Origin of the sequence: Pseudogulbenkiania subflava DSM 22618 (assembly GCF_900177275.1) — a bacterium.
GTDB lineage: Bacteria > Pseudomonadota > Gammaproteobacteria > Burkholderiales > Chromobacteriaceae > Pseudogulbenkiania > Pseudogulbenkiania subflava.
Map to the genome: position 1 here is coordinate 1 of NZ_FXAG01000018.1, position 57186 is coordinate 57186.

Annotated in this window: 54 protein-coding genes (1 of these 54 only partly in view); 23 read left to right on the forward strand and 31 right to left on the reverse strand. The window is 61.0% G+C overall.

What is annotated here, in order from left to right; all coding sequences use genetic code 11:
- The 6 genes from B9N72_RS14985 to B9N72_RS15010 form a co-directional block, all read left to right on the forward strand.
- Positions 1–347: transposase (locus tag B9N72_RS14985; RefSeq protein WP_085276575.1), on the forward strand; the 347-nt coding region annotated here is incomplete at its 5' end.
- 218 nt (positions 348–565) lie between these two features.
- A complete protein-coding gene (gene tauA, locus B9N72_RS14990; protein WP_085277112.1) occupies positions 566–1549 on the forward strand; it encodes a taurine ABC transporter substrate-binding protein in 984 nt (327 codons plus the stop codon).
- A 12-nt stretch (positions 1550–1561) separates the two neighbouring features.
- The gene (gene tauB / locus B9N72_RS14995; protein WP_085277113.1) at positions 1562–2344 is read left to right on the forward strand and encodes a taurine ABC transporter ATP-binding subunit; all 783 of its coding nucleotides are present in this window, start codon (positions 1562–1564) and stop codon (positions 2342–2344) included.
- Positions 2344–3183 carry a taurine ABC transporter permease TauC gene (tauC, locus tag B9N72_RS15000; protein ID WP_085277114.1) on the forward strand — a complete coding sequence of 280 codons (840 nt, stop codon included), beginning with the start codon at positions 2344–2346 and terminating at the stop codon, positions 3181–3183. The genes tauB and tauC overlap by 1 nt, the downstream gene beginning before the upstream one ends.
- Before the next feature lie 15 nt (positions 3184–3198).
- Positions 3199–4032 (forward strand): taurine dioxygenase, encoded by an 834-nt coding sequence (gene tauD, locus B9N72_RS15005; protein ID WP_085277115.1) that lies wholly within the window; start codon positions 3199–3201, stop codon positions 4030–4032.
- 482 nt (positions 4033–4514) lie between these two features.
- A complete protein-coding gene (locus B9N72_RS15010; protein ID WP_085277116.1) occupies positions 4515–5447 on the forward strand; it encodes a CysB family HTH-type transcriptional regulator in 933 nt (310 codons plus the stop codon).
- Positions 5448–5730: 283 nt separating this feature from the next.
- On the opposite strand, the gene B9N72_RS15015 is transcribed toward B9N72_RS15010, so the two are convergent.
- The 9 genes from B9N72_RS15015 to B9N72_RS15055 form a co-directional block, all read right to left on the reverse strand.
- Positions 5731–7029 carry an NAD(P)/FAD-dependent oxidoreductase gene (locus tag B9N72_RS15015; protein ID WP_085277117.1) on the reverse strand — a complete coding sequence of 433 codons (1299 nt, stop codon included), beginning with the start codon at positions 7027–7029 and terminating at the stop codon, positions 5731–5733.
- A 254-nt stretch (positions 7030–7283) separates the two neighbouring features.
- The gene (locus tag B9N72_RS15020) at positions 7284–8111 is read right to left on the reverse strand and encodes an ABC transporter permease subunit (protein ID WP_085277118.1); all 828 of its coding nucleotides are present in this window, start codon (positions 8109–8111) and stop codon (positions 7284–7286) included.
- 10 nt (positions 8112–8121) lie between these two features.
- A complete protein-coding gene (locus tag B9N72_RS15025; protein ID WP_085277119.1) occupies positions 8122–9093 on the reverse strand; it encodes an ABC transporter permease subunit in 972 nt (323 codons plus the stop codon).
- On the reverse strand, positions 9090–10220 hold the full coding sequence (locus B9N72_RS15030; RefSeq protein WP_085277120.1) for an ABC transporter ATP-binding protein: 1131 nt from the start codon (positions 10218–10220) through the stop codon (positions 9090–9092). Before B9N72_RS15030 ends, B9N72_RS15025 begins: the two co-directional genes overlap by 4 nt.
- 66 nt (positions 10221–10286) lie before the next feature.
- A complete protein-coding gene (locus B9N72_RS15035; protein ID WP_085277121.1) occupies positions 10287–11387 on the reverse strand; it encodes a polyamine ABC transporter substrate-binding protein in 1101 nt (366 codons plus the stop codon).
- 81 nt (positions 11388–11468) lie between these two features.
- On the reverse strand, positions 11469–12887 hold the full coding sequence (locus tag B9N72_RS15040; RefSeq protein ID WP_085277122.1) for an aspartate aminotransferase family protein: 1419 nt from the start codon (positions 12885–12887) through the stop codon (positions 11469–11471).
- A 19-nt stretch (positions 12888–12906) separates the two neighbouring features.
- Positions 12907–14235 (reverse strand): glutamine synthetase family protein, encoded by a 1329-nt coding sequence (locus tag B9N72_RS15045; protein WP_085277123.1) that lies wholly within the window; start codon positions 14233–14235, stop codon positions 12907–12909.
- A 47-nt stretch (positions 14236–14282) separates the two neighbouring features.
- A complete protein-coding gene (locus B9N72_RS15050) occupies positions 14283–15029 on the reverse strand; it encodes a gamma-glutamyl-gamma-aminobutyrate hydrolase family protein (RefSeq protein WP_085277124.1) in 747 nt (248 codons plus the stop codon).
- A gap of 19 nt (positions 15030–15048) precedes the next feature.
- On the reverse strand, positions 15049–15306 hold the full coding sequence (locus B9N72_RS15055; RefSeq protein ID WP_085277125.1) for a hypothetical protein: 258 nt from the start codon (positions 15304–15306) through the stop codon (positions 15049–15051).
- Positions 15307–15609: 303 nt separating this feature from the next.
- On the opposite strand from B9N72_RS15055, the gene B9N72_RS15060 reads away from it, so the two are divergent.
- From B9N72_RS15060 to B9N72_RS15085, 6 genes are all read left to right on the forward strand, one after another.
- A complete protein-coding gene (locus B9N72_RS15060; RefSeq protein ID WP_085277126.1) occupies positions 15610–16158 on the forward strand; it encodes a cupin domain-containing protein in 549 nt (182 codons plus the stop codon).
- Positions 16159–16198: 40 nt separating this feature from the next.
- Positions 16199–17689, forward strand: coding sequence for an aldehyde dehydrogenase (locus B9N72_RS15065; RefSeq protein WP_085277127.1), 1491 nt, complete (start codon positions 16199–16201; stop codon positions 17687–17689).
- 238 nt (positions 17690–17927) lie between these two features.
- A complete protein-coding gene (gene rstA / locus B9N72_RS15070) occupies positions 17928–18635 on the forward strand; it encodes a two-component system response regulator RstA (protein WP_085277128.1) in 708 nt (235 codons plus the stop codon).
- A gap of 3 nt (positions 18636–18638) precedes the next feature.
- On the forward strand, positions 18639–19976 hold the full coding sequence (gene rstB / locus B9N72_RS15075) for a two-component system sensor histidine kinase RstB (protein WP_085277129.1): 1338 nt from the start codon (positions 18639–18641) through the stop codon (positions 19974–19976).
- Positions 19977–20057: 81 nt separating this feature from the next.
- Positions 20058–20378 carry an acid-shock protein gene (locus tag B9N72_RS15080; RefSeq protein ID WP_085277130.1) on the forward strand — a complete coding sequence of 107 codons (321 nt, stop codon included), beginning with the start codon at positions 20058–20060 and terminating at the stop codon, positions 20376–20378.
- 74 nt (positions 20379–20452) lie between these two features.
- Positions 20453–21256: a trypsin-like serine peptidase gene (locus B9N72_RS15085; protein ID WP_085277131.1), complete on the forward strand. Its 804-nt coding sequence runs from the start codon at positions 20453–20455 to the stop codon at positions 21254–21256.
- A gap of 48 nt (positions 21257–21304) precedes the next feature.
- Here the strand turns inward: B9N72_RS15085 and rph are convergent, their stop codons facing one another.
- The 3 genes from rph to B9N72_RS15100 all read right to left on the reverse strand — a co-directional run bounded on the left by rph (position 21305) and on the right by B9N72_RS15100 (position 24161).
- On the reverse strand, positions 21305–22021 hold the full coding sequence (gene rph, locus B9N72_RS15090; protein ID WP_085277132.1) for a ribonuclease PH: 717 nt from the start codon (positions 22019–22021) through the stop codon (positions 21305–21307).
- Between the two features lie 282 nt (positions 22022–22303).
- Positions 22304–23182: a PP2C family protein-serine/threonine phosphatase gene (locus B9N72_RS15095; protein ID WP_085277133.1), complete on the reverse strand. Its 879-nt coding sequence runs from the start codon at positions 23180–23182 to the stop codon at positions 22304–22306.
- 10 nt (positions 23183–23192) lie between these two features.
- A complete protein-coding gene (locus tag B9N72_RS15100; protein WP_085277134.1) occupies positions 23193–24161 on the reverse strand; it encodes a serine/threonine protein kinase in 969 nt (322 codons plus the stop codon).
- Between the two features lie 99 nt (positions 24162–24260).
- On the opposite strand from B9N72_RS15100, the gene B9N72_RS15105 reads away from it, so the two are divergent.
- The 6 genes from B9N72_RS15105 to B9N72_RS15140 all read left to right on the forward strand — a co-directional run bounded on the left by B9N72_RS15105 (position 24261) and on the right by B9N72_RS15140 (position 32991).
- Positions 24261–25127 (forward strand): YicC/YloC family endoribonuclease, encoded by an 867-nt coding sequence (locus B9N72_RS15105; RefSeq protein WP_085277135.1) that lies wholly within the window; start codon positions 24261–24263, stop codon positions 25125–25127.
- 242 nt (positions 25128–25369) lie between these two features.
- Positions 25370–26641: a tyrosine-type recombinase/integrase gene (locus B9N72_RS15110; RefSeq protein ID WP_085277136.1), complete on the forward strand. Its 1272-nt coding sequence runs from the start codon at positions 25370–25372 to the stop codon at positions 26639–26641.
- A gap of 199 nt (positions 26642–26840) precedes the next feature.
- Positions 26841–28688, forward strand: coding sequence for a hypothetical protein (locus B9N72_RS15115; protein WP_085277137.1), 1848 nt, complete (start codon positions 26841–26843; stop codon positions 28686–28688).
- 553 nt (positions 28689–29241) lie between these two features.
- Positions 29242–29949: a hypothetical protein gene (locus B9N72_RS15125; RefSeq protein WP_085277139.1), complete on the forward strand. Its 708-nt coding sequence runs from the start codon at positions 29242–29244 to the stop codon at positions 29947–29949.
- Positions 29950–30277: 328 nt separating this feature from the next.
- Positions 30278–30628, forward strand: a complete 351-nt coding sequence (locus tag B9N72_RS15135; protein WP_085277140.1) for a hypothetical protein — start codon at positions 30278–30280, stop codon at positions 30626–30628.
- The gene (locus B9N72_RS15140; RefSeq protein ID WP_085277141.1) at positions 30625–32991 is read left to right on the forward strand and encodes a phage/plasmid primase, P4 family; all 2367 of its coding nucleotides are present in this window, start codon (positions 30625–30627) and stop codon (positions 32989–32991) included. The genes B9N72_RS15135 and B9N72_RS15140 overlap by 4 nt, the downstream gene beginning before the upstream one ends.
- A 167-nt stretch (positions 32992–33158) precedes the next feature.
- On the opposite strand, the gene B9N72_RS15145 is transcribed toward B9N72_RS15140, so the two are convergent.
- From B9N72_RS15145 to B9N72_RS15170, 5 genes are all read right to left on the reverse strand, one after another.
- Positions 33159–33527, reverse strand: coding sequence for a DUF4156 domain-containing protein (locus B9N72_RS15145; protein WP_085277142.1), 369 nt, complete (start codon positions 33525–33527; stop codon positions 33159–33161).
- 1222 nt (positions 33528–34749) lie between these two features.
- Positions 34750–34953 carry a hypothetical protein gene (locus B9N72_RS15155; protein ID WP_085277144.1) on the reverse strand — a complete coding sequence of 68 codons (204 nt, stop codon included), beginning with the start codon at positions 34951–34953 and terminating at the stop codon, positions 34750–34752.
- A 427-nt stretch (positions 34954–35380) separates the two neighbouring features.
- Positions 35381–36502 carry a serine/threonine-protein kinase gene (locus B9N72_RS15160; protein ID WP_085277145.1) on the reverse strand — a complete coding sequence of 374 codons (1122 nt, stop codon included), beginning with the start codon at positions 36500–36502 and terminating at the stop codon, positions 35381–35383.
- On the reverse strand, positions 36499–37587 hold the full coding sequence (locus B9N72_RS15165) for a protein kinase domain-containing protein (protein WP_200811008.1): 1089 nt from the start codon (positions 37585–37587) through the stop codon (positions 36499–36501). Before B9N72_RS15165 ends, B9N72_RS15160 begins: the two co-directional genes overlap by 4 nt.
- Before the next feature lie 29 nt (positions 37588–37616).
- Positions 37617–38744 (reverse strand): PP2C family protein-serine/threonine phosphatase, encoded by a 1128-nt coding sequence (locus B9N72_RS15170; RefSeq protein WP_085277146.1) that lies wholly within the window; start codon positions 38742–38744, stop codon positions 37617–37619.
- A 1608-nt stretch (positions 38745–40352) separates the two neighbouring features.
- On the opposite strand from B9N72_RS15170, the gene cyoA reads away from it, so the two are divergent.
- The 5 genes from cyoA to cyoE are packed head-to-tail and all read left to right on the forward strand — an operon-like array spanning position 40353 to position 45219.
- On the forward strand, positions 40353–41285 hold the full coding sequence (gene cyoA / locus B9N72_RS15175; RefSeq protein ID WP_085277147.1) for a ubiquinol oxidase subunit II: 933 nt from the start codon (positions 40353–40355) through the stop codon (positions 41283–41285).
- A 9-nt stretch (positions 41286–41294) separates the two neighbouring features.
- On the forward strand, positions 41295–43334 hold the full coding sequence (gene cyoB, locus B9N72_RS15180) for a cytochrome o ubiquinol oxidase subunit I (RefSeq protein ID WP_085277148.1): 2040 nt from the start codon (positions 41295–41297) through the stop codon (positions 43332–43334).
- Between the two features lie 6 nt (positions 43335–43340).
- A complete protein-coding gene (gene cyoC, locus B9N72_RS15185) occupies positions 43341–43958 on the forward strand; it encodes a cytochrome o ubiquinol oxidase subunit III (RefSeq protein ID WP_085277149.1) in 618 nt (205 codons plus the stop codon).
- Positions 43958–44281, forward strand: coding sequence for a cytochrome o ubiquinol oxidase subunit IV (gene cyoD, locus B9N72_RS15190; RefSeq protein ID WP_085277150.1), 324 nt, complete (start codon positions 43958–43960; stop codon positions 44279–44281). The genes cyoC and cyoD overlap by 1 nt, the downstream gene beginning before the upstream one ends.
- 11 nt (positions 44282–44292) lie before the next feature.
- Positions 44293–45219, forward strand: a complete 927-nt coding sequence (gene cyoE / locus B9N72_RS15195; RefSeq protein WP_143477839.1) for a heme o synthase — start codon at positions 44293–44295, stop codon at positions 45217–45219.
- Between the two features lie 211 nt (positions 45220–45430).
- Here the strand turns inward: cyoE and B9N72_RS15200 are convergent, their stop codons facing one another.
- The 14 genes from B9N72_RS15200 to ligA form a co-directional block, all read right to left on the reverse strand.
- The gene (locus B9N72_RS15200) at positions 45431–46297 is read right to left on the reverse strand and encodes an NAD(P)-dependent oxidoreductase (protein ID WP_085277152.1); all 867 of its coding nucleotides are present in this window, start codon (positions 46295–46297) and stop codon (positions 45431–45433) included.
- 176 nt (positions 46298–46473) lie between these two features.
- A complete protein-coding gene (locus tag B9N72_RS15205; protein WP_085277153.1) occupies positions 46474–46800 on the reverse strand; it encodes an EscU/YscU/HrcU family type III secretion system export apparatus switch protein in 327 nt (108 codons plus the stop codon).
- On the reverse strand, positions 46781–47791 hold the full coding sequence (fliK, locus tag B9N72_RS15210; protein ID WP_085277154.1) for a flagellar hook-length control protein FliK: 1011 nt from the start codon (positions 47789–47791) through the stop codon (positions 46781–46783). The genes B9N72_RS15205 and fliK overlap by 20 nt, the downstream gene beginning before the upstream one ends.
- Positions 47788–48117: a DUF2802 domain-containing protein gene (locus tag B9N72_RS15215; RefSeq protein WP_234986003.1), complete on the reverse strand. Its 330-nt coding sequence runs from the start codon at positions 48115–48117 to the stop codon at positions 47788–47790. The genes fliK and B9N72_RS15215 overlap by 4 nt, the downstream gene beginning before the upstream one ends.
- A gap of 484 nt (positions 48118–48601) precedes the next feature.
- On the reverse strand, positions 48602–48937 hold the full coding sequence (locus tag B9N72_RS15220; protein ID WP_085277156.1) for a hypothetical protein: 336 nt from the start codon (positions 48935–48937) through the stop codon (positions 48602–48604).
- Complete coding sequence (fliS, locus tag B9N72_RS15225) at positions 48930–49361, reverse strand: flagellar export chaperone FliS (protein ID WP_143477841.1); 432 nt, start codon at positions 49359–49361, stop codon at positions 48930–48932. Before fliS ends, B9N72_RS15220 begins: the two co-directional genes overlap by 8 nt.
- A gap of 11 nt (positions 49362–49372) precedes the next feature.
- Entirely contained in the window at positions 49373–50707 is a 1335-nt protein-coding gene (gene fliD / locus B9N72_RS15230; protein ID WP_085277158.1) for a flagellar filament capping protein FliD, read from the reverse strand.
- Positions 50708–50744: 37 nt separating this feature from the next.
- Positions 50745–51149, reverse strand: a complete 405-nt coding sequence (locus tag B9N72_RS15235; RefSeq protein ID WP_159453046.1) for a flagellar protein FlaG — start codon at positions 51147–51149, stop codon at positions 50745–50747.
- A gap of 83 nt (positions 51150–51232) precedes the next feature.
- Positions 51233–52069, reverse strand: a complete 837-nt coding sequence (locus B9N72_RS15240; RefSeq protein ID WP_085277160.1) for a flagellin N-terminal helical domain-containing protein — start codon at positions 52067–52069, stop codon at positions 51233–51235.
- A gap of 421 nt (positions 52070–52490) precedes the next feature.
- A complete protein-coding gene (gene fliB / locus B9N72_RS15245; protein WP_143477842.1) occupies positions 52491–53714 on the reverse strand; it encodes a flagellin lysine-N-methylase in 1224 nt (407 codons plus the stop codon).
- Positions 53715–53841: 127 nt separating this feature from the next.
- Positions 53842–54585: an S-methyl-5'-thioinosine phosphorylase gene (locus B9N72_RS15250; RefSeq protein WP_085277162.1), complete on the reverse strand. Its 744-nt coding sequence runs from the start codon at positions 54583–54585 to the stop codon at positions 53842–53844.
- 115 nt (positions 54586–54700) lie between these two features.
- Complete coding sequence (locus B9N72_RS15255; RefSeq protein WP_085277163.1) at positions 54701–55243, reverse strand: hypoxanthine-guanine phosphoribosyltransferase; 543 nt, start codon at positions 55241–55243, stop codon at positions 54701–54703.
- A 66-nt stretch (positions 55244–55309) separates the two neighbouring features.
- A complete protein-coding gene (galU, locus tag B9N72_RS15260; protein WP_085277164.1) occupies positions 55310–56182 on the reverse strand; it encodes a UTP--glucose-1-phosphate uridylyltransferase GalU in 873 nt (290 codons plus the stop codon).
- A gap of 127 nt (positions 56183–56309) precedes the next feature.
- Positions 56310–57186 carry the end of an NAD-dependent DNA ligase LigA gene (gene ligA / locus B9N72_RS15265; protein ID WP_085277165.1) on the reverse strand. The gene runs 1553 nt beyond the window's last position, so the window shows 877 of its 2430 coding nt (coding positions 1554–2430); the start codon falls outside the window, past its right edge; its stop codon occupies positions 56310–56312.

The window sequence follows — 57186 nt, forward strand, 5'->3', positions numbered from 1 at the left end:
ATTACGTGGCCCATGAACAGACCGTGCGCAAGCAAGAGGTTGAGGTCTTTTTGCAGAGTTTGGCTGAGCGATCCAGTCGTGAGCGGCCGACCTTGCTGATCCTGGATAACGCGCGGATGCACGCCGCCATCAGAGAAGATAAACGTGATGTCTGGTTGCTGGATCATGGGTTTCATCTCTGCTTTCTGCCAGCTTATAGCCCAGAGCTGAACCTGATCGAGCAGCTCTGGAAACAAGCCAAATACCACTGGCGACGATGTAAGACATGGGGTGCCACCGAATTGAAAAGCAAGGTGACCGACTTGCTGGATAGGGTTGGCACAGAACTCAAATTTAGTTATGCGTGATTACTTATATTGGGTTTCGGTCTGTGTATTTATATATAAAACCGATAACTGCATCATTATTTCGGATAAGCCTCGGCAAGCCATTGGTGCCTTATATCGATTGCTCATTAATTATTCCGGCCCAATCAAATAACGAACGCAGATTTATTCATTTCTCAGGCTGAAGGGTTTGTCATTTAATCGCTCCATCGTTGACTCACACCTCGCCGGAGATTGCCATGACTCGCCCTATCCTTACCTCGCTGCTGGTTTCCCTCGCCCTGGCCGCCAGTTTCGCCCATGCCGAAGATGCCGTGACCATCGCTTTCCAGACCGGGGTCGACCCATCCAAAGTGGCCCAGGCCGATGGCGACTACGAGAAAGCCACTGGCAAGAAGATTAACTGGCGCAAATTTGAAAGTGGCGCCGAAGTCATCGCCGCCGTGGCATCAGGCGACGTGCCCATCGGCAATATCGGCTCCAGCCCGCTGGCCGCTGCCGCGAGCCGTGGCCTGCCGATCCAGACCTTTCTGGTTACCGGCGTGATCGGGGAATCGGAAGCGCTGGTGGTGCGCAACGGCAGCGGCATCAACAAGCCGGCCGATCTGGTCGGCAAGAAGATTGCCGTGCCGTATGTATCCACCACCCACTACAGCCTGTTGGCCGCGCTCAAACACTGGAAAGTCGATGCCGGCAAGGTGAACATCCTCAATCTGCGCCCGAGTGAGATAGCGGCGGCCTGGCAGCGTGGCGACATCGATGGTGCCTATGTCTGGGAGCCGGCGCTTGGTAAGGTGAAAGCCAGCGGCAAGGTGCTGACCAGCTCGGCCGAAGTCAGCAAATGGGGCGCACCCACCTACGATCTGTGGATCGTGCGCCAGGACTTCGCCCAGAAAAATCCGGATTTTCTCAAGCAATTCGTGAAAGTGACGGGTGGCGTATTCGATCGCTACAACAAGGATCCGAAAGGCTTTGCCAGCAACCCGGCCAACGTGGAGAAGATCGCCCGCCTCACCGGCAGCAAGCCGGAAGAAGTCACGGCGCTACTGCCGGGCAACGTCTACCCGTCGCTGAAAGAACAGAGCGCGCTGCTGCAAAAACCGTTCGTGAAGGCGGTCAGCGATACCTCGGTGTTCCTGAAATCGCAGGGTAAGGTGGACAGCCTGCAGGCCGACTACAGCTCGTACGTGACCAACCAGTTCATCAACGCAGCACTGCGCTGAGCGGGAGACGTCATGAGCCTGTTGCAGGTAGACAAACTGACAGTCCACTACCCGGGCCAGCCGCTGCCTGCCTTGCAGCAGGTTTCGTTGGGCCTCTCGCCGGACGAATTACTGGTGGCGCTGGGGCCGTCCGGTTGCGGCAAGAGCACCTTGCTGAATGTGCTGGCGGGCTTTATCGCCCCCACGCACGGTACGGTGCAGTTTGACGGCAAGCCGGTCAGCGGCCCGGGCGCCGAGCGCGCGGTGGTGTTTCAGAACGACGGCTTGCTGCCCTGGCTGGACGTGGCCGGCAACGTGGCCTTCGGCCTGAAACTGCAGGGTGTGCCGGCGGCACAACGTGCTGCCATCGTGGCCGACACGCTGCAGCAGGTCGGCCTGGCCGATGCCGGCGGCAAACGGGTATGGGAGCTCTCCGGCGGCATGCGCCAGCGGGTGGGTATTGCCCGTGCGCTGGCCAGCCAGTCCCGCGTGTTGCTGATGGACGAGCCGTTCGGCGCGCTGGATGCGTTTACCCGCGAGCAGATGCAGCAACTGCTGCTGAATGTGTGGCAGCGCTCGCAACGCGGCGTGTTCCTGATTACCCATGACATCGAAGAAGCGCTGTTCCTCGCCACCAGCCTGGTACTGATGTCGCCGGGGCCGGGGCGCATCGTGCAGTACCTGCGGCCCACCTTCAGTCAGCGCTTCCTCGCCGGCGAAAGCGTGCGGGCCATCAAGTCCGACCCCGAGTTCATCACCCTGCGGGAGGAACTGCTGGCCAGCCTGACCCGGACACAGCACGAGGAGGCCGCCTGATGAGCCAGCAAGAGCATGTTCTGCCGGTGCCGACGGCGCCGGCCGCACGGCAACGTACTTGGGGCATCCGCCCTCTTGCCCCCTGGCAGTGGAGCAGCCTGAGCATCGGCAGCCTGTTGCTGTTGTGGTGGGCGCTGAGTGCCAGCGGGCTGGTTCCGGCGCTGTTTCTGCCCTCGCCCGCCGCGGTACTGACCAAGCTGCAGTCGCTCGTGGTGCAGGGCTATATGGAGGCCACCCTGCAGCAGCACTTGCTGGCCAGTCTGCAGCGCATGCTGCTGGCGCTGCTGGCGGCAGTCGGCATCGGTGTGCCGCTGGGTATCCTGATTGGCGTGTTTCCGCTGCTGCGCCACTGGCTGGACCCGATCATCGAGTTCTATCGCCCGCTGCCGCCGCTGGCCTACCTGCCGCTGATCGTGATCTGGTTCGGCATTGGCGAGGTGTCCAAGGTGTTGCTCATTTTCCTGGCGATTCTGGCGCCGGTGCTGATCGCCACCACGCATGGCGTGGCCAGCGTGCATAGCATACGCCAGCAGGCCGCGCTGTCGCTGGGCGCGAGCCGCGGCCAACTGCTGCGCCATGTGATTCTACCGGGCGCGCTGCCGGACATCCTCACGGGCATCCGCATCGGACTGGGCGCGGGCTGGTCGACGCTGGTGGCGGCCGAGCTGATCGCCGCCACCCGTGGCCTGGGTTTCATGATCCAGTCCGCCGCCCAGTTTCTGGGTACCGATATCGTCGTGCTGGGCATCATCGCCATCGCCCTGGTGGCCTTTGTGCTGGAGCTGGGCCTGCGCCGCCTGCAACGTGTACTGACGCCGTGGCACGGCAAGGCTTTGTAAAGAAAGGATTATCCCATGAGTCTGACGTTTACCCGCCTGTCGCCGGCCATCGGTGCCGTGGTGGCAGGTATCGATCTGGCGCGGCCGCTGACCGCAGCGCTTCGCGAGGTCATCAGCACCGCTCTGCTGGAATACCAGGTGCTGTTCTTCCGCCAACAGAACATCACTCCACCGCAGCAGCGCGATTTCGCCGCCTGGTTTGGCGATCTGCACGTGCATCCGATCTACCCCAAGATCGACGACATCCCGCAGATCATGGTGCTGGACACCGCGCAGAACGACCTGCGCGACAACGCCATCTGGCACACCGATGTCACCTTCATCGACACCCCGCCGTTGGGCTCGGTGCTGGCGGCACGCAAGCTGCCGCCCTACGGCGGCGACACGCTCTGGGCCAGCGGCACCGCGGCCTACGAAGCGCTGTCGCCCCACTTCCAGCAGTTGCTGGACGGGCTGACGGCCACCCACGACTTCACCAAGTCGTTCCCGCTGGAGCGCTTCGGTAATACGCCGGAAGCGCTGGCGCGCTACGAGGAAACCCGCCGCACCACTCCACCGGTGACCCACCCGGTGATCCGCACCCACCCGGTGAGCGGCAAGAAGGCGCTGTTCGTCAGCGATGGTTTCACCACCCGCATCAACGAACTGGAGCCGGCGGAAAGCGCCGCTGTGCTGCGCTTCCTGTTCGACCACTTTGCCAAGCCGGAATACAGCGTGCGCTGGCGCTGGCAAGAGGGTGATGTCGCCTTTTGGGACAACCGCGTGACCCAACACTATGCGGTGGATGACTATCGCCCCGTTCATCGCATCATGCATCGGGCGACGATTCTGGGTGACAAGCCTTTCTGATCGACCCATAGCTACGTGAGCACGCCGGTCAGCACCCTGCCTGCTCCCGGCGTCACCGCGCCCGTACCGGATGCACCATCGCACCGCGGCCGCGTCCAACGGGCCGCCCCTCCCACGCCGCATCGTCAGCCCGGCGTGTTTTTCGTCCGCCGTAGCCATTCCAGTTATAAGCAGGCCCGATTTCCTTCTTGGGAAATCGAATAAGCAACGAATAATTCATTATTTTTGGAATAATGAAGTTGCATTTATGCTTGTTTAGGTTATTAAGGAAGCCTCCCATGCCGACGGCGAATACGGCTCGGGGATCTTCATCGCAACAACGCGGTGTAGGAAGTCACCCCGCTTCCGATCAGCAGCAACCCGAACAATACGACGTCGAACACCCCGGCCAAACCCGGCGCGGATGAACAGCAACGCCAGTCGGCATGGCAACCGCCACGCGCGTTGCGGGTGTTCGCCCAGAACGAAACGGCAGGACAACGATGAACTTTCAGCAACTTCGCATCATCCGCGAGACGGTGCGTCAGAATTTCAACCTGACCGAGGTCGCCAACGCGCTGTTCACCTCGCAATCGGGTGTCAGCAAGCACATCAAGGACCTGGAGGACGAGCTGGGCGTCGAGCTGTTCGTGCGCAAGGGCAAACGCTTCCTCGGCCTGACCGACCCGGGCAAGGAGCTGCTGACCATCGTCGAGCGCATGCTGCTCGACGCCGGCAACGTCAAAAGGTTGGCCGAACAGTACAGCCAGCGCGACCAGGGCCAGCTCACCATCGCCACCACCCACACCCAGGCGCGCTACGCCCTGCCCAAGGTAGTGACGGCGTTCAAGAAGGCCTTCCCCAAGGTACACCTGGTGCTGCTGCAGGCGAGCCCGGACGAACTGGTGCGGCTGCTGCTGGACGGCCAGGCCGACATCGGCATCGCCACCGAGGCCATCTCGGAAGTGCCGGAACTGGTGTCCTTCCCCTACTACAGCTGGCACCACACGGTGATCGCACCGCCGGAGCACCCTCTGCACGGCGTCAAGCCGCTGACGCTGGAGGCGCTGGCCGACTACCCGCTGGTCACCTATCACGAAGGCTTCACCGGCCGCGCCCAGATCGACCGTGCCTTCGCCGAGGCCGGGCTGGTGCCGGACGTGGTGATGGCGGCACTCGACGCCGACGTGATCAAGACCTACGTCGAGCTGGAAATGGGGGTGGGCATCGTCGCCTCAATGGCGGTCGACGCGCAACGCGATCACGGCGTGGCCGAAGTGGACTCGCCGCCACTGTTCGGCCACCAGACCTCGCGCATTGCGATCCGCCGCGGCCACTATCTGCGTAGCTACGCCTATCGCTTCATCGAACTGTGCTCGGCGGCGCTGAACGAGGAGACGGTACGCGGAGCACTCAGCCCTGCACCACAGGATTGACAGAACAGATGGGGGCAGAAGCAGCGTCGGCATATCGGCAACGCGCCCAGCCGGACAAATGACAAGAAAGCCGCCCCGGGGGCGGCTTTTACTTTGGTGCATCGTCAAGTGCTACAGCCTGAATTCAGGCAAAACAAACCACGGATACTCAACGATTTTCCTGATTGGTAGCGCCCATCCAGCATCGGTGCCACGCTCAGGCGCCCGCGAGGGATCGGCTGGCGCGTCGGTCGAAACCGCATGATGCATGCGGTCCGTCAGGCCGCAGCCAGCCGGGGGGAGGTCAGAGGCAGTCGCGCAGGCGGTAGTAGCTGGTGGCCAGCAGCAATGCCGGCGTGCGCAGCAGCGTGCCGCCCGGGAAGCGGCGATGCGACAGGCGTGCGAACAGGTCGAATCGCTCGGGCTCGCCGTGGATCGCCTCGGCCATGAGCTTGCCGGCGAGCCCGGTGAGTGCCACGCCGTGGCCGGAGAAGCCCTGGGCGAAGAAGATGTTCGGGCGCAGCCGGCCGAAGTGCGGCGCGCGGTTCATGGTGATGTCGACGAAACCGCCCCAGTCGTACTCGACCTTGACGTCGGCGAGGCTGGGGAACACCTTGAGCATGCTGCGGCGCATGGCGTCTCGGAGCCCTAGCGGCGTCATGCCGGTGTAGCTGACACGGCCGCCGAACAGCAGGCGGGTGTCGCGCGTGCAGCGGAAGTAATCGAGCACGAAGTTGGCGTCGCACACCGCGAGGTTCTTCGGGATCAGCGCGCGGGCGCGCGCTGCGCCGAGCGGCTCGGTGGCGATGATGTAGGTGCCGACCGGCATGATCTTGCTGTCGAGCTCTGGCACCATCCTGCCGAGGTAGGTGTTGCCGGCCAGCACCAGCGACTCGGCGCGCACCTCGTGCCGCCCAACCTTCACCCGTACCGTGGTGCCCGGCACGATCTCCCCCACGGCACTGTGCTCGAAGATGCGCACCCCGGCGGCCTCGGCGGCGCGTGCCAGCCCCAGTGCATACTTTAGCGGGTGCAGGTGGCCGGCGTCGGGCTCGAACAGGCCGCCGACGTAGCGCGCGGTGTTGACCATCTCCGGCAGGCGCTCCTTGCCGATCAGCTGGAAGCGGTCGTAGCCGTAGCGGCGCGCCGCCTCCTCCTGCCAGGCCGCCTGCTCGCGCAGCTGGCGCGCCTTGAGCGCGGCGTGGAAATAGCCCCACACCAGCTCGGCGTCGATGGCGTACTTGGTGCAGCGCTCGCCCACCAGGGCGACCGCCTCGCGCGTCATGTTCCATATTTCGCGCGCGGCCTCCTGGCCGAGGGCGTCGCGCACTGGATTCATGCCGCAGGCGAGGTCGGACAGCACCTGGCCGCCGTTGCGGCCGGAGGCGCCCCACCCCACCCGCGCGCCCTCCAGCACCACCACGCGGTAGCCGCGTTCGGCCAGCTCCAGCGCGGCCGACAAGCCGGTGTAGCCGGCGCCGAGCACGCACACGTCGGCCGAAAGCGATTCGCGCAGGCGCGGCCTGGGCGTGAGCGGGCCGGCGCTGGCGGCGTACCAGGAATCGACGTGTTCCTGACCGGCAAACTGCAAAGACCCGAACATGACTCCTCCTCAAGAAAGAATAGAAAAACCCGCGGCGGCGCCGGGCCGCGCACGGGTGGAGCAACCCCCTGTTGTGGAGCCACTAACAAAACCCAGTGCAACGGTCTTGGCTAGGCGCGCGGCCGAAGAAAACGAGGCGTAGCCGAAGTTTCTGCGAAGCTACATACAAGTAGTACGGCAAGTGCTTGCTGGGCGAATCTCTGCGAGAGATTCGCACGCGAGCGCACAACGCCAAGAGGGTTTTGCTAGCGGCTCTAGGCGGCGGCGAGCCGGGCGCGGCGCCGCTCGGCCTTCACCATCATGCGGTTGGCGCCGACCACCAGCAGCGTCACCACCAGCACCGTCATGGTCGCCAGCGCGTTGATCTCCGGGTTCAGCCCCAGGCGCACGCGCGAGAAGATCAGCTGCGGCAGCGTGGTCGAGCCCGGCCCGGACAGGAAGGCGGTGATCACCAGGTCGTCGATCGACAGCGTGAACGCCAGCAGGAAGCTCGACGCGATCGCCGGCGCGATGATCGGCAGCGTGATCTGGAAGAAGATTTTGAACGGGCGCGCCCCCAGGTCCATCGCCGCCTCTTCCACCGAGCGGTCCATCTCCACCAGGCGCGAGCGGATCACCACCGTGACGTAGGCCATGCACAGGGTGACGTGGCCGACCCAGATGGTCAGCATGCCGCGCTCGGCCGGGAAGCCGAACCACTGCTGCAGTTCGACGAACAGGAGCAGCATCGACAAGCCGGTGATCACCTCGGGCATCACCATCGGCGCGGTGAGCATGCCGGCGAACAGGCTCTTGCCCCTGAACGGGCCGAAACGCGCCAGCACCAGGCCGGCGATGGTGCCCAGCACCACGCTCATCGCGCTCGAGAGAAAGGCGATCTTGAGGCTCAGGCCGAACGCCGAGACCACCGCGTCGTCGTTGAACAGCACCCCGTACCAGTGGGTCGAGAAGCTGGCCCACACTGTCACCAGCTTGGAGGCGTTGAACGAGTACACGATGAGGATCAGGATCGGCACATACAGGAAGGCCAGCCCGGCGCCGAGCGTGAGCTTGCCGAAACCGCTGATGTCTTTGTTTTGCATGATCTGCCTCCTAGCGTTGGGCCGCCCGCGCCAGCGCCTTCTCCTCGCGCTTGTGCAGGTAGACGATGGGTGCGATCAACAGCGCCACCATGACGATGGTCACCGACGCCGCCATCGGCCAGTTGTTGTTGTCGAAGAACTCCATCCACAGCACCTTGCCGATCATCAGCGACTCGGGCGTGCCGACCAGTTCCGGGATCACGAACTCGCCCACCGCCGGGATGAACACCAGCATCGAGCCGGCGATCACGCCGTTCTTGGAGAGCGGCAGGGTGACGCGCAGGAAGGTCTGCCACGGCCGGCAGCCGAGGTCGGCCGACGCCTCCAGCAGACGCCCGTCGAGCTTCACCAGGTTGGAGAACAGCGGCAGGATCATGAACGGCAGGTAGGCGTACACCATCACGATCTGCACCGAGAGCTGGGTGTGCATCAGCTGCAGCGGCTCGCCGATCAGCCCGAGCGACAGCAGTGCCTGGTTGAGCAGGCCCTCGTTGTCGAGGATCCCCATCCAGGCGTAGACGCGCACCAGGAACGAGGTCCAGAACGGCAGCATCACCAGCATCAACAGCGTGTTGCGCTTGGCCTCCGGCGCGCGCGCGATGGTGTAGGCGATGGGGTAGCCCACCACCAGGCAGATCAGCGTGGTCACCCCGGCCATGTAGAGCGAGCTCAAGTAGGCGTCGAAGTACAGCGGATCGCCGAAAATGTACCGGTAGTTGCCGAAGTTGAGCACGAGGCTCACCACGTCCTCGGCGCGCGACAGCAGCGCCCGGTACGGCGGCGAGGCGATCTCGACGTCGGAGAAGCTGATCTGCAGCACGAACAGGAACGGCACCAGGAAGAACAGCAGCAGCCAGCCGTAGGGAATCGCCGTCACCAGCGATTGACCACGCGGCAGGGCGCGCTGCCACCAGGCGGACCGGCGCGCGGTGCGCGCCGTCGCTTCGCGGGAATCCCGCAGCGAAAGGAGTCGGCTCATCATTGCGTCAGCACCACGGCGTCGTTGTCAGTCCAGCTGACGAATACCGGCTCGTTCCAGGTCGGAGCCGCCTCTTCCCGCCAGTGCGTGGCGGGCACGCTGGCCTTGACCACCTTGCCGGAGTCGAGGCGCACGTGGAAGATCGAGAAACCGCCGAGGTAGGCGATGTCGCCCACCGTGCCGGCCGCCCAGTTACCGCTGGCCACCGGCTGGCGGCGCGACACGCCGACGCGTTCGGGACGCAGCGACAGCCACACCGGCATGCCCATGGTGCCGGTGATGCCGTGGCCGACACGCACCGGGCGCGGCAGCTCGGTGGAGTGGATGCAGACGTGGTCCGGCTCGTCCTCGACCACGTGGCCGCCGAACAGGTTGGTTTCGCCGATGAATTCCGCGGTGAAGCGACAGTTGGGGTGCTCGTAGATTTCGCCCGGGGTGGCGACCTGCAGCAGCTGGCCTTCGGACATGATGCCGATGCGCCCGGCCATGGTCATGGCCTCTTCCTGGTCGTGCGTCACCATGATGCAGGTGACGCCGACCTGTTCGATCATGTTGACCAGTTCCAGCTGGGTCTGCTGCCTAAGCTTCTTGTCGAGCGCGCCCAAGGGCTCGTCGAGCAGCAGCAGTTTCGGGCGCTTGGCGAGCGAACGCGCCAAGGCGACGCGCTGCTGCTGGCCGCCGGAGAGCTGGTAGGGCTTGCGGTGCGCGTACTTCTTCATCTGCACCAGCTCCAGCATGCGCTCGACGCGCTCGGCGATGTCGCTGCGCGACAAGCGGTCCTGCTTCAGGCCGAAGGCGATGTTCTGCGCCACGGTCATGTGCGGGAACAGCGCGTAGCTCTGGAACATCATGTTGATCGGGCGCTCGTACGGCGCCAGCGCGGTGATGTCCTCGCCGTCGAGGATGATCTTGCCCGAGGTCGGCGTTTCCATGCCGGCGAGCATGCGCAGCAGCGTCGATTTGCCGCAGCCGGAGCTGCCCAACAGCGCGAAGATGTCGTTCTTCGCGATCGACAGGTTGATGTGGTCGACGACGGTGTTGTCGCCAAATTTCTTCACGACGTCGACGATTTGCAGGTAGGACTTGGCACCGGCCGTCTTGGCGGCCTGGTGCAAGGACGATTCAGCCATGTTCACGATTCTTCCCCTCCGGGTCGGCCGCCCGCGCACGGGTGGGCGGGCAGCCGCGCCTTCAGCTCACTTGCGGGTTTTCACTTCGGTCCAGAGACGGGTCTGCAGGCGCTGGGTCTTGGCCTCGAGCGGCAGCTGGATGAAGCTCTTCTGCTGGATTTCAGCGGTCGGGTAGATCGAAGCGTCGTACAGGAACTTGTTCTCGATCTGGCTCTTGGCGGCCTTGTTCGGGGTGGCGTAGCTCACCGCCTTGGCGTTGGCGGCGGCCACCTCGGGGCGCATCACGTAGTTGATGAAGGCGAGCGCGTTGTCGACGTTCTCGGCGTCCTTGGGAATCGCCATGCTGTCCATCCACAGCATCACGCCGGACTTGGGCGCCAGCACGCGCAGCACCTGGCCGTTCTTGGCCTCCTCGGCGCGGCGCTTGGCGATGTTGAGGTCGCCGCCGTAACCCAGCACCAGGCACAGCGAACCGTTGGCCAGCTCGTTGATGTAGCCCGACGAGGAGAAGCGCGTGATGTAGGGGCGAATCTGCTTGAACAGGTTGGCCGAAGCCTGCCAGTCGGCGTCGGCGTTGCTGTTGGGGTTCTTGCCCAGGTAGTGCGCGGCGATCGGCAGCGCCTCGGCCGGGCTGTCGAGCACCGACACGCCGCAGGACTTGAGCTTGGAGACGTACTCGGGCTTGAACAACAGGTCCCACTCGTTGGCCGGCAGCGGGGTCGAACCCAGCGCCGCCTTGACCTTGCCGGCGTTGATCGCCAGGGTGTTGATGCCGTAGAAGTACGGCACGGCGTAGGCGTTGTTGGGGTCGAACTTGGTGGCCTGCGCCAGCACCTCCGGGTCGAGGTTCTTGTAGTTGGCGAGCTTGGCCTTGTTGAGCGGCTGGTAGACGCCGGCCTTGATCTGCTTGGCGAGGAAGGCGTTGGTCGGCACCACGATGTCGTAGCCGGAACGCCCGGTGAGTATCTTGGCCTGCAGCACCTCGTTCGAGTCGTAGACGTCGTAACGCACCTTGATGCCGGTTTCCTTCTCGAAGTTCTTCACCGTGTCCGGGGCGATGTAGTCCGACCAGTTGTAGATGTTGAGCACCTTGCCGTTGGCGAAGGCCGGTACGGCGGCCGCCGCCAGCACCCCGGCAGCGATGACGTTGAACATGCGTTGGCGCATGGTTTTCTCCTGTGTAGACAAGTAGGCGAATCGGACGGGCCGTCTGTTATCGATGGTATGGTCGGCCCGCTCCGACCGCGGTTACAGACGACCGAGTTCGCGCGCGAGCTGGTCGAGGCACTTCTTGGCGAGGCCGACGAACTCCCTGGCCTCGGCACGGCTCATGGTGAGCGGCGGCGCCGAGATCATGCTGTCGCCGGTGGCGCGCATCACCAGGTTGTTCTGGAAACAGATGTCGCGGCAGCGCAGCGCCAGCTCGCCGCCGTTGGCGAAGCGCTGGCGGCGGGCCTTGTCCTCGACCAGGGTCACGGCGAAGAAGAAGCCCAGGGTGCGCACGTCGTCCACCAGCGGATGGTCGTCGAAGGCGTTGTGCCACAGCTGGTGGGCGTACGGCATCACGTCCTCGCGCATCTTGTCGATGATGCGTTCGTTCTTCAGGATCCTCAGGTTCTCGGCCGCCACGGCGCAGGCCACCGGGTGGCCCGAGTAGGTGAAGCCATGATTGAAGTCGCCCGACTCGGCGATCACCTTGGCGACCGTGTCGTGCACCAGCACGCCGCCGATCGGCTGGTAGCCCGAGGACAGGCCCTTGGCGATCGTCATCAGGTGCGGGCGGATGCCGTAGTACTGGCTGCCGAACCAGTGGCCGGTACGGCCGAAGCCGCAGATCACCTCGTCGGCGATCAGCAAGATGCCGTACTGGTCGCAGATGCGCTGGATCTCGGGCCAGTAGGTGGTCGGCGGGATGATGATGCCGCCGGCGCCCTGCACCGGCTCGCCGATGAAGGCGGCGACGTTCTCCACCCCCAGTTCCAGAATCTTCTTCTCCAGCTCGCGCGCCGCCTTGAGGCCGTATTCCTCCGGCGTCAGGTCGCCGCCGTTGGCGTACCAGTAGGGCTGCTCGATGTGCGCGATGCCCGGAATCGGCAGGTCGCCCTGCTCGTGCATGTACGTCATGCCGCCGAGCGAGGCGCCGCCGATGGTGGAGCCGTGGTAGCCGTTGACGCGCGAGATGATGGTCTTCTTCTGCGGCTGCCCCAGGCTCGCCCAGTAGTGGCGCACCATGCGGATCACGGTGTCGTTCCCCTCGGAGCCCGAGTTGGTATAGAACACGTGGTTGAAGCCGTCCGGGGCGATTTCGGCCAGCAACGCCGACAGTTCCACCACCGGCGGGTGGGTGGTCTTGAAGAAGGTGTTGTAGAACGGCAGCTCGCGCATCTGCCGGTACGCGGCTTCGGCCAACTCTTCGCGGCCGTAGCCGATGTTGACGCACCACAGGCCGGACATGGCGTCGAAGATCTTGTTGCCGTCCGAATCCCACAGGTAGACGCCGTCGGCGTGGGTGATCACGCGGCTGCCCTGGGCGTTGAGCGCGGCGGCGTCGGAGAACGGGTGGAAATGGTGCGCGGCGTCCAGCGCCTGCCACTCGCGCGTGCTGCGCTGGCCGGCCTTGCGCTCCGTGACCTGGCGTACTTCGGCAAAGTTCATATTCAGATTCATGATTCGCTCCTTCTCGTTCTCACACGTGCAGCAACAGGAACTTGCGTTCCCACGGGCTGATCACGCGGGCGTATTCGATGTATTCGGCTTCCTTGACGGCGCAGAACGCCTTGACGAAGTTCTCCCCCAGCACCTCGGTGATCGGCTTGCAGTGCTGCAACTGGGTGATGGCCTCGTCGAGGCCGCGCGGGAAGGCGAACGGCAGGCCGTAGGCGTCACCGGTCAGCGGCTCGCTCGGCTGCTGCTGCTCGACGATGCCGAGCCAGGCGCAGGCCAGCGTCGCGGCGAGCGCGATGTAGGGGTTGCAGTCGACACCGGGCAGGCGGTTCTCGATGCGGCGCCCGGCCGGGCTGGAGTGCGGCACGCGGATGCCGCAGGTGCGGTTGTCGTAGCCCCACTGCACGTTGATCGGTGCGGCGGTGTGGCGCACCAGGCGGCGGTAGCTGTTGACGAACGGCGCGAACAGCGCGATCACCTGTGGGAAGTACTTCTGCATGCCGCCGATGCTGTGGAAGAACGCCTCGCTCGGGCTGCCGTCGGCGTTGGAGAACACGTTCTTGCCGGTGTGCTTGTCGACCACGCTCATGTGGATGTGCATCGCCGAGCCGGGTTCGCTCTCCATCGGCTTGGCCATGAAGGTGGCGTACATGTTGTGGCGGATCGCCGCCTCGCGCACGGTGCGCTTGAACAGGAACACCTGGTCGGCCAGGTCGAGCGGGTTGCCGTGCAGGAAGTTGATCTCCATCTGGCAGGCGCCGACCTCGTGGATCAGGGTGTCGATCGCCAGGTTCTGCGCGTCGCAGAAGTCGTAGATTTCCTCGAACAGGTCGTCGTACTCGTTGACGGCGTCGATCGAGTACGCCTTGCGCCCGGTTTCCGGGCGGCCGGTGCGGCCGATCGGCGGCTGCAGCGGCAGGTCCGGGTCGCGGTTGACGTCGACGATGTAGAACTCCATCTCGGGCGCCACCACCGGCTCCCAGCCCTTGTCCTCGTACAGCTTGAGCACGCGGCGCAGCACGTGGCGCGGCGACTGCTCGACCGGCGAGCCGTCGAAGTGGAGGCAGTCGTGGATCACCTGCGCCACCGGGTCCTTGGCCCACGGCACCAGGCGGATGGTGTTGGGGTCCGGCACCAGCACCATGTCCGGATCGGTGTCGGCAGAGATGCCTTCGGCGTACTCGCCGGTCACGGTCTGCACCAGCACCACTTCCGGCAGGCGCATCCCCTCCTCTTCGCTGAACTTCTCTTTCGGCACGATCTTGCCGCGCGCGATGCCGGTGAAATCGGGAATCACGCATTCCACTTCGGTAATTCGGTGTTCTCGCAGCCATTCGCTCAGAACGCTCATGGTTGCCTCCTTTGTAGCGATTCAGTTTTTGGGTGTTGGGGCAAGTCTCAGCCGCGTCGATCCCGACGAGCGGCGCAAGCCTTGCCAAACGCTTCGAGAATGGCCAACGACAGGGGGTTGTCCTGGTGCTGCCATTCCGGGTGCCACTGCACGGCGAGCGCGAAGCCGCGCGCGCCCTTGACGCTGAACGCCTCGACCAGCCCGTCCGGGGCGTGCGCCTCGGCGGCGAGCGCCGGCGCCAGGCGGGCGATGCCCTGCCCGTGCAGCGAGTTGACCTGAGCTTCCGTGCAGCCGGCGAGGGCCTGCAGCACGCCGCCTTCGACGAAGCGCACCGGGTGCGCCAGCGCGTACATCTCGTCGAGGGTGCCGCCCGGGTCGCGGTGATCGTGCATGCCCGGCTCCTCGTGCACCTTGCGGTGCAGGGTGCCGCCGAGCGCGACGTTGATTTCCTGGAAGCCGCGGCAGATACCTAGCACCGGCACCCCGGCGTCGATCGCGGCGCGGATCAGGGGCAGCGTGGTGGCGTCGCGCTCGGGGTCGTTGAAGTCGCCGTCGACGCTGGCCGCGCCGTAGTGGTGCGGCTCGATGTTGGACGGGCTGCCGGTGAACAACAGGCCGTCGACCAGCTCGAGCATTTGTGCGACCGGCGTCGCCTCGCCCAATGCCGGCAGCAGCAGCGGCAGACCGCCGGCACCGACCGCGGCGCGGACGTACTTCTCGCCGACCAGGTGGAAGAACTGGGACTCCTTGAGCCACCAGCGACAGCAGGGAATTCCGATGACAGGGTGTTTCATCGCGATCGCACGCTCGCCGTCACACGGCGGCGCGCCTCCTTTGCAGCGTTGCGGGAATAAAAAAAGCGGCGCCCCTAAAGAGCACCGCACAGAGGAGATCGAAGGACGCCGCCGCGAACACGCGGCGTGCATGAATCAGGTACTCCGCCAGCACGCCCGATGCCAGCCGCACGCCCCCGGCAACGCTCCGCGGACACCGCACACCGGCACGGCGCAGGCCGGCCGCAGCAACAACAGCGGCGAGCGGAGCGAAGGGGTTGAACGAATGAAGCGGCATCGGGCGACTCCTGGGTGGGTACGGTGTGTTCCGACAGGCGGAACGCTGTGTCGGGCTAAATTCAGTCTAAGCTCGTTAAATATAATTGACAAGCACCGTCAATTAAATTTTTACACACCTCTCTCACTCCTACTATTCCCACGCCTTTCACGCCCCGTTTCAGTGCTGCATCGCGTCAAATTTGTGCACCACAACAAGCAATAAGCCGGTTGTGGTATACTTCGCCGGCCCATCACGACTGGGCGGCAACGTCAAAAATAATTTGACACAAACCGTCAATTATTATCAACATTCGGAAACAACATGGACATCGGACCACGACTCAAGCTGGTGCGCGAACGCTACAAACTGTCGCAACGGGAGCTGGCAAAACGGGCTGGCGTGACCAACGCCACGATCTCCCTGATCGAACAGAACCGGGTCAGCCCGTCGGTCAGCTCGCTGGTAAAGCTGCTCGAGGGCATCCCGATGTCGCTGGCGGATTTCTTCACCTTCGACGAGCCGCCGCGTGAAAACGGCTACGTGTTCCGGCCGGGCGAACAGCCCGATCTCGGCAACAGCGGCCTACGCCTGCTGCTGGTCGGCGCCACCGTGCAGAACCGGCAGATGCGCATGCTGCGCGAGCTGTACGCGCCGGGCGCCGACACCGGCCCGGAGACGATCACGCACAGCGAAGGCGAGGAATGCGGACTGGTGGTGCGCGGCACCATCGAATTGACCATCGACGGACAGGTCAACGTGCTGCACACCGGCGACGGCTATTACTTCCCGAGCACGCTGCCGCACCGCTTCCGCAACATCGGCCAGGAGGAAGCCGAAATCATCAGCGCCAACACGCCGGCCAACTTCTGATCCGGAGCGGCGGCTGGCGCGCTACTTAGGAGAACGTGTTATGCCCCGCCTCACCCACCAGCAATGGCAAGCGCTGGCCGCGCGCCAGATCTTCGAGGGCCGCGCCTTCATCGACGGCGCGTACGTCGCCGCCGTCGACGGCAAGACCTTCGCCACCGTCAACCCGGCCAACAAGCAGCCCCTGGCCGACATCGCCGAGTGCGGCACCGCGGACGTCGAGCGCGCCGTGGCCGCGGCGCGCGCCGCCTTCGAGGACGGCCGCTGGTCGGGCCTCGCGCCGCTGCAACGCAAGACCGTGCTGCTGAAGTTCGCCGAACTGATCCGCGAGCACGCCGACGAACTGGCGCTGCTGGAGACCCTGGACACCGGCAAACCCATCTCGGACGCACTGGGTGTCGACGTCGCCGGCACGGCCTACTGCGTGCAGTGGTTCGCCGAAGCGATCGACAAGGTCGGCGGCGAGGTGCCGCCCCTGGCGCCGAACCTGCACGGCACCGTCACGCGCGAGCCGATCGGCGTGGTGGCCGCGGTGGTGCCGTGGAATTTCCCGCTGCTGATGGCGAGCTGGAAGTTCGCACCGGCGCTCGCCGCCGGCAACTCGCTACTCCTCAAGCCGTCGGAAAAATCGCCGCTCACCGCGATCCGAATCGCCGCGCTGGCGCAACAGGCCGGCATCCCCGACGGCGTGTTCAACGTGCTGCCTGGCGCCGGCGAGACCGGCCGCCTGCTGGCGCTGCACAGGGACGTCGACTGCCTCGCCTTCACCGGCTCGACCGCGGTCGGCAAGAAGATCATGGCGTGCGCGGCGGAATCGAACCTGAAGCGGGTGTGGCTGGAGCTGGGCGGCAAATCGCCGAACATCGTGCTCGACGACTGCCCGGACGTCGCCCAGGCGGCGCGCGCCGCCGCCGGCGGCATCTTCTTCAACCAGGGCGAGATGTGTTCGGCCGGCTCGCGCGTGCTGGTGCAGCGCGGCGTCTACGCCGAGTTCATGGCGGAACTGAAGCAGGCCGCCGAGGGCTATCGCCCGGGTGACCCGCTGAATCCCGCCACCGGCATGGGCGCGATCGTCGACGAACTGCAGTACCGCCGCGTGCTGGACTACATCGAGATCGGCAAGCAGGAAGCCAAGCTCGCCTTCGGCGGCCACGCCGTGCACACCGACACCGGCTACTACATCGCGCCGACCGCGTTCGAGACCACGCCCGACACCCGCATCGCGCGCGAGGAGATCTTCGGCCCGGTGTGCGCCGTGATCCCGTTCGACAGCGCGGACGAGGCGATCGCCATCGCCAACGACAGCGACTACGGTCTCGCCGCCGCGGTGTGGACGCGCGACGTCAGCCGCGCCCACCTGCTGGCGCGCCGTCTGCGTGCGGGCACGGTGTGGATCAACTGCTACGACGAGGGCGGCGACCAGAACCTGCCGTTCGGCGGCTACAAGCAGTCCGGCAACGGCCGCGACAAGTCGCTGCACGCGCTGGAAAAATACACCGAACTGAAGTCGACGCTGCTGAAGCTGTCCTGCTGAGGCAGCACGTTCCGAACCACCCGCCACGGTGTTGCGGGCCACTGTCCGGTGGCCCGCTTTTTTTATGCTCCCCACCAAGGTTGGCCGAAGCCGGGAAAGGCGCCCTCCGCCCGGCACGAATCCGCCAGCATCCCAAGCCCGCCGCCGCGCCACGCCGCCCTCGGTCCCCGGCGCTGGCTTGAGCCCAGACGGAACAAGGACGATACTGCCAGCCATCCCATCCCCTCGCAAAATGCCCATGAACTACCGCCTGGTTTTTGTCGAAGACGACGCCGAACTGGCCGAGCTGATCCGCGACTTCCTGTCGCGCCACGACATGGAAGTGCAGATCGAGCCGCGCGGCGACACCGCGCTCGCCGCCATCGCCGCCGCCCAACCCGACCTGGTCCTGCTCGACATCATGCTGCCCGGCAAGGACGGCCTGACGCTGTGCCGCGAACTGCGCCCCGACTTCGCCGGCCCGATCGTGATGCTGACCTCGCTCGATAGCGACATGCAGCAAATCCTCGGCCTGGAACTGGGCGCCAACGACTACATCCTGAAAACCACGCCACCGGCGGTGCTGGCGGCACGCCTGCGTGCCCAGTTGCGCCAGCACCGCCCTGCCAGCGCCGCCGAAACGCCGGCCGCCATGACGCGCAAGCAGTTCGGCCAGCTCAGCATCGACCCGATCAGCCGCGAAGTGACGCTGGGCGGGGAGCACGTCCCCCTCTCCACCGCCGACTTCGATCTGCTGTGGCTGCTGGCCAGTCACGCCGGCGAAATCCTGGACCGCGAGGTGCTGTTCAAGGAGATGCGCGGCATGGAATACGACGGGCTGGACCGCAGCATCGACGTCGCCATCTCGCGGCTGCGCAAGAAGCTCGGCGACAACCCCGCCGAACCCTTCCGCATCAAGACCGTGCGCAACAAGGGCTATCTGTTCGCCCCGGCCGGCTGGAACTGAACCATGCGCCGCCTGTTCGTGCAGTTCTACCTGATGCTGATGGCGTGCTTCCTCGGCGGCGTGCTGCTGGTCGGCGTGGTCTACAAGCAGGCGGTGGACAAGGTGGGCGAGCGCTACCTGTCCGACCTCCTCGGCGCCTCGCTGTCGATGATCCAGAGCGAGCTCAAGGGCGTGCCGCCGGAGCTGTGGAGCGAAACGCTGGAGGAGTTCGACCACGGCCTGACCTTCCCGCTGCGCATCGAGGGCGATGCCGCCTACACCCTGGACGACGACGCCCGCGCCGCGCTGGCACGCGGCGAAATCGTGATGCTGGAAGACAACTTCCTGTTCCTGCAGCGCATCCCCAACAGCCACTTCCTGCTGGTGGCGGGCCCGCTGCGCTACCTGTTCTTCCTGCACCAGCTCAAATGGGTGGATTACGTGCTGCTGCTGCTGGTCGGCCTGTCGCTGGGCATCCCGGTGCTGCTGTGGCTGCGGCCGCACTGGAACCAGCTGATGCAGCTGGAGCAGACCGCCGTGCGCCTGGCCGAAGGCGACCTCAGCGCGCGGGTGCAGTTGCCGCCCGGCTCCGGGGTGCGCCGGGTGGGCGAGGCGTTCAACCGCATGGCCGACAGCATCGGCGCACTGCTGGCCGGGCGCAAGGCGCTGATCGACGCCGTGGCGCACGAGCTGCGCACGCCGCTGGCGCGGCTGCGCTACCGCCTGGCGCTGCTGGACGGCGACCCGGACAGCCCGCCGCGCCAGGCCATCGAGCGCGACCTCGCCGCCATCGACTCGCTGCTGCAGGAACTGCTGCTGCACGCCCGTCTCGACCGTCCGCAAGTCCCGCTGACACTGAGCTGCTTCGATTCCCGCGAATGGGTGGCCGAAAGGTTGGCCGAACAGGCGCCCTTGGCCAGCGGCATCGACTGGCGCGACGACAGCCTCGGCGAGATCGACCTGGAGGGTGACCGCTACCTGCTGTCGCGCGCCCTCGACAACCTGCTCAGCAACGCACGCCGCTACGCCCAGCACACGGTGCGCGTGCAACTGGAACAGGACGCCGACGGCTACTGCCTGCGCGTGGACGACGACGGCCCCGGTATCCCGGCGGAAGAACGCGAGCACGTGCTGGAGCCGTTCGTGCGCCTCGACCAGAGCCGCGGCCGCGACAGCGGCGGGCACGGCCTCGGACTCTCCATCGTACAGGGCATCGCGCGTGCGCATCAGGGCACGCTCGGCATCGAAGACAGCCCGCTGGGCGGCGCCCGCTTCGTGCTGCGCTGGCCCGGCACGGCGGGCGTACATAGCGTTACACAGGGAAACATTCCACTCACAGACGCCGGAAACGGGCGCGCCTAGGATACAGCTCATGGAAGGCCCACACAGCCAACCGAGACCACAACAGACTCGAACCCTCACGGTTTCACAAGGAGTAACACCATGAAAAAGCTGACCCTGCTCGCCCTCTCCGCTGCCTTCGGCCTGACCTCGCTCGGCAGCTTCGCCGCCACCCCGGTCACCCCGGCATCCCCGGCGGTGAAAGCCGAAGCCTCCGCCCCGGCCGCCAAGCCGGCAATGAAACCGGCGATGAAAAAGATTCACAAGTCCCGCGCCAAGAAGGCCGTGAAAAAGCCGATGGTAGAGAAAAAAGCCGCTTCCGCTCCGGCGCAAAAAGCCCAGGCACTGAAAAAGCATCACAAGATCGTCAAGCACCACAAGCATCACAAAGTGATGGTGAAGAAGCCGGCTGCGGCTAACTAAGCCGGAACAGGCCACCGCCTGCTCCAACCCAGCACAACGGGGCGCCACGGCGCCCCGTTTCGCATTGGATCGCCATGTCCACCCGACTGTTGACCGCCCTGCTGCTCGCCAGCCTGCTTCCCGCCGCCGGCGCCGGCACCCTGAGCGCGGAACGGCGCACCCTGTTCTTCGGCCACGACGACCGGGTACGCGTGCACCCGGACCACGGCCCCTGGCAGGCCATCGGCCAGCTCGAAACCGCCTCGGGCAACCTGTGCACCGCCACGCTGGTCGCCCCCGACGTGGCGCTCACCGCCGGACACTGCTTCGTCGGCCCCCACGGCCGGCTCGACCCGGCGCTACGCTTCACCCTGGCACTGGACGGCCAGAACAGTACCCGCCACGCCGCCGCCCGCCGCGTCTGGCTCGACCGGCGCCTGTTGCGCGGGCTGATCCGCCAGGGGGACGACCTGATCGTCCCGCCCGCCGTGGCGCGCTACGACGTCGCCTTCGTCCGGCTCGACGCGCCCCTGCTCTCGGCGGAACACACCGTCGTGCCGTTCGACGGCGACCGCGCCGCCTTGCGCCAAGCGCTGACCCGGGCCAGCTGGCGCGTCAATCAGGCCGGCTACCCGGAAGACTTCCCCGACCGGCTGATGCTGCACCGCCACTGCCGCGCCACCCGGCTCGAGGCCGACGGCCGCCTCGCCCACCGTTGCGATACGCTGCCCGGCGACAGCGGCTCGCCGCTACTGCTCGAGGTGGCCGGCCAGCCGCGGCTGGTCGCTATCCAGAGCTCGGCACCGGACGCGCGCTGGCGCCACCGCGCCGACAACATGGCGCTGTCGACCCCCGCCTTCCTGCCGGCCCTGCGCCGCTTCCTCTCGGGCCCCAAATAGCAAAAACCGCCTCGCGGGCGGTTTTTGCTGTCAATCGAGCCCTCGGCTCTAGCCGGCCAGCGCCGCCTTCTGTATCGCGATCAGCTCGCCCACGCCCTGCTCGGCCAGGCGCAGCATGGCGTCCAGTTCGGCGCGGCTGAACGGCACCCCCTCGGCGGTGCCCTGCACCTCGACAAAATGGCCGCTGCCGGTCATCACCACGTTCATGTCGGTCTCGCAGGCGGAGTCCTCGAGGTAGTCGAGGTCCAGCACCGGGCGCCCCTCGAACACCCCAACCGACACCGCCGCCACGAAATCGCGGATCGGGTTTTCCTGCAGCTTGCCCTGCGCGATCAGGCCGCTGATGGCGTCGTGCAGCGCGACGAAGGCGCCGGTGATGCTGGCGGTACGCGTGCCGCCGTCGGCCTGGATCACGTCACAGTCGATCTGGATCTGGCGCTCGCCCAGCTTGCCCAGGTCGACCACCGCGCGCAGGCTGCGGCCGATCAGGCGCTGAATCTCCTGGGTACGCCCGGACTGCTTGCCGCTGGCCGCCTCGCGGCGCATGCGGCTACCGGTGGAGCGCGGCAGCATGCCGTATTCCGCGGTCACCCAGCCCTGACCCTTGCCCTTGAGGAAGCCCGGCACGCTCTCGTCGACGCTGGCGGTGCAGATCACCTTGGTGTCGCCGAACTCGACCAGCACCGAACCTTCGGCGTGCTTGGTATAGCCGCGGGTCAAAGTCACCCGGCGCAGGGCATCGTTGGGGCGGGAAGAAGGTCGCATGGTCACAGTCCGTTGACGTCAAAACGGGGATTATACCCCGCTCCCCCTCAGAACCTGTTCACGATCTGTCGCGAGCAGCCCTCAGCAGGGTGAAGAGCAGCACAGAAACCGGAATGGGCTGGAGTCCATGAGGATTTCCGATCGCTGAGCGAATCCCTGCGTGCAAATCTCTCGCTGAGCCAATCGAAGATTGGCTCAGCGAGAGATTTGCTCAGTGAAAGATTCGCACGCAGCGCACATGAGCCCCGGTCAGGGATGCGCAGCAAGATCGTTAACAGGTTCTCACGCGGGCTTGTCCGGCCGGCTCGCCAGGATTTCGCGATGCATCTCCTCTTCCTGCACCCGCGCCTGCGTCGACGAGCGGCGCCGACTCAGCGCCATGTGGGTATCCAGCACATCGCTGCGCTGGCTGACGTCGAGCGCCTCGTCCAGCAACGTCACCGCCACCGCCGACAGATTGTCGCCGTGCCGGCCACCGCGCCGCTCCGCCACGTTCATCAACGCCGGCAGCACCTGGCTGACGGCGCGGCCGACAAACACCTTGGTCAGCTCGGCATCCTGTATCTGCGACCACAGGCCGTCGGAACAGAGCAGCACCGAGGCGCCCGGGAACAGCAGCTGGCGTTCGCCGATGTCGATGTCCGGGTCAGACGAGGCCCCCAGACAGTTGTAGATCTTGTTGCGGTCGGGGTGGGTGCGCGCGCCCTCCTCGGTCAACAGCCCCTGGTCGATCAGCCGCTGCACCTGCGAATGATCGCGCGAGCGCAACCGCAGGCCGCTGTTGTCCAGCAGGTACAGCCGGGAATCGCCGACATGGCACCAATACAGCATGTCCTGCTGAATCACCGCCGCCACCACCGTGGTACTGGGCACCTCGGGCAGATGGTGCTCGGTGGCGTAATCGAGAATCGCCTGATGGGCCGAACTGATGGCGTTGACCAGAAAGCGGTTGGGATGGCTCAGCGACGGCGTGGCCTGCTGGTAGAACAACTCGCTCATCAGATCGATGGTGATCTGCGCCGCCACCTCGCCCTGCAAGTGGCCGCCCATGCCGTCGGCCACCACCAGCAGCACCGACTCCAGCGAGTGGGCGATCACCACACGGTCTTGATTGTAGGAACGGCCGCCGACGCGGCTGTCCTGGAAGATCGACAATTTCATGCACACACTTTCAGGAAGAACGACTGCCCGTCAGGCTGCGAAGCCAGCCGGCCAGCTTGTGCGTCACCGCCTGCGGCTCGGAAAGGACGACAGGCTCACTGTAATCGGGGTCCATCAGCCGCTTTTGCACCTCCATCAGGGTCGCCGGCCGCCGCTCGGGCTCCATGTCCAGGCAGCGATCGACCAGCTCGCACAACTCGCGCGAATAATGGCGCACAAAGCGCCGGGAGGCCGGTTCCAGCAAGTCCTTCACCGCACGCTCCTTCGCCCCTTGCGGCGTGCCGCCCCCCATGCAGGTGTAGAGACAGGCGCCCAAGGCGTAGACATCGGTCCATGGCCCCTGCGCCATATCGCTCTTGTACTGTTCCGGCGCCGCGTAGCCCGGCGTGTACATCGAGGCGAACTCCCTGCTGCGCTGGTTCAGCGTCTGGCGCGCGGCGCCGAAGTCCAGCAATAGCGGACCGCCGCCGCGCCGCAGGTAGATGTTGGCCGGCTTGATGTCCAGATGCAGCAGGCGGTGCAGATGGACCTCGCGCAGGCCGGACAAGAGCGCGGCGAACCAGCGCCGGATGCGACGCTCGTCGAGCCGCCCGCCGGCAATCTCCAGCTCGCGGGTCAATGGACGGCCATCGGCGTACTCCATCACCAGGTAGACCGTCTGGTTGGCGCGGAAGAAATTGGCCACCCGCACCACGTTCGGGTGGTTGATCCCGGCCAGGATGCGCCCTTCCTCGAAAAAGCACTTCAACCCTAGGTTGAACGCCTCCTGGTCAAGCTCGTGCTGCACCGTCACCTGGCCATTGTCGCCGCGGCACGCCAGGTGGCCGGGCAGGTATTCCTTGATGGCGAATTTCTGGTCGTCGTCATCCAGAGCCAGATAGACCACGCTGAACCCGCCCACGGAAAGCAGGCGGACGATGGTGTAATCGGCCAGACGATAGCCAGCCGGCAATGCGGTTTCTTGCCTGGATTGAGTCATAGGATGGCTGTTGCTATAGTGTCCGGGGCCATGGATTGAGCTTAGCAAAGCAATTCGGGCCCGGTTTTGATATTTGTCCAGTTTAACCGGGAGTTCAGCATGATTTTAAGTATGACAGGCTTCGCCGCCATTAGCAGGGAATTTCCCGGTGGCATGCTCAATCTGGAACTGCGCGCCGTCAACCACCGCTACCTGGACGTCCAGATGCGCCTGCCGGAAGAGCTGCGCGTCATCGAAGCCCCCCTGCGCGAAATGATCGGCGCCAAGGTCACGCGCGGCAAACTCGAATGCCGCGTCGGCTTCAACCAGCTGGAAAACGCCACCCCCACGCTGGAAGTCAACCACGAGCTGCTGCAGCAGTTGCTGGCTGTCTCCCGTGCCATCAAGCAAAGCGCGCCGGAAGCCGACACCCTGTCGCTGGGCGAACTGATGCGCTGGCCCGGCGTGATGAAATCGAACGAACTCAAGCCCGAAGTGCTGCAACAGCTGTGCCTGGAAAGCCTGACCAAGGCGCTGGCCGACTTCAACGCCTCGCGCGAACGCGAGGGCGAAAAGCTCAAGGCGGTGCTGCTGGAGCGGGTCGCCTCGATCGAAACCATCGTTGCCGGCCTCAAGCCCAAGCTGCCGCAAATCCTGGCCGCCTACATGGAGAAGCTGTCCAACCGCCTGCGCGACGCGCTGGAGAGCGTCGACGAAGACCGCCTCAAGCAGGAATTCGCCCTGTTCGCCCAGAAGATCGATGTCGACGAGGAACTGTCGCGCCTGAGCACCCACCTGAGCGAAGTCCGCCGCATTCTCAAGGCGGGGGGCCAGGCCGGCAAGCGCCTCGACTTCCTGATGCAGGAACTCAACCGCGAAGCCAACACCCTCGGCTCCAAATCGGTATCGACCGAAACCACCCAGGCCTCGGTGGAACTCAAGGTGCTGATCGAGCAGATGCGCGAGCAGATTCAGAACATCGAGTAATACCTCACAGCATCTCACCTCATCTCGCCGAGAGCACAGAAGCCCCGTAAATCGGGGCTTTGTCGTTTCATGATGTATCAATTCATTTCAACAAAGCGCATAATTGCCGCGTACCCAAGCGTGTACCCATAGCATTTTTCGCAACGCCGATTGGGTACACCCTTCCGTTCAATGTTTAGATTTTTGGTGCCCTAGCAGCAGCGCGGGGCATGCGGACCAACTCAGTATTCGAGGTACAAACCATGGGCAAGCTGACCGACATGCAAATCAAAGCGTGGATCAAGGCAGGAGAGCGCTTCGAGGGTCGTGGCGACGGTGACGGCCTATGGCTCCGTTACCGTGAGAACGACAAGACGCCGGTCTGGCGCTATCGCTACAAGTTCGCAGGCAAGCCGCGCACGATGCAGATTGGCACTTACGCCGAGTTGTCCCTTGCCAAGGCCCGCGAGGCCGTCAAAACCCTTGCTGCCCGTGTAGCCCTTGGCCATGACGTGGCCGGCGAGAAGCAAGAGAGCAAGGCAGCCGCCCTAGCCAAGATCGAGGACGAGAAAAACGCCATCACCATGCTGGCGCTGGCGAACGAGTATTACGAGCGGATGATTCTCAGCCGTTGGAAACACCCGGACATCGTGCGCCGCCGGATCGACAAAGACATTGGTCCGCACCTGGGCAAGATGAAGGTGGAGGATGTAAAGCCACGCCATGTGGATGACATGCTACAGGCCATCGTCAAGCGCGGGGCACCGAGCATCGCCAACGATACCTTGCGCTGGACGCGCCGTATGTTCGATTACGCGATCAAGCGCCACATGATCGAGCACAACCCTGCCTCTGCCTTCGATGTGAACGACGCGGGTGGCAAAGAGGAGGCACGCGACCGCTGGCTAACCCGTGATGAGCTGGCTAAGCTGCTCGCAGCAATGAAGGAAGCCAAAGGCTTCAGCCGGGAGAATGACCTTTCCATCCGCCTACTGCTCCTGTTGTGCGTACGCAAGATGGAACTGTGCGCCGCACGCTGGGAGGAGTTCGACTTCGATGATGCCGTGTGGCGCCTGCCGGGCGAGCGTACCAAGACCGGAGCACCGATCGACATCCCGCTGCCAATACTGGCTATTGAATGGCTTCAAGAGCTGCGCCAGCTATCCGAGCCGAGCTCCTGGGTATTACCCGCCCGCAAGATGCAGCACCGCATGCTGCCGCACATCCACGAAGGCACCATCGGCACTGCGCTGGGCAAGCTCAAGCCACACATGCCTGGCGTGCCTGCCTTCACCGTACACGACCTGCGCCGCACCGCACGCACCCACTTAGCCGACCTGGGCATTGACCCCGTGGTAGCCGAGCGCTGCCTGAACCACAAAATCAAGGGCGTAGAGGGCATCTATAACCGGCACGACTATTTCAACGAACGGTGCGATGCACTGAACAAGTGGGCTGCGATGCTAGGTGCGCTCGACAAGGGCGAGGCGTACAACGTGACGCCGATTACCAAGGCCAAGAAGAAACGAGCCTGACACCAACTTTGCCGCTCCTAGATCGGCCAATCGAAAAGCGGGACCCCTGCCCGCCTGGCGCCGCAGGAAACCCGTACTTTTCCACCGTCTTCGCAATTCTGCGCTTCTTGCCGGCTTTCAGTGTCTTACTGCGCGCGAACAAGCATGCAAATAACGCTACAAGTACAATGTCACGACAATTTGGAATAGGAGCTGCATCATGAAAAGAGACGATGAATTCGAACATGCTGATATGCCTGAAAACATCCGTCTCATATACTCAAGGGATGCAGTGAGTTCGTCCGACCTTGACATCTTGGTCCGCTACTGGACTCGAAAGGATGGCAAGTTTGCAGAGGCCGTTCAACAAATCAGCGCAGCTCTCGGCCCTTCCTCCGGAAAGGTCTCTCAGTACCTCACAACCCTCCCTGCCACTGCCATATTGACGCAAGCAGACCTCACCTGCGTTCATTGCGGAACTGGGCCAATACTGACTTCACGCTCCGACTATCAGCGTTTCCAGAAGCGCTCTCGCCACGTGGACACGGACGGCTTCTGCCAGACCTGTGCTTATTGGCATAAACCCATGAAGCCCAACAGCCAGTGGGTATTGGGACACCTGACTCGTACTACTGTAAGAGAATTGCTAAAGCGCTACTACTCTCAGGAGGACTGTTCGGCACTCGTAAAAGAGTATGCGATCAATGTTGACCCCGTTGAATTCGCGGCAAAACTCAACGGGGAAATAACGCGGGGGCGATGCCGACATTGTGACCATGGCTACAACTTCGACGCTATGAGCCAAGTGGAATATTTTGAGGGCTACGCTGAGCGTCTGATGAGCTGTAGCAATTGCGGCCACGATGCTTTAGTTCAAATCGTACGAAACGGTACATGGGAAGAGGAGGACTTCGGGCTCACCTACTCGATCTCCGAATTTTCTGACATAGAAGGTATGTCGCCGTGTACCTGCAAACAATGCGAGCGCGAGCGTAACAGTGACCCTGCTCGTAAGCGCCAGAGAATCCTTCGAGCGTATAGCTCTCCAAAGCAGCTAGCCGATATCAACAATCTCTCCCTGCAGCAGATTGTCTGCTTACTCGGAATGCTGTGGAGCCGAACTTCGGAAGATCGTCCCCATATAGTACTGGCACCGAATGTTGAACGCATGCACCTCACTCCTCAGGACAGGCATAAGTGGGACTGGATGCGAACACTGACGAAATCCTCGGTCATTTATGTTGATGCAGAGAAATCGCAGCTTAATGCTTTCGAGGATGACGATATCAATACCTATTTCATGGGCAAAGTGACTTATCTCACCAATGTCACCTTGGATGGGGAAAGCCGAGCGGAGCCGTCAAAATTACTATCGGCTATCATCGCGAAATTCCGAAACGGCTATTGGCAGGAAAGATGGACGGAGGAACTGTTACCACTGTGGAAGGACATCGCCACAGCGGAGTGTATGGCCTATACCGAGGAGCGCGCAGGATTCTACAATCTTGGCTTACCGAACGAAGAGAAGCTGCGAGCAATTTTCCAAAAATTGCTCGATGGGTTCAGCACATCTGAAATCTGGTACATGATCTCATCAGCTTATATGAATGCTGCTGCTTTTCTCCAGAGCGACAGGTGCAAGTCTCACGCTCATGCCACTAACACCGTGCCATCCAAGATCGTATCCCTGTCGGGGCAACCTCGAAGTCAGACCAAGAAATGGTCACGCATCAAAGACATTCCTCGCTGTGCTGTGACAGAAGTGCTATTCGACATCATGCTTGATGCGGAAGAAGATGCGGGGTTTAACCTAAGCCCTGGCAACACATGGCACCGATTGCTCGACCGCCATCTTTCCCGCAACCCGAGCAATGCGGGACAGAATTCCCAAAGCAGACACCTCTTGGCATCAGACGAAGCCCTACGTGAGCTGGCGGAGGAGTACGGCGACCCACGGATCGAAGCGCTGGTTGCATATGCTATTGCGGCACGGGAGTTCTTCAGCGGCAGCAACCATGGTCCCCATCCAGTCGAGCATTCGCTCAATATCGGAGATATACCCAAATAGTCTGACAATATCGCTACAGCGGGGGACATGCGCCCCCGAATATGGATTTCGGAAGGTGCATCTGAATAGCCTGTGCTACCGGCATCGTTCGTATGCAGACCGGCATCTGGACCATATCCGACGGACGGCCGAAGGCAGGTAAAGAGCATCGGGTCCCGCTGCCCGAAGCGGCTCTCCGCATACTACTGTCCAGAAAAGCCGAACAAGAGCCGGCAACAGATACGCTGGCGCTTCCTGGCAGGAAGGATGGCAAGCTACTATCCGACATGTCCCTGACCGCCGTTTTGAAGTGTATAAAGCGCGCAGACCAGACCGCCCATGGCTTCCGTTCTTCATTCCACGACTGGGGGGCATAGGCCACCAATTACCCTCACGACATGGCCGAAATGGCACTAACGCATACCGAGGGCGATAAGGTCGAAGCGGTCTATCGACACGGTGACATATTCAGAAAGCGGCGTCGCATGATGGCCGACTGGTCCACGCATTGCGACACCATCCGTAAGGAAGGCAAAGTGATTCATTTGTATGAAGCACGCTCCTTGGGAGCGGCATGATGGATTCTCTCTCCCAGATCGTACAACGCGCAGAAGAGCAGGCGCGCATTGCGGCAGAGCAAGCGGCACAGCTACGAAAGGCTGTGGCACAGATACGGTCACGGCAAGATGCAGAATTATGCATCGCATCGGTGAACGCCATTGTTGAGCTAGGCATCGAGCCATTTCCTGCTCTTCAAAATATCTTGCGACACGGGCCGGACCACGCGCTTCAAGCGGTACGGAATAAGGTAAGCACCGAGATTAACCTTGAGCTCTCATACGAACTCCAATTGCTACTCGACCATTTTGAGCAGAATCACTATGCGCCGGACAACCGTTCTTCGGAGCTACGCAGCAAGACCCGGGTAGCAGCCGAGCATTTCCTAACTCTCTTGGCCAATGGCAACCGCAACGAGGAAACGCTGATCTATGCGCAATCCCTCGCAGGCGCCATCCGTGCAGCAGGACTCACCCCGGGACGACAAGAAGCGAGCAAAGAGAATCGTGAGCGACAGAAAAAACGTCCGCAAGCAGTTCTGCGAGCAACAGGGCTAGGGGGGCATGCTGCTCCAAAGCACCGCGACCTTGTTGAGTCTGTGATGACTGCAGAAGGCTTCGAGGTTAATCATGCCCAAGCCATCCGCGAAGCACTTACGGCAGGGCTGACTGACCTGGTTCCGAAAGAAGCTGCGAAAGAAATCCGACGCATGAGCCGTCAATGATATCAAGGGGAAAGTGTCCGGACAGTTGCCCTCCCTCTTACCCGGCGCAATCCCCCATGATGCACCCAACACGCCGCATATTGCGGCGTCTTGTCTGGGAGTGTATCAACATGAATTCTTCAAACGCTTTAGAGCACACAGCGCCGCTGTTTCACCGCATCAACCCAACCGTTAAGCGCCTTGGGGTCTCCCGCGCTACGCTCTACCGCCTGGTAGGAGCTGGAGAGCTCGAATTGGTAAAGGTCGGACCCAAGGCTTCTGGCATCACACACCAATCGCTAGTGAAATTCTGTGCCGCGCGTGGGATTGCGCTGTAACCGGAGGCGAAATGAGCAAGTTTCACAAGCGAGAGCGCCGTTACGCAGCAAGAGCACTGGAGATCAAGCAACACATTCATGGCCAACTCATAGGATGGGAACTCACCGAACGCTTGGCTGAATTTCTGCCAATGAGTAACCAGCATCGTTTTCAATTACACCACGAGATGTGCCGCTTGATCGACAACCCGGATGCATTTATCCCTGTCATGCCATGCATTTCCATCATTGCTATCCCGTTTTTTGAAATCGATCTGGCAAAAATAATCATCTGGGAGAGCGCACGGTATCAGCTTATCGACGGCCCCGTGCTTTACACCCAGCCGGCATGGCGACGTATTAAGAAGGGGCGGAAGACATGATACCCGAGCGTATCCAAGGCAATGAACAACAGCCGGATGGAGAAAGCCGTCACGCTGTATCAGTCCAGGTGCCAACGGTTACCACCCCTGTGACCTACCTGCATGAAACCCCTCTGGCTAAAGCGCTGAGGTACGCCTCGCTTGGATGGCACGTGCTACCAATCAAACCTGGAGCGAAGGTGCCGCTAATCGGAGAATGGCAAAACAAAGCATCCTGCGACCCGCAGATGGTTCGACAATGGTGGCAGCAGTTTCCGAAAGCCGGTATTGGCGTACATTGCGGCCTATCTGGCGTTACGGTGATCGATGTTGACCCTCGCAATGGCGGCCATGATGCACTCGCCGAGCAAGAAAATGAGCGGGGATGGTTGCCAGACTATGGTTGTGCCATTGCCCGGACCGGGGGAGATGGCTGGCACTATGTTTTCCGCGCTCACGATGGGCAACGTTTGCCGGGCAAGTTGGGACTAGGCATCGACTTGTTACATGGTGATCGCTTCTTCATCGTGGAGCCGAGTACACACCCCAGCGGCAAACAGTATCGATGGGAACGTGGATTTAGCCCATTGGATATACCAGAGCTGCCACCTCTGCCAGATGAATGGGCAGCGCAGGCAACTCCGGTATATCCAATCTCCCATTCGAGGGATTTGGAAGACGCTCTTTCTCTCCTTGATCCGCGTGAGCCTGAGACGCCTGAGAAAGTCGAAATCGTGCGTTCGGCTCTTGAGGCAATAAGCCCGGATTGTGGCCGCGATACTTACCTGCGCGTTCTGATGGCTTTGCAATCTACCGGCTGGGATGACTGGAAGCAGATGGCCGAAGAGTGGGCCGATGGGAGCATGTGTGGACAGCCCTGTAGCCTGTTTAACGAGCAGGATTTCACGCGAGACTGCGAAGGGCTGAAAGTTGATGGCGGGGTATCGCTAGGCACTCTATTCCAGTATGCCAAGCAAGCCGGCTGGAAAGACCCTCGCAGCGATGTCTCTCTGCATGACTTTCACGGGGACGCAGACAACGGACACCGATTCGCCGAAAAGCATCGCGGGCAATTTTTGTTCATTCATTCGGACAAGGTTTGGCTTCAATGGGATGGGATGCGCTGGGCAAAGTGCGAACAGGGAGAGGAGCGTGCCGCAGCGAGGCAGGTCGCCCTGGAAGGGCTGGACGATGCTCAAGCAGCGATGAAGGCCAACCCGACCGACCGAACACGAGACGATTGGCGCCAAGCAACCAGCGTTTTTCGCAATGAGAAACGTCACGAGGCGTTGTTGCGCGTTGCATCAACCGAGCCCGGTATGAGCATTAGCAACCCTGGCCAGTTAGACGCAAATCCTTTGCTTCTCGGTGTGCGTAACGGCGTTGTCGACCTGAGAACCGGCACCCTACTGCGGGCCAGCCCGGAAATGCGCATCTCCCGCCAAGCCGGCGCGGCTTTCAACCAAGGAGCACAGTGCCCTCGATGGCTGAACTTCTTACATGACGTGTTCGAGGGGGACGAGGCGGTGCTTGGATTTGTCCAACGTGCTGTCGGCTACACCCTTACTGGTCTGGTTGACGAGGAAAAAATGTTTTTCCTTTTCGGTCAAGGAGCAAACGGCAAAAGTGTTTTTGCGAATGTCCTGCATGCTGTATTCGGCGAATACGCAGTGAATGTCCGGTCATCGTTGCTGACACGCGATCTTCGCGGACAAAACAGCGAAGGCGAGCGAGAAAAAATCCGGCTGCCCGGCTCTCGATTGGCGCTCATCAATGAGGTAGGGAGCCATGATGTGTTCGACGATGCACGCCTAAAAGAACTGGTTGCACGAGACCCCATCGGCGCGCGGGCTCTGTATGGCGAAAGCTATCAATTCATGCCAACGCACAAGATTTTTCTCCGAGGCAATCATCAACCAGGCGCCATGGATTCTGGCGATGGCTTCTGGCGGCGAATGGTGCTAATCCCATTCAAGCGACAGTTCGCCGAGCATGAGCGCATTCCCGACCTTGAGCGGCGAATTCTCGAAGCGGAACGAGATGGCATCCTTGGGTGGATGGTGAACGGCTGCATTGCCTGGCGGCGCGACGGATTAGGCATCCCTGACTCCATCCGTACGGCCTCAGATGAATATCGCCGCGATACCGATTTGATGGGGGAGTGGCTAGAGAGCTGCTGCAAGGTTCGCCCACGCGAGGAAACGCCGGTTGGAGTGCTGCACGAGAGCTATTGTCGATTCTTGCGTGAGGCCGGCGTAAACATCCCTAGCCGAAGCGTGTTCGGGCGGCAGCTTGCTAATCGCGGCTACCAAACACGCCGAAGCAACAGCAATCGGTTTGTGATGGGGCTGTCCTTTGACGAGTGGAGGGACGACGAGTTGTAACAGTGCGGCAAGTGCGGCAAATGGCCCGGTTTACCAAAACTTCCTTATATGAGCGATATAGGAAAGTTTATGTAAATCACGCGATTTGCCGCACTTGCCGCACTGCGACAATTCACCCCTCGGCCGACATGTACCCACTATCGAAATTAGCATTTGGGCGGAAACGGTCAAGACCCTTGGCTACCAGCTACTTGCGGGCACCTATACGCCCTACCCACCGCAGTCGTGTTTGTCGTTCCAAGCGAACCCCAGGCGTTTGTGTTCTTCATATCCTGGATGTAGACCACGTTCCCGCCCAGCTCATATGCCTGGTTTCTCATGTCATTCCTAGCCCCGATTAGCAAGTTCTTGTTCGACGTGTAGTCGCCAGTGAACCAGTTGCCCTGGCTCCCAACGACCTCACCGAGGAATTTGCAGGAGGCTTTCGGCGGTGGCTCGTTGACGATTTCTACAAAAGCAGCCTCAGGACGCACAGGGATGGCCGAACAGCCAGCCAAAACGAGAGCACAAGCAGCACCCAGTATCGCCTTGTTCATATTCACTCCATTTTCTGATGCGGAAAGCATACTGGAGGATGCCGGCTGGTGCCAAGGCGAGCCCGAAAAATTCATGAAGAACGGGGCTCAGCGCCCCCCCGACACCCCGTCACCCCCAGGAGGGACCCGCTCACCCTCCTTTCGACTTTTTCCCTTTTCCCGCCGCGAAGCCGGGCCAGGGCAAGGCATGCACGCATTAACATAATAAAACACACGCACTAGGGCAGGCCCATATGCACGCCACCAGGTACACACGCATCCAGACAAGGCCACCAGGCAACACTCTGCCTGGAGGGAGCCCCTTACACCGGCCCCCAGGACAGGCGACCAGGACGCAAAAAGGGCGAGCCACAAAGCCCGCCCCACAGGGTAACAAAAAGGCCGGCCACCAGGGCCAGCCGTCTAGCTTACTCGCTGGGCTTCTGCTCTATTGTCTCGCGCCAGTGTTTCAACGTGGCTGTGGCCCGGCGCAGTTGGTCCGACGTGGGCGACAAGAAACAGAACAGCGCAAAGCCGAGGACTGCGAAAAATATTGCCTGACCAAGGTTACCTAATACCAGACATACCAGAGCAGCCACCAAGGCCGCCAGGATAGACCCCACGGCCAGCAGGGCAGACAAAAGAACAGGAATCACAGATTACTCCCGCGCCTGAAGATGGCCGATTGTAGCGTGCGTCTTTCGATACAGCCACCAAACGCGCGCGGCCACATGGCCAAGAAAGCACGTATATAGGTAGTCACTCACGCACACAGGCACTCATTCAGATAGAAATAGCGAACTGAATAGCGGCGATGCACTTCACGTGGCAAAAGCAAAGGATGGATCGAAAGACCTCTAAGCAGGCTGACCTGATGAAATCAAGAACAGGCCGCTTGGCCCTCTAGCCTCCAATGTTTACATGACAAAACCAAAAAACCAGCCTTGCGCTGGTTTTTTCATGTAGGGCTGCGAGTAACCCAATGGCAAGCATGGCCTTAGCAGTCCACGTTAGTCAGGTGATGGTCAAGGGATCAGGCCAAGCAGAAGATAGGAGGAGGAGAATGAGCCAAGGGGGAGGCCTTCCATATTTGACTGTGGGCAATCTAGCCCAAAGTAGGCCTATATGTGATCTTCCTTTTCTTTCGGCTGGTCATCATCCTCGGCACGATGAGTATCGGCGTACCAAGTGACGGCACCAGCAAAGACCAGGATCGCTAGCATCATCCACATCCCCTGGTTCATTAGTTAGCTTCCTTGTCGTGGCTTCGACGCAACCGCATGGACATTGCAATCAAAGCGATGCCAGAGACAACAAAGTAAACCGCCCCCGCGGTGCTGAAATTATCCAAATACAGTCTGCCGGCAATACCGCCTAGTATTGCGACCGTCCCTACATTACCGAAAATATTTGCGATGCCTTCACGTTGTGCTTTGTTAAACTTCATCTGAGCAGACCTCTTTCATTGCTGCAATGCGGCCTTCCTAAATTACTTACCAGCCTTCGAGTCCCTTAAGGGCAAAAGCGAGCAAGGTATACAGCGACCACGCTGTGATCTTCCTCCAGCCAATCTACCAGATGTGCATGTACTGGAGCATATTGACCGTTATGCCGGTTCAAGCATGACCAGCATGCTGGTGACCGCTGACAACCAGAGAACGGACATCGCAGTGGGCATAAGGCAGTGACTCAGTTCGACCTTTTGCGGTCTTTCGAGCCTTCACGCCGAGCGGCCGATCAGTGGTGGGGCTACCCTTTACTTGGCAAGGTTCATGAGCAGAGTGCAGATGCCCCCGCCGTAGGCACCCGCCGCGTCTAGGAGGTATTCTTTGCCATCGCCAAGCCTCCCAGAGAGCCGAAACGGCGGTGGAACGCTACGGGTTCAGTAAAAGTAGTACTGGCGAGCAGCGCTCCTTTGGCTTCCCCGCCGCAATACCAAAGTTTACGCGCTGACCAATCTTGGGCTTGACTCCTGCACTGAAGAATTCGCTGAGATGAAAGAAAACAGAGCCCCCACCATCTACTGATATGTAACCGGCCGTAGCTGTTCCGCCGTTTGCGTACTTGTGGGGATAGGTCGCTATCACCCCAGTCTTTCTCGGTGCAGCCGAGTAGCAGAGAGCTTCGCATCTTTGTACGACTTCATCCGCCTTAAGCCGAAGCTCAGGGTCAATCTGCAGGCAACTATGTACGAGAGACCATAGTTCCTGCTCTAGTAGGGCCGTTTCCTGATGCGTCCCAAACCATTCGGGAGACTTCAATTCGATTTTCCCGGTCAGTTGCGCTTGTGCCATTTTCATGATGGCTCCTTTGCCCCCGCCGAAAGGTGGCTTTCCTAGTAGCAAGTGGCAGGCGATTGCACCTAGTGCCCAGATGTCAGCTGGCTGGCCAGCGCTTGACCAATCATTCCAGCATTCCGGGGCCAAATACGGAACCGCCCCGAGAAGCGTACTCGATGAAGTCAGAGTGTTTTCATCTTGCTCGAATTTCTCAATCTCGGCTTCCAGTTCCTTCTCGGCAAGCTTAGCGATGCCAAAGTCGGTCAACTTGATGATGTCCATGTGACCATCGGCGGACGTCATGATGTTGCTGGGTTTGAGATCGCGGTGGCAGATGCCCACCTTGTGCGCAGCCTGAATTCCCTTAGCGATGTTATGTACCACCCAAGCTGCGAGCGACGGGTCGAGAAAGGCAAAGTCGCTGGCGAGACGCCTGCCAAGATCCTTTCCTTCAATGAACTCCTCCACCAAGCATCGGTTGGGGCCTTCCTCGACATAGTCAAGAGTTGCTGCCACATTTGGGTGTACAACGCGGGCTCCCATCTGCGCGCCCCTACTAAAGCGCTTGTCCACGATTCCCTCGCGCGGCGTCTTCAGTGCAACGACTCGTTCCAGCGCAAGGTCGAAGCAACGATAGACCTCCTGCATACCACCTTCAAGGTGGAAAGCCTCAACCCTGTACCGCCCCGCGATGACCATGCCGGCCTTGAACTTCATATAACAACCTCCGGGTGCGACGAGAAGAATGTGACCCACTGCCTGGACGAACCCAAGCTAGTATCACCAAATCCAAGGACACACGCTTCGTGCAGCACGTTGCCAGGTTCAGCCGGTACGTTGTTGATGCTGACCGAACCGTCAACCTCAGCGATCGAGAATCGAAGACCGTCATAGGTGACTTTTAATTGGCCCAACGTACCAATCTTCAACGTGACCGATGGCTGTTTCGCGGACAGCTCAAACACTTTATGCATACCTTGCACAAAGAGGCCACGATGCTTGTTCCGACTGAGGTGTCTAGCCAATACCGAACTGATCTGATCTGCTGAGGGCCGGTTCTTTGGCTGCGGATCAAGACACGCATAGAGAATGTCGATCACTTCTTTGTGAAGACCATCAGCTTGCTTGTCAGCGGTTGGCATCACGGTGCTAATGGATGAGGCACGCCCGGAGGTCTGCGGTGGCATCTCCAACAACTGCGTAGGGAACTTGGGATGGGCAAGCGCCCATGCACATACGCCTAGAGCATAGATATCCATCTCGGGCGTAATCGTCGCGCCCGGAACATACAGCTCTGGCGCTGCATAAATCAGCGTGCCCTTGTTTTGCTTAGTCTGATACCCGCCGTCTGATGACGATATTCCGAAGTCAAATAGCTTGACGACGCCAGCAGCCGACTCTTTGAAGTTGTCGAGTTTCAGGTCGCGGTGAACGATGCCAACTGCGTGCAAGTCGCGAAGAGCGCATGCAAGCTGATATAGGATTTTGATGTAGAGTTGTGGATTGCTCTCCGCCTCCTTATGAAATGCGGAGAAGTCGCGGCCACGGAGACGCTCTATGACGACGCCCGTGATTTCACCATTATCATTCAAAATGACATCGTACACTTCGACAACATGACGAGACCGGGCCTTGCAAAGGCCTTTGAGTTCGTTCTGAAGTTGAGCGTTGTTTGCTGTGTCCTGCATCACCTTCAACAGGACGACTCTTCGGAGGAAGGTGTCCTCAAGTGGGATAACTGTTCCGAATCCCCCTGCCAGTACGCTCTTCGTCAGAGTTTTGTATCGCTGCGGCAGTTTCACCCCTCACTCCCTTTCATCTTCTTCTTAGCTTACTCGTCCTGCTTGGGTTCTTCGTTAATCATCACTTCAATCTTCGGCCTCGCCTCGTTGGATTCGGCCGTATCAAGTTTTAGCTGCAACTCGTCTACGGTATCTCGGGGTTCCTTCTTTTTTGCTCTACGCTTCACCTTTTCTGACTTGCCGCGCGCTTGCGCGGACTTGCCTTCGCCTATCAAGTCATTCGTAAAAATCTTGATCTTAGCGGACGGCAGCCACAAAGTGATTTCCATTTGCCGTCGACCATCTGAGGCCTGTACCTCTCGACCACCACACAGCCGTTCCAAATCACCAACGACAATCAACGAAGCGTTGTCCACGCCACCTACCCAATTTGCAAGGGCGATGGACCTTCGAACGGCGTCAATTGGCGTGCTTGCGTTTGCAACGGCGGTCTCGAAGTCCCTTGCCGCGCGCCACAATCCGTCTGAACCCAGCACAGCGCCGAGACGAAAGTGCTCTTTTGTGTATGTCTGGATACGCAATTCGTCTGCTGTTCTCCCGCTTTCCCCAATTGCCTGGGAGAGCCGACCTTGAAGTCCGCGTGCCTTGATTAGAGCGGCGGGGTTACCCGGTAGATTCTTCAGCTCGTTCTCAATCGTGTCGTCAATAGTGACCTGATTCAACTTGCTCGAACTTGGATCCCAACTGTACGCGCGGCTATCACCAACGTTAGCGCAGACAAGATGCCCGCTCGCGGTGGTTAAGAGCATCACTAGAGTCGTCGCACCACGCCCTTGAAGCTCCTTTCGGACGAGGTCGTCGGCCCGCCTAACAAGAGCAACGGCTAGTTCCTTCAAAGAAGGGTGTACCTGCTGCTGAGCGAGGTCGACAATGATGCTAGTAATCGCAATAGCTGCTGCCTGGTCACCCGACTCTGATCCACCGACACCATCACAGACGAGTGCGACCGTGTACGTTTCTGTATTGGGTGCCTCGATGCGCACAACCGCGATGCGATCTTCGTTCCGGTCTCGCTTGAAACCAGGATGCGTGGCCATGGCGAGCCCAAGCTCGTCTATGACCATTTGCGAGGCTTGCGATCCGACGATCTCGTCCAGGATCGTGGCTTGGAGCAAAGGAGCTCCCGGGGGAGGGTTGTACGAGTTTTGGATCATCATGCCTGTATGTTACCTTGAACAGCTGGCTCGGAGGCACAGCCTTCAGTCGGCCAACGCGACTGTTGCTGACCAGTCGCCGCAAAAGGTGTCACTCTAGACGCAAGTCTGTAGGAAGAAACTAACCTGCAGCGGTCTTCCGGGCAATCGGGCAATGGAGATCAAAGTCCGCTGCTGGCCGAACTCCGCCACCTGCAGCCCCGTGTCGTGGAGACGGCACAGCCGGCCATTTCTGTCACAACCAGCAAAGAGTGCCGTTGGTGGTCAGCGTGGACCGGCACCAGTGGTCAGATACGCCGGAATACGCCGGATGTAGGCAACCCCACTCAGCCAAGGTTTGCGGATTCTCCCTCGGTACTGTTGTTAGCTCCCGCCAAGGCTGACTACCGCGAGTGACATGCAAACGGACTCATAATAAACCAGCGCAGCAACACGAGTGCAAGAGGAGCACAACAAGCTTGAACGGTTGAGCTACCAACCACCCGAATGGTTGGTGCAGAGAGGTGGTCACCACAGGGGGACTCTAAAGAAGACCGGTTACGACCTCGCAGAAACGCCAATAAACAGAGCATTCTTCATAAACGTGTACCCAAGGGTGTACCCAAATGAAAAACTCGAATAAACAAACCAAGCAACAGAATGGCTTTGAGCCACCTACTCAGCAAACAAATTCAATATCGAATAAGCCGTCGCGCCGCTTCGGCCAACGTCTCGGAAAGCCCCGCCTGTCGGGGCTTTTTTCATGCCATCGTGGCCACGCGCCGCTATTACGGGCAACTATTGATCCAAATCAAGGGCGCCCGGCCCGATTGAGCGGAACATCTCGCCTGCGAACGGCTCTGAAGACGACAGAGCCCGCCTCCTCTCCCGCCCATCTGCACTGGACCGCAGCTATTGCGACGGCGAGTCATTTCCAGGGCCTCTCCCTGTCTAGGCCTCTCTGCGATTATTTCAGCAGAATTTTGTAACGGTTTGTAACAAGGCCATAGCCTCGTTTCCGATACATGCGAAATTCATAGAACCCTAATATATCAGGCGCTAGCGGCAACACATCAAAGCAGCGCACCTGCGGCCATCGCCCGAACCAGGCCAATCCGGCCTCCAGCGCCACGGCAGCGGTATTGAACAAGCATCAAAAATGGCTTTCAATACAGCCCGTCCAGTTCAGATCCTAAGGATGGAATGACCACCCCATTCCATTCGCTTTTCCTTATCTAAAGCGAAGTAATCGACAAGCATTGCCGTGTCGTCAACGGCTCGCCAGGTAACGCGGCTACCCGCCTCGCAAGAGGTCTTTCCGTCCGCTCCCAGGCTCGAGCCCGTGCAAGTCGAGCAGTGAATTTCTACTGTCACGCCATCTATCTGAACGATCGCCAAATCGTTCTTATCAAGTGATCACCGGGGCCATCGCGAGGTTGAAATAGCCGTAGCCGGCTACGTCGCGGCGTGCCGATTTGACCGGGACTGCGGCGTTTGGCCTTGTTATTCCGCCTTTAGGCGAAATACGCGTTTGCTTCCCCCAAGCCTGATCGAGGTGACGGTCGACCCCTGCCACGTTCGTCTTGCTTGGGCATGACAAAAAGCTACTTTCACTTCAACTAAGGTCGTAGGATGATAAACAGTAAACACCCACGCATTTTACGAGGGCTTGCACTGGGCGCCGCCGCCCTGCTCTCCGGCTGCCAGGGCGGTATTCTTGACCCCAAAGGTCAGGTCGCGGCAGACGAAAAATCCCTGATCATCACAGCCACCGTGCTGATGCTGCTGGTGGTCGTTCCGGTCATTCTGATGACCTTGGGATTCGCCTGGAAATACCGCGCCAGCAACAAGAGCGCCACCTACGACCCGAAATGGTCGCACTCCGGCAAGATCGAAGCCGTAGTCTGGATCATCCCGATCATCATCGTCTCCTTCCTCGCCGTCATCACCTGGAACAGCACCCACAAGCTCGACCCCTACCGCCCACTCGATTCGGCCGTGAAGCCGATCAACGTGCAGGTCGTGTCGCTGGACTGGAAATGGCTGTTCATCTACCCGGACCTGAACATCGCCAGCGTCAACCAGCTGGTCTTCCCGGCCAACACCCCGGTGAACTTCAAGATCACCTCCGATGCCGCGATGAACTCCTTCTTCATCCCGCAGCTGGGCGGCCAGATCTACTCGATGGCCGGCATGCAGACCAAGCTGCACCTGATCGCCAACGAGCCCGGCAGCTATGACGGCATGTCGGCCAACTACAGCGGCGCCGGCTTCTCCGGCATGAAGTTCAAGGCCACCGCCACCGCCACTCCGGCCGAGTTCGACGCCTGGGTGAAACAGGTACGCAGCGGCAAGCCGCTGGACGCCACCAGCTACGCACAACTGCTGAACCAGAGTGAAAACAACCCGGTACAGCACTTCTCGTCCGTCACCCCGGGCCTGTTCTACGGCGTACTGAACAAGTACATGGCCGGCCACCAGACCTCCATGGAATCCGGACTCAGCCCCATTCAGCTTGCCGCGCTCTCCAAGAGCCTGTGCAAGACGCCGGTCGTTAAAGAGTAAGGAAAGACAATGTTATTAGGCAAACTGACTCTGGACGCCATACCGTTCCATGAGCCAATCATCATGGGGGCGCTCTCCGGCGCCGGCCTGTTTGGTCTCGCGATCATTGCCGCCATCACCAAGTTCGGCAAGTGGGGCTACCTGTGGAAAGAGTGGTTGACCTCGGTCGACCACAAGAAGATCGGCGTGATGTACATCATCGTGGCGCTGGTCATGCTGCTGCGCGGCTTCGCCGATGCGCTGATGATGCGTACCCAGCTGGCCATGGCCACCGGCGGCGCTCACGGCATTTTCCCGCCCGAACACTACGACCAGATCTTCACCGCCCACGGTGTGATCATGATCATCTTCATGGCCATGCCGTTCATGACCGGCCTGATGAACATCGTGGTGCCGCTGCAGATCGGCGCCCGTGACGTGGCCTTCCCGTTCCTGAACTCGCTGAGCTTCTGGCTGCTGGTCGCCGCCGCGGCGCTGGTGAACATCTCGCTCGGCGTGGGTGAGTTCGCCAAGACCGGCTGGGTGGCCTATCCGCCGCTGTCCGAACTGGCCTACAGTCCTGGCGTGGGGGTGGATTACTACATCTGGGCCCTGCAGATATCCGGCATAGGGACGACATTAACGGCGCTCAACTTCCTGGTGACCATCCTCAAGATGCGCGCACCGGGCATGAAACTGATGCAAATGCCGATCTTCACCTGGACCTGCACCTGGGCCAACGTGCTGATCGTAAGCTCGTTCCCGATCCTGACCGGCGCGCTCGCCATGCTGACGCTGGACCGCTACCTGGACTTCCACTTCTTCACCAGTGAAGCCGGCGGCAACCCGATGATGTACCTCAACCTGTTCTGGGCCTGGGGTCATCCGGAAGTGTACATCCTGGTCCTGCCGGCCTTCGGCATCTTCTCGGAAGTGATCTCCACCTTCTCCGGCAAGCGCCTGTTCGGCCATACCTCGATGATCATCGCCAGCGGCGTGATCACGGTACTGGGCTTCATGGTGTGGCTGCACCACTTCTTCACCATGGGTTCCGGCGCCAGCGTGAACGCTTTCTTCGGCATCGCCACCATGGTGATCTCGGTGCCCACCGGTGTGAAGCTGTTCAACTGGCTGTTCACCATCTACCGCGGCCGCCTGCGCTTCACCGCGCCGGTACTGTGGACCCTTGGCTTCATGGTCACCTTCTCGATCGGCGGCATGACCGGCGTGCTGATGGCCGTGCCGGGTGCCGACTTCATGCTGCACAACAGCCTGTTCCTGATCGCCCACTTCCATAACACCATCATCGGCGGTGCCGTATTCGGCTATCTCGCCGGCTTCGTGTTCTGGTTCCCGAAAGCCTTCGGCTTCAAGCTGGACGAGCGCCTGGGCAAGGCCGCGTTCTGGTTCTGGCAGACCGGCTTCTACTTCGCCTTCGTGCCGCTCTACATCCTGGGCTTCATGGGCATGACCCGTCGCCTGAACCACACCGACAACCCGCTGTGGACCCCGTGGCTGTACGCCGCCTGCATCGGCGCGGTGCTGATCGCCATCGGCATCGGCTGCCAGCTGCTGCAGATCTACGTGAGCGTGCGCAACCGCAAGCAGCTTGCCGACGTGACCGGCGACCCGTGGAATGGCCACACCCTGGAGTGGTCAACCTCCTCGCCGCCGCCGTTCTACAACTTCGCCAAGGTCCCGCACGTGCATGACATCGACGCCTTCACCGACATGAAGGAAAAAGGCGTGGCCTATGAGATTCCGCAGCAGTACGCGCCGATTCACATGCCGCAGAACACCGCGGCCGGCGTCTACATCGGCGGCTTCACCCTGGTATGCGGCTTCGCCCTGATCTGGCACATCTGGTGGCTCGCCATCGTCGGCCTGCTGGGCATCATCGCCAGCATGCTGGGCCGTGCCTACGACAGCAATCTCGACTACTACGTTCAGCCGGACGAAGTGGAATCCATCGAGCGCGAGCGCTTCGAAAAGATGGGCATCGACTTCGACCGCTACGACGAGCGCGAAACCGCCCGTCCGCGTCCGACCAAAACTCTGGAGCAGGTGTAATCAGCCATGACTTCGCACGTAACTGCACTGCACGACACGCACGCTCATGACGACCATGAGCACCACGACAGCGGCGCCAGCGTCGAGCTGGGCTTCTGGCTCTACCTGATGACCGACTGCATCCTGTTCGCCAGCGCCTTTGCCTCCTACGCGGTGCTGGTGGGCAACGTGAACGGCGGCGTTGGCGGCCACGACATCTTCGAACTCAAGTTCGTGCTGATTGAAACCTTCGCGCTGCTGTTCTCCAGCATCACCTACGGTTTCGCCATGATCAGCGGCCACAAGGGCAATAAGGCCGGCCTCCTGGGCTGGCTGGCCGTGACCTTCCTGTTCGGCGCCACCTTCATCGGCATGGAACTGCACGAGTTCGGCGCGCTGATTGCCGAGGGCCACGGCCCGGACAAGAGCGCCTTCCTGTCCGGCTTCTTCGCCCTGGTGGGCATGCACGGTCTGCACGTGACCGCCGGCCTGATCTGGATGGCGGTAATGATGCTGGAAGTGATCAAGACCGGCCTGACCGGCCGCGCCATGACCCGCCTGAACTGCCTGAGCATGTTCTGGCACTTCCTCGACATCGTCTGGATCTGCGTCTTTACCGTCGTCTATCTGAAAGGGGCCATCTGATGAGCCATGGTCATGAGCACGCCGCCAGCCACGGCAGCGTCAAATCCTATCTCACCGGCTTCGTGCTGTCGGTCATCCTGACCGTCATCCCGTTCTGGATGGTGATGAACGGTGGCCTGAACCCTCACGACACCCTGCTCACCATCGCCGGCTTCGCCGTAGTACAGATTCTGGTGCACCTGAAGTACTTCCTGCACCTGAACTTCAGCAGCGAAGGCCGCGTCAACAGCCTGGCCTTCCTGTTCACCGCGTTGGTGATCGTGCTGCTGGTGGTACTGTCGGTATGGATCATCTTCAGCGCCGACGCGCTGATGATGCCCTGAGAGCGCCTGACGTGAAACTCAAACGCTACCTGCAGGTCACCAAGCCGGGGATCATCTTCGGCAACCTGATCTCGACGGCGGGCGGTTTCCTGCTCGCCGCGCGGGGCCATGTCGACCTCGGGCTGCTCCTGGCGACGATCATCGGGCTGTCGCTGGTGGTCGCCTCCGGTTGTTCGCTGAACAACTGCATCGACCGCGACATCGACAGCAAGATGGCGCGCACCAAGAACCGCGTGCTGGTCACTGGCGCCATGTCGTTCAAGGCCGCCTTCTGGCACGGTATCGTGCTGGGCATCGCGGGCTTCGGGACGCTCTGGCTCTGGACCAACCCGCTGGCCTTCGCCTGCGCACTGTTCGGCTTCGTGATCTACGTCGGCGTCTATAGCCTGTACATGAAGCGCAAGTCGGTCTACGGCACCCTGGTGGGCAGCCTGTCCGGCGCGGTGCCGCCGGTGGCGGGCTACTGTGCGGTCAGCGGCCAGTTCGACATGGGGGCGGCCATTCTGCTCTTGATGTTCTGCCTGTGGCAGATGCCGCACTCGTACGCCATCGCGATCTTCCGCTTCAAGGACTACGAGGCCGCCAACATCCCGGTGCTGCCGGTGGTGAAGGGAATCTCAGCCGCCAAGCAGCAGATCGTGCTCTACATCCTGGCCTTCGCCGTGGCGACGGCGATGCTGGCCTTCGGCGGCTACGCCGGCTACGGCTACCTCGCCGTGGCCTGTGCCACCAGCCTGTGGTGGCTCAAGATGGCGCTGTCGGGCTACAAGAGCAGTACCGACGACCGGGTGTGGGCGCGTCAGGTGTTCTTCTTCTCCATCATCACCATTACCGCACTCTCGGTGATGATGGCGGTGGATTTCCAGATTCCCGAGCTGTGCTGCACCCCTGCCCCCGGCAGCGGGGTGCTGGCAGCCCTAGGCAAGTTGGTCGCCTAAGAACCTGTTCACGACCTGTCGCGAGCAGCCCTCAGCGGGGTGAAGCGCAGCGCAGAAACCGGAATGTACACACAGTACATGAGGATTTCGAGCAGCACATGAGCCCCGATCAGGGATGCGCAGCAAGATCGTGAACAGGTTCTGAGCCTCCCCGAAACAAACAGGGCTCCGCTTGGAGCCCTGTTCATTTGTACCGAGCGCGTCGTCCCGCTCAGTTCTTGTCCCAGATGAGCCGGGCGATGGCGGACGAATCCAGCTCGCCCTCCCCCTTCTCAACCAATTCGCCGATCAGGCCGGCCACCCGCTCCGCTTCCGGCAGCTTGATGCCCAGCTCATGCGCGGTATCGAGCACGATACCCATGTCCTTGAGGTGCAGCTTGGCCTTGAAGCCCGGCGCATAGTTGTCGTCGATCATGCGCTGGCCGTGAACATCCAGCACCCGGCTCTGGGCGAAACCGCCGAGCAGCGCCTCGCGCACCGGCGCCGGGTCCACCCCGCAGGCCTTGGCCAGCTTCATCACCTCGGCCACTGCCGCCACACCGACGCCGACGGCGATCTGGTTGCACGCCTTGGCCACCTGCCCTGCCCCGGATTCACCGATATGGGTGATGGTCTTGCCCATCGCCTGCAGCGCCGGGCGCGCCTTCTCCAGCGCCTCGGCCTTGCCGCCGACCATGATGGTCAACGTGCCATTGATGGCGCCGACCTCACCACCCGATACCGGGCAATCGAGGAAATCGATGCCCTTTTCGGCCAGGCTGGCCGCGATCTTGCGCGCACCGATCGGCGAAATGGTACTCATGTCGACGCACACCAGCCCCGGTTTGGCCCCCTGCGCGATGCCATTGTCGCCGAGCAGAACCGCTTCGACATCGGCCGTGTCGGACACATTGGTCACCACCAGCTCGACCTCGGCGGCCAGTTCGACCGGGGAGTCGCACCAGTGGGCGCCGGCCGCGAGCAAGGCCTCGGCAGATTCACGCCGACGCGCCCATACGCTGACCTGATGCCCTGCCTTGAGCAGATTGAGCACGCAAGGGCGGCCCATGATGCCCAGCCCGATATAACCTACTTTCATTCCATTCCTCGTCAACGTTATGGCATTCAGGGGAAAAGCATACGGAAAGCCGACAGCTCAGCCAAGTAGGGCGGAAGCCCAAAGGGCGTTCCGCCGTATTACATGATGACATGGCGAGGCGCGGCGGATCGCCCCGGTGAGGCAGGCGCATCCGCCCTACGGGTCGACGACGGGGATCAGGGAGCAGGCCGCTGCGACAGCCACGCGTCAAACTCGAAATCACGGCCCGCCGCCTGGTGCTCCAGAAAATAGACAAAGGCCAGCACCTCGGCCACCGCGCGGTACAGATCCGGCGGAATCTGCTGGTCGAGATCGACCTGCATCAGCAGCGAAACCAGCGCCGGCGAGTCATGCACGAAGACGCCGGCCTCCTGGGCACGCTCGATGATGCGTTCGGCCAGCTCGCCATAGCCCTTGGCCACCACCTTCGGCGCACGCGCGCCGTCCTGGTAGCTCAGGGCGATGGCTGAGCGGCGCGCCGGATCAGCTGGGGGCTTCGTCATGGCTCACCGACAGCGTTGCGAGATTCAGTCCGGCGGTCCCCAGCCCCGACTCGAGCCGGCCAGCGTGGTCGCGGATCAACTGTTCGGTCGCTGCCTCTTCGGTGGCGAAGGAGACCTGCACTGCCCCGCCGACAATACGGATGCGGGCCGACAGCCCACCGAGCATCGGCAGATCCAGGGCCAGGCGGGTGCTCCAGACCGGCCCCTCTTCCGCACCCGAGGCCTGACGCTCCGCGGTTTTTTCCTGCTCCACCATCAGCTGTATGGGCTGACCGGGCCAGGCCCAGCCCTCCAGCTGCAGCTGGCGGTTCTCCAGCGTATCCAGTTGCCGCTGCACCAGATTGCCAAGCTCGGCCTGGGCTGCCTTGCCATGGGCGGTGGAGGACGGGCCCTGTATGGTCTCGAGGCTTTGTCCGAGCCGGGCTTGCGGTTCGTCCTTGAGGCTCTCCAACGGCAACCGGCCGTCGACCCAGGCCTTGACGTGCGACTCGTAGAACAGGCCGCTCTTGTCCGCCCCCTTCTTCAGGGCTTCGGCCAGTACGGCCGTATCCTGGTTCGATGCATCCAGCCGCAGACCGGGCTGTGCCGGAACACTCTTGCCGCTGTGCAGCAAGTCGGTCAGATAGCGCGAGGCGGGGCTCAAGGAGACATCGACCGAACCATCCTGCACCTCGGCATCGGCGGTTTGGTCGACCAGGGCAAAGGTCAGCTGGGGCGCCAGGCTGGTCACGCGCAGAGTGAGCGTGTCGCCGGCGAGCTGCATGCCCTTGGGCAGATTCAGGGTAAATAGGCCATTCTTGATCAGTGCGGCGAACTGGCCGTTGTCGAGCCTTTCCGCCACCCGGGCCGAGACCTGCTCGCCAAGAATCAACGGCGGCACCTTGGCCGGCAGGACGGCGGCTTCCAGCAGCAGCCGCCCGCCCTCGCCCAGCAGACGGACGCCGGAAACCGACGTGGTTGCTAGGGCCTTGCCGGACAGGGGTGAAATCATGAAGTGGAATTATTGCGATACAAGGAAACGATCAACTCGGCCTCGCTGCGGGAAATGCCGCAGCGCTCGGCCACTTCTGCCGCGGACAAGCCATGTTTGACAAGCTCGATAGCTTGATTGTAAGGCGTAGAGGTCAAGTCCTCCCCCTTGCTCTGCGGCCTGGGCAGGGATTTGCTCTTGGCCAGATGCTCCATATCTCGCTGCAGCATGCTGAGTTGCTGTTGCAGGTGATCGAGGTGAAGAGCAGTCAGCCTTGCGCTGCTCTCCCCATCGCGTTTTGCGCGCCACCACAGGTACGCCAGCGCAACTAGGGTACCCACAGACACCGCCAAGGATACTATCGTCCAAATAGACACGTCAGGCCTCTACTCATAACATCTTGCTACTCTTAAGAGTACAGCAGGGTGCCCTGTGGCCCAAGCCCAACTTGCCGAGCCCTAACGATAAATTTTCAGGAGCTTCTGTTGCCGGTTGGTCAATGACGGAGAGGATTCCAGCTTGGTACAGCGCTCAACCGTATCCAGCCCGCGTGAAGACATTTGCATTATTCGCCATAGGCGCAGCGGAGACGCTCTTCATTGCGGGTTTGTTGGACAAACACAGACTAGGCTCAGAGGAGAAAGTATTGGGCACGGCAGTGAATCTTCCCCGTGACCAAGCCAAACAACGCCAGCTAGCGTCTACACTGCCCCTAACAGAACCATACCCTTCATCGCCCCCTATCCCACAGGCAGCAATTCCAAGCGACCATGGCAACCACCTGTACGACAGCGGTTTCTGTGTAAACAATGATTTACAGGAGTGACAGGACTAGCGGTAGGTGGAATCCAGACGATTAAGATTGAGATTAAGTTGTTTAAGCTGGCGGCGTTCCTGCTCGATCTCATCCAAACCTTGCAGCAACTCAGCACGCTGCCGCTCAAGCAAGGCCATTGCCTGCTGCAACTGGCTGACACACTCCAGCAACTGCGAGCGCTCCTGTGGGGAAAGCGCCTGTCTGGCCACTTCGGCCAACCATTGTTCCTCGACTGCATTGCGCTCGGCCAACAAGGGCTCCAGCACGGTCCAATCCGGAGTCTGGCAACACTCAAGCAGCTCGCTGGTCAGCGTTGCATAACGCTCGATCAGCGCATTGCGGTCAGGCATGAGGTATCCCCTGCCCACGTCGCGCAGACTCATCACGGGCAAGCTGCTGCCAACCCGACAGCAATTCGCGCAGCAGATCGATCACCTGCTGCAGTACCGAGGCATCGTTAGTGATATGCCCCAAGGAAATTTGCTGATTGGCAAACACATACAGCTCGTTCAGCCGAGGAGAAAGATCGCCGCCCCTCTCGAAGTCAAGCGCGGCACGCAACCCTTCTATAATGTCGGAAGCCTTATTGACCATCTTACCCTTGAGAGGAATGTTGCCATCCCCAATGGCTTTCTGTGCTTGCTCCAGCGCCTCGATCGCCCCTTCATACAGCAAAACGATCAGCTCGACTGGACTCGCACCCAATACTTTGGTCTGGAGCACATCGTCCTGATAGGCGCGTTGAAACTGCTGCAATTGTCGATTGATACCCATAAACACCTAAATTACATGCCGAGGGACGAAGCGACCCGATTCAGCGAAGCCTGCATGCTTGCAAGGCTAGCATCCAGTTTTGAATATTGGGTCTTCAACGCTATTGCTCGCTTGTCTAATGCTTCCTGCAAGCTATCTTGACGATTGCTCTGTTGCCGACGGTTGGTCTGCAGATTTTCATCACGAGTGCCAATCAGGCCTTTGGAATCCAATAAGTCAGTAATTCCATTAACCAACTTTGTCCCAGGGCCATCCTTTAGCATCTTAGCAACCGCATCGGGGTCACTCTGCAAAGCTTTAGAAAACGTACTGCCATCAAGCTTCAGTTTGCCGCCACTATCAAGTGTAATGCCGATTTTTACCAAGGGAGCGGAGTCCATTTGGGTTGCACTACCCAAGGCATTGTATGGTGCATTAATTTGTTCATACAGTTGACGCTGCACCGACAGTAACATACTGTCACCCTTGAACGAACCGTCTTTGCCTCTTAGCGAGGTAGTGAGATCAACCACCTTGTTGTAGGCATCAACAAAGTCCTGCGCTTTCTTTTGAATTGCATCAATGTCACGTTCGACCGAGACACCACTACTGCCTAATTTGTTAAAGCTAAGGGTCAAACCTGGTACAACGTCACTAATGGTATTGCTCTGGCTCGTTAACGAAACACCATTCAGTGTGTACTGAGTGCTTTGTGCCGCCGAACCTCCAATTGCAGCCGGCGTATTACCGGTGCCGGCCAACAGCCCTGCCAATGGATCACCAAGTGGTGGATTCTGGCCATCAGTGGTGATCTTGCCATCCACCTCACCGGTCTTCTGCCCCATCAACACTACTTTGTAACTGCCGCCCCCCTGACTTGCCAACGAGGCCGTCACCCCGACACCGGCACCATTCACCTTCGATACGAAGTCGGTCAACGACAAATCCGACGTGCCCAGATCGACCGACTGGCCGTTGATCGTCACTGTTCCCTGCAGGCCGGACACGGCAGTTTTCGGGTCCATCACACCGCTTAGCTGATAGGTCACCGTCTGTGGAGTCGCCAACTGAGTAACGTTCAGCTGAAAGAAACCATTAGGTGTTGTACCGTCCGATTTTACCGAGACTGTGGCCGGGTCACTCGACGTTACCTTGTTGGTGTTCAAGAAGTCCGATGCAGTCATCTTGCTCATCGCAGTCTTCAGGTCGGACAACGCCGACTTGAGCCTGCCAAGGTCAGACACCTGGGTGTCGATCGTCTTGATCGTGCTCTTGACCTTGTTGATTGGCCCTTGCTCAGTCGACATCAGTTGGCTGACCAACTGGTTGATGTCCATCCCCAGGCCAGTAGGCATGCTATAAGCCATCGTTATTCTCCTTGAACGCGGCGTTACAGTATAACGGCTATGCCTTATCGCGGATCAATAACCCTTGCAGGTCCTCAAGCGCTTGGGCTAATTTGACCGCTTCTTTGGATGGAATCTGCCGAATTACATCCTTGGTTACGCGATCGACCACACGAACAACAGGCGTATTGGTATCTTTATCGGTGGTGAATTCCAAATCGCTGTTGAATAACGACACATGATTGTTGAGCTTTTCCAGGCTCTCGTTCAGTGTTTTCTCGTCGGGCTGATGCTGCTGACTAGCCAGTCCACTGTCGCGCGCATTGACCACCGACACTGCATTACCCGTATCCGGTGCGGCTGCGGACGACTGTTTGCTGGAAAATTGTGGCAGTTGCTCAGGTGCACGCCCTGCCACCGTTTGTACAGCGGCACTCACCAACGGTAAGACATTCGTTCCCATGCGACGCATCCCCAAGTTAAGGGAAAAAGCTCCAGTACAGACTGGAGCCCCGATTTACGCTTGCGAGGCAAAGCCTCGACGGCTTACTTCAGCAGGCTCAGCGCCGCTTGCGGCATCTGGTTGGCCTGCGAGAGCATCGCGGTGCCGGCTTGCTGGATGATCTGGTTACGGGTCAGCGTAGCCGATTCGGCGGCGAAGTCGGTGTCCATGATACGCGACATCGACGCCGATTGGTTTTCCGAGAAAGTCTGCAGGTTTGCAACGACAGCTGAGAAACGGTTTTGCAATGCACCCATCGTTGCGCGGGCGGTAGCAATAGTCTTCAGATCAGCATCCATATCGCCTATCAGAGTCTGAGCGTCGCCTTGAGAGGCCAAGGTGATGGATGCAGCCGACTTAAGGCTAGTCGTATCAATACCAGTGACTTTAACATTTACCTTATCGTTGGTCGTGTTGCCCGCACCGATCTGGAAATCAGAGCCAGTATCGAGCAACTTACCTGTATCGAATAGCTGCTGACCGTTGAACGTCGTGCCACCGATCAGACGGGTATTTTCTTTTTGCAACTCATCGACTTCGCTCTTGATCTGGGCAATATTGTCGGTCGACGAGGTACCGTTGGCGGCCTGGACGGCCAACTCGCGGATACGCTGCACGTTGGCTTCGATCTGGCCGACAGTGCCTTCAGCGGTCTGCAACAGCGAGATGCCGTCGTTGGCATTGCGTACAGCCTGGTTGGAACCTTTAATCTGGGCGTTCATTCCCGAGGCAATCGCCAGCCCGGCGGCATCATCCTTGGCACTGTTAACGCGCAAACCGGAGGACAGGCGTTGCAGCGAGGTAGCCAGGGCATTTCCCGAGCTGTTCAGATTGCGCTGGGCGTTGAGCGAGGCAACGTTGGTATTAACGAACAATGACATGGCGGAGGCTCCTTACACGATAACAGAGGACGCTTGTTACTTCGCGGCAGAACATCCACCGCACATCCTAGTTATCGGCAGTGCTTTTTAATACTTTAGCATCCTGCCCAAAAAAATTTGTTGACCATTGCCATGGTGTTGCCAAAACAGTCCGTCCGGGCGAAAAAGCATATAATTCAACACATTAAAGAAAAATAGATCAAAGCTCTTGACAATAGTCACCAAACCATCAGCAGCGTTACCACGCGGCATTTATCACCCAGCGCAGAAAGTTTGTTGCAACTCGAGCCCCCTTTCAACTCTTCGAGGCCACTCGACCGCGGTACAAGCACCGCATCTATCCAAACATTGTGTGGCAATCAGATACGCATGCAGGGATGCTTCCCAAGGACAGGGGCGCAATATCTAAAATCCGTCATGCTTATTTGAGTAAGGCGTAAAGCTTGTCAAGCGTATTCCACTCACTTCGAGACAGAATGTGCTGTACATTGGCCATAAACGTTGCATTGTGCTGATAGGCGCGGCAGAACACCTGCACCACCCGAACTACCTCGTCTGGCGCCAAGGCCCGGTCATGCGCGGCGGCATAGGCGGCCAGCATCAGCCGCACAATGCCAAAGTGCACCACAAGCTGCACGTAGTGCCGATAGGGCGAGGTGGATGACCACGGAAACAACTCTCGTGCTGCCTCGTTAAGCAGATAGCGCTCCAATTTGTCTTCCAAGCCTTCCACCGTGTTGAGCAAGGCCCGGCCACTCTGGTATTGAGCAATCAGTGTTTCCTGAGCGGCCTGACCGTTTGCGTCGGAGCCAAGGCCGCGTACTATCGTTTCGAAGACCTCCTGCTGCCATGGCGAATACCGCTCTGACCGCACCCCAGCAAAAAACAAAACAAAAATCTGTGCCTGTAAGGCTTCGTTGCGCGGTAAGGCACCCACGCCTTCGAGTACCGCTCCACTTTCGACCATCTGGATGAAGCTGACGATCTGTGCCGGCAGTTCGGCATGGCGCCGCTCGCGAATCAGCATGTCAAGCTGTTCGCAAAACAGACCAATCACGGCGAGCCTCTCCGCAACGCTGATGCCCTCAGTACGCAGTAACTGCATCATCAACACTCGCACCTCGTCCATCGTCACAGCATCGAAACCGTACTTCGCCCCGACAATGACAAGCGTGTCCTTACGAGTTTCGAAATCGGCGGCGACAAAGTCGAACGCGTCTGGCGACAGCAGTGCCAGACGTGCCGCTGCCGGACACGACAGGGTCAATGCCTGCTCGTACTGTCCGGCAAATTGCCGCACATGGCGCGGGTAGATATAGCAAGTATTGGACAATGCGGCCTCACCAAGGCGGGCATGCACCTGGCACAGCCCCCCGTCGGTCAACAATCCACAACGCTGCTGCTCACCTTCCAGAAGAATCTGTCCATACATGGCGGGAGAGGTTTCTTGGCGATTCCGCTTCAGATATTGATCGAACAGTGGCTTGAGCACCGGATCGGGACTGTTCTTGTAGCGTAGAAACGTTTCCTTATCGAAAGTAATCCGCCAACCAGCACAACAACTATCAGGACATGCCGGGCCCGCACATTGAAACTGCGTCACATAGTGAGGGACAACCATGGTTTTGTTCAGAACCGCCTTCATCTCGCCTCCTTAGTTTGGGCTAACCATTTATTGTTGATCTCAGAGAACCAGGCTGGATGGGTAAAACCTTCAACGTTAGAGCAGAGATTGGACGTACTTCGACCCCGCCCCACACACCCGCATTTGCTTATGCACTAGCCGAGATGCCCAGCAGCGTCTCCAGCAATACGTCGACGCGGCTCTTGCATTGCTGCAGTACGCCGGGATCGAACACGATCTCATCGGCGCCTGGCTGGAGCCCAGCCGCCTTGTTGACCACCATGCACACATGGGCGTAGGGAATGCCCATTTCCTTGGCCAGTGCCGCCTCCGGCATGCCGGTCATGCCGACCATGGTGGCGCCGTCGCGCTCGAGGCGGCGAATCTCGGCCGGCGACTCCAGACGGGGGCCCTGGGCGACGGCGTAGACGCCACCGTCCACGATCGGCACCCCTGCGCTCTGAGCCGCTGCCAGCAGGCGGGCGCGCAAATGGGGGCAGTAGGGCTGGGTGAAATCGACGTGCACCACCGGCTTGTCCGGCCCTTCGAAGAAGGTGTGCTTGCGTCCCCAGGTGTAATCGATGATGTCGTCCGGCACCACCAGCATGCCGGTTTCCAGGTTGACGGCGATGCTGCCTACCGAACCGATCGAGACAATGCCGCGGACCCCCTGGTTGTGCAGGGCCCAGATATTGGCACGGGAATTGATTTCGTGGGGAGCGATGGAATGGCCAAAACCGTGGCGCGCCAGAAAGACGACGTTTTCCTGTCCGATGCGGCCAAAGGTGAGTGCGCAAGAGGGGTCGCCAAAGGGTGTGCGCACCACTTGGCGATGGGTGATTTCAAGAATGGGCAGCGTGGCAAGCCCGCTGCCGCCGATGATGGCTAGCATGGCGGTTCCCCTTGGCAAGAGCGTGGCAGCGAAGGCCGGCCACGCAAGGCTTATTGTGCCGCCATTATGGCTTAATAATGACGGCGGGGAAAATGCGCCAAGGCTTACAGCTTGCTTATTTCAGCGCATGGATGGCCGGCAGGTTGCGCCAGATGCCGCGCACGTCCATGCCGTAGCCGAACACGTAGCGGTCCGGCACGTCGATGCCGACGAAATCGGCCGCGATCGGCTTTTCCTTGCTGATCAATTTGTTGGCGAACACCGCACTGTAGAAGCTCTTTGCCCCCATTTCCATCACCTTGTCGCGGATCGCGGCCATGGTCTGGCCTTCGTCGAGGATGTCGTCGAGCACCAGCACCACGCGGTCGCGTACATCCTCCTTCGGTGCCTGGCGCCATACCAGTTCGCCGCCCTGGGTCTTGTCGCCGTAACGGGAGACGTGCACGTAGTCGAAATCGAGCGGGAAGATCAGGCGCGGCAGCAACTGGCCGGTGAACACGACGGCCCCACCCATCACGGAGAGGATGAGCGGATAGCTGTCGCCCAGTTTGGCGGTGATGTCGAGCGCCATGCGATCGACGGCGGCGTCGACCTCCTCGGCGGTAAACAGGATGTCCGAGCTGTTCAGGATGCCACGGGCTTCGGCGACGTTGGGCATGGTTGTCTCCATTCAAAAGAAGAAGCCCCCGAACGGGGGCTGCGCTGGTTCCGTCGGGCGGACCGCTCAGCGCGCGTTGAAGGTGGCGAGATAGTCCGCGAATTCACGGCCGACCTCGTGGTGTTTCAGACCGTAGTTGATGGTGGCCTTGAGGTAACCCAGCTTGGAGCCGCAATCGTAGCGCACGCCGTTGAACGGTAGCGCCAGCACGGTTTCGTCCTTGAGCAGCTCGGCGATACCGTCGGTGAGCTGGATTTCCCCGCCGGCACCGGCCTGGGTCTTGGCCAGCTTGTCGAAGATGCGCGGGGTCAGGATGTAGCGCCCCACCACGGCGAGGTTGGACGGCGCCACGTCCGGGTGCGGCTTCTCGACGATGCTGCTGATGCGCTGCCGGCCAGTGGCATCGCTCTGCACTTCGACGATGCCGTAGGAACCGGTTTCTTCCGGCGCCACGGTTTCTACCCCCAGCACCGAGCACTGCTGCTCGTTGAAAGTATCGACCATCTGCGCCATGGCGCCGGGCTCGCCGTCGATCAGGTCGTCGGCCAGGATCACGGCGAACGGCTCGTCGCCGACCACGGGCTTGGCACACAGCACCGCGTGGCCGAGGCCGAGCGCCTCGGTCTGACGGATATAGATGCAGGTGACCGACGGCGGCAGGATGCCCTGTACCAGGTCCAGCAGCTTCTGCTTGTTCTTGTACTCGAGCTCGGTTTCGAGCTCGTAGGCCTTGTCAAAGTGGTCTTCGATGGAGCGCTTGTTACGCCCGGTGATGAAAATCAGCTCGGTGATGCCGGCGGCGATGGCTTCCTCGACCGCGTACTGGATCAGCGGCTTGTCGACCACCGGCAGCATTTCCTTGGGGCTCGCCTTGGTGGCGGGCAGGAAGCGGGTGCCCATGCCGGCGACCGGGAACACGGCTTTGGTAATTTTCTTCATCTTTACTGCTCTCTGATGGAATCGGGGAGATTTTACTGCGCCGAAAGGTCTTTTGCCGAGTGTGGCGTCGTGGCGCGTTGCGCGGCGCGTCGAACGCGCCCTAGGTCTGGACCGCCGCCTGTGAGTTTTAACCCCCCAGCAGCGCTCGCAGGCCGGCCTCGTCGAGCACCGGGACGCCGAGCTCCCCGGCCTTGGCGAGCTTGCTGCCCGCCGCCTCGCCGGCCACCACGTAGTGGGTTTTCTTCGACACGCTGCCGGCCACCTTGCCGCCGGCCGCCTCGATCAGCTCCTTGGCCTGGTCGCGCGACAGCGTGGGCAGCGTGCCGGTCAGCACCAGGGTCTTGCCCTCCAGCACCAGGTTGGCCGAAGGCTGCTGCGTGGGCAGATCGGCCAGGATAGTGTCCGCCAGCGTGGCGAGTTGCTTCAGTTCGGCACGCCGGCCCGGCTCGTCGAGCCAATCGGCCAGGGCGTTGAAGACGTCGGCCGGCAGATCGAGCTGCATCAACTCGCGCCGCTCGCCTTCGGCCAACGTAGCGAGGCCGGCGATCTGGCCGGCCAGCTGCTGGCTGCGCAGCTCGGTGAGGCGCGGGATGCCGAGCCGTGCCAGCAATGCCGCCGGCTGCAGCCGTTCGGCCAGCTTGGGCGACGGCGCGTGCTCGTCGCCAGGTTCGACATGGCGCAGCAGGGCGTCGAGTACGGCTTCGTTGTTGTCCTCGGCGAAGAAGTCGGCGATGGCCTCGGCCACCACGCCACCGATGTCGGGCAACGCGGCCAACAGCGGTGCCGGGGCGCGGCGAATCAGTGCGAGACGCCCGAGCCAGTCGGCCAGGGTCTTGGCGGTGGATTCGCCAACGTGGCGGATGCCGAGCGCGAACAGCAGCCGCGCCAGCGTCGGACGGCGGCTGGCGGCGATGGCAGCGAGCAGGTTCTCGGCCCACTTGGTGGCGATCTGGCCCTTCTGCACCGTTTCCGGCACCACGCCGTCGCGCTCGTCGGCGCGGCGC

What these genes read in the sequence shown, in the direction of transcription:
- fliK (WP_085277154.1), bottom strand. Translation starts at nt 47,791, where the DNA reads ATGATTTCACCCCTGTCCGGCAAGGCCCTAGCAACCACGTCGGTTTCC.
- B9N72_RS15145 (WP_085277142.1), bottom strand. Translation starts at nt 33,527, where the DNA reads ATGAACAAGGCGATACTGGGTGCTGCTTGTGCTCTCGTTTTGGCTGGC.
- B9N72_RS15135 (WP_085277140.1), top strand. Translation starts at nt 30,278, where the DNA reads ATGAGCAAGTTTCACAAGCGAGAGCGCCGTTACGCAGCAAGAGCACTG.
- galU (WP_085277164.1), bottom strand. Translation starts at nt 56,182, where the DNA reads ATGAAGAAAATTACCAAAGCCGTGTTCCCGGTCGCCGGCATGGGCACC.
- cyoD (WP_085277150.1), top strand. Translation starts at nt 43,958, where the DNA reads ATGAGCCATGGTCATGAGCACGCCGCCAGCCACGGCAGCGTCAAATCC.
- cyoB (WP_085277148.1), top strand. Translation starts at nt 41,295, where the DNA reads ATGTTATTAGGCAAACTGACTCTGGACGCCATACCGTTCCATGAGCCA.
- B9N72_RS15110 (WP_085277136.1), top strand. Translation starts at nt 25,370, where the DNA reads ATGGGCAAGCTGACCGACATGCAAATCAAAGCGTGGATCAAGGCAGGA.
- B9N72_RS15200 (WP_085277152.1), bottom strand. Translation starts at nt 46,297, where the DNA reads ATGAAAGTAGGTTATATCGGGCTGGGCATCATGGGCCGCCCTTGCGTG.
- B9N72_RS15115 (WP_085277137.1), top strand. Translation starts at nt 26,841, where the DNA reads ATGAAAAGAGACGATGAATTCGAACATGCTGATATGCCTGAAAACATC.
- B9N72_RS15240 (WP_085277160.1), bottom strand. Translation starts at nt 52,069, where the DNA reads ATGTCATTGTTCGTTAATACCAACGTTGCCTCGCTCAACGCCCAGCGC.
- tauD (WP_085277115.1), top strand. Translation starts at nt 3,199, where the DNA reads ATGAGTCTGACGTTTACCCGCCTGTCGCCGGCCATCGGTGCCGTGGTG.
- tauB (WP_085277113.1), top strand. Translation starts at nt 1,562, where the DNA reads ATGAGCCTGTTGCAGGTAGACAAACTGACAGTCCACTACCCGGGCCAG.
- rph (WP_085277132.1), bottom strand. Translation starts at nt 22,021, where the DNA reads ATGCGACCTTCTTCCCGCCCCAACGATGCCCTGCGCCGGGTGACTTTG.
- B9N72_RS15125 (WP_085277139.1), top strand. Translation starts at nt 29,242, where the DNA reads ATGATGGATTCTCTCTCCCAGATCGTACAACGCGCAGAAGAGCAGGCG.
- B9N72_RS15105 (WP_085277135.1), top strand. Translation starts at nt 24,261, where the DNA reads ATGATTTTAAGTATGACAGGCTTCGCCGCCATTAGCAGGGAATTTCCC.
- B9N72_RS15080 (WP_085277130.1), top strand. Translation starts at nt 20,058, where the DNA reads ATGAAAAAGCTGACCCTGCTCGCCCTCTCCGCTGCCTTCGGCCTGACC.
- cyoC (WP_085277149.1), top strand. Translation starts at nt 43,341, where the DNA reads ATGACTTCGCACGTAACTGCACTGCACGACACGCACGCTCATGACGAC.
- fliD (WP_085277158.1), bottom strand. Translation starts at nt 50,707, where the DNA reads ATGGCTTATAGCATGCCTACTGGCCTGGGGATGGACATCAACCAGTTG.
- B9N72_RS15055 (WP_085277125.1), bottom strand. Translation starts at nt 15,306, where the DNA reads ATGCCGCTTCATTCGTTCAACCCCTTCGCTCCGCTCGCCGCTGTTGTT.
- fliB (WP_143477842.1), bottom strand. Translation starts at nt 53,714, where the DNA reads ATGAAGGCGGTTCTGAACAAAACCATGGTTGTCCCTCACTATGTGACG.
- tauA (WP_085277112.1), top strand. Translation starts at nt 566, where the DNA reads ATGACTCGCCCTATCCTTACCTCGCTGCTGGTTTCCCTCGCCCTGGCC.
- B9N72_RS15235 (WP_159453046.1), bottom strand. Translation starts at nt 51,149, where the DNA reads ATGGGAACGAATGTCTTACCGTTGGTGAGTGCCGCTGTACAAACGGTG.
- B9N72_RS15025 (WP_085277119.1), bottom strand. Translation starts at nt 9,093, where the DNA reads ATGATGAGCCGACTCCTTTCGCTGCGGGATTCCCGCGAAGCGACGGCG.
- B9N72_RS15170 (WP_085277146.1), bottom strand. Translation starts at nt 38,744, where the DNA reads ATGATGATCCAAAACTCGTACAACCCTCCCCCGGGAGCTCCTTTGCTC.
- B9N72_RS15010 (WP_085277116.1), top strand. Translation starts at nt 4,515, where the DNA reads ATGAACTTTCAGCAACTTCGCATCATCCGCGAGACGGTGCGTCAGAAT.
- tauC (WP_085277114.1), top strand. Translation starts at nt 2,344, where the DNA reads ATGAGCCAGCAAGAGCATGTTCTGCCGGTGCCGACGGCGCCGGCCGCA.
- B9N72_RS15030 (WP_085277120.1), bottom strand. Translation starts at nt 10,220, where the DNA reads ATGGCTGAATCGTCCTTGCACCAGGCCGCCAAGACGGCCGGTGCCAAG.
- rstB (WP_085277129.1), top strand. Translation starts at nt 18,639, where the DNA reads ATGCGCCGCCTGTTCGTGCAGTTCTACCTGATGCTGATGGCGTGCTTC.
- fliS (WP_143477841.1), bottom strand. Translation starts at nt 49,361, where the DNA reads ATGGGTATCAATCGACAATTGCAGCAGTTTCAACGCGCCTATCAGGAC.
- B9N72_RS15015 (WP_085277117.1), bottom strand. Translation starts at nt 7,029, where the DNA reads ATGTTCGGGTCTTTGCAGTTTGCCGGTCAGGAACACGTCGATTCCTGG.
- B9N72_RS15100 (WP_085277134.1), bottom strand. Translation starts at nt 24,161, where the DNA reads ATGACTCAATCCAGGCAAGAAACCGCATTGCCGGCTGGCTATCGTCTG.
- B9N72_RS15255 (WP_085277163.1), bottom strand. Translation starts at nt 55,243, where the DNA reads ATGCCCAACGTCGCCGAAGCCCGTGGCATCCTGAACAGCTCGGACATC.
- B9N72_RS15140 (WP_085277141.1), top strand. Translation starts at nt 30,625, where the DNA reads ATGATACCCGAGCGTATCCAAGGCAATGAACAACAGCCGGATGGAGAA.
- B9N72_RS15155 (WP_085277144.1), bottom strand. Translation starts at nt 34,953, where the DNA reads ATGAAGTTTAACAAAGCACAACGTGAAGGCATCGCAAATATTTTCGGT.
- B9N72_RS15065 (WP_085277127.1), top strand. Translation starts at nt 16,199, where the DNA reads ATGCCCCGCCTCACCCACCAGCAATGGCAAGCGCTGGCCGCGCGCCAG.
- B9N72_RS15045 (WP_085277123.1), bottom strand. Translation starts at nt 14,235, where the DNA reads ATGAGCGTTCTGAGCGAATGGCTGCGAGAACACCGAATTACCGAAGTG.
- B9N72_RS15095 (WP_085277133.1), bottom strand. Translation starts at nt 23,182, where the DNA reads ATGAAATTGTCGATCTTCCAGGACAGCCGCGTCGGCGGCCGTTCCTAC.
- B9N72_RS15205 (WP_085277153.1), bottom strand. Translation starts at nt 46,800, where the DNA reads ATGACGAAGCCCCCAGCTGATCCGGCGCGCCGCTCAGCCATCGCCCTG.
- B9N72_RS15160 (WP_085277145.1), bottom strand. Translation starts at nt 36,502, where the DNA reads ATGAAGTTCAAGGCCGGCATGGTCATCGCGGGGCGGTACAGGGTTGAG.
- B9N72_RS15020 (WP_085277118.1), bottom strand. Translation starts at nt 8,111, where the DNA reads ATGCAAAACAAAGACATCAGCGGTTTCGGCAAGCTCACGCTCGGCGCC.
- rstA (WP_085277128.1), top strand. Translation starts at nt 17,928, where the DNA reads ATGAACTACCGCCTGGTTTTTGTCGAAGACGACGCCGAACTGGCCGAG.
- B9N72_RS15250 (WP_085277162.1), bottom strand. Translation starts at nt 54,585, where the DNA reads ATGCTAGCCATCATCGGCGGCAGCGGGCTTGCCACGCTGCCCATTCTT.
- B9N72_RS15040 (WP_085277122.1), bottom strand. Translation starts at nt 12,887, where the DNA reads ATGAATCTGAATATGAACTTTGCCGAAGTACGCCAGGTCACGGAGCGC.
- B9N72_RS15220 (WP_085277156.1), bottom strand. Translation starts at nt 48,937, where the DNA reads ATGCCTGACCGCAATGCGCTGATCGAGCGTTATGCAACGCTGACCAGC.
- B9N72_RS15060 (WP_085277126.1), top strand. Translation starts at nt 15,610, where the DNA reads ATGGACATCGGACCACGACTCAAGCTGGTGCGCGAACGCTACAAACTG.
- B9N72_RS15050 (WP_085277124.1), bottom strand. Translation starts at nt 15,029, where the DNA reads ATGAAACACCCTGTCATCGGAATTCCCTGCTGTCGCTGGTGGCTCAAG.
- cyoA (WP_085277147.1), top strand. Translation starts at nt 40,353, where the DNA reads ATGATAAACAGTAAACACCCACGCATTTTACGAGGGCTTGCACTGGGC.
- B9N72_RS15035 (WP_085277121.1), bottom strand. Translation starts at nt 11,387, where the DNA reads ATGCGCCAACGCATGTTCAACGTCATCGCTGCCGGGGTGCTGGCGGCG.
- B9N72_RS15085 (WP_085277131.1), top strand. Translation starts at nt 20,453, where the DNA reads ATGTCCACCCGACTGTTGACCGCCCTGCTGCTCGCCAGCCTGCTTCCC.